This is a genomic window from Oceanospirillum sediminis, from assembly GCF_014164585.1.
Lineage (GTDB): Bacteria > Pseudomonadota > Gammaproteobacteria > Pseudomonadales > Halomonadaceae > Oceanospirillum > Oceanospirillum sediminis.
In genome coordinates this window covers 115,344-171,332 of sequence record NZ_JACJFM010000008.1, presented here as the reverse complement: position 1 = coordinate 171,332, position 55,989 = coordinate 115,344, and the positions used below count along the sequence as shown (strand labels likewise).

At 48.9% G+C, this 55,989-nt stretch carries 60 protein-coding genes (2 of these 60 running past the window's edge); 24 read left to right on the top strand and 36 right to left on the bottom strand.

The genetic code is table 11. The features are described from left to right. The 4 genes from H4O21_RS08870 to H4O21_RS08855 all read right to left on the bottom strand — a co-directional run. Positions 1-1,053: the 5' portion of an HD domain-containing phosphohydrolase gene (locus H4O21_RS08870; protein ID WP_182808492.1), read on the bottom strand. Its footprint begins 72 nt before the window's first position; 1,053 of the gene's 1,125 nt are visible here — the first part of the coding sequence; its start codon is at positions 1,051-1,053; its stop codon lies off the left edge, out of view. 105 nt (positions 1,054-1,158) lie between these two features. Then, on the bottom strand, positions 1,159-1,836 hold the full coding sequence (locus tag H4O21_RS08865; protein WP_182808491.1) for a fumarylacetoacetate hydrolase family protein: 678 nt from the start codon (positions 1,834-1,836) through the stop codon (positions 1,159-1,161). A 392-nt stretch (positions 1,837-2,228) separates the two neighbouring features. Further along, on the bottom strand, positions 2,229-2,939 hold the full coding sequence (locus tag H4O21_RS08860) for a ChrR family anti-sigma-E factor (RefSeq protein ID WP_220495575.1): 711 nt from the start codon (positions 2,937-2,939) through the stop codon (positions 2,229-2,231). Further along, positions 2,939-3,514 (bottom strand): sigma-70 family RNA polymerase sigma factor, encoded by a 576-nt coding sequence (locus H4O21_RS08855; RefSeq protein WP_182808490.1) that lies wholly within the window; start codon positions 3,512-3,514, stop codon positions 2,939-2,941. The genes H4O21_RS08860 and H4O21_RS08855 overlap by 1 nt, the downstream gene beginning before the upstream one ends. 183 nt (positions 3,515-3,697) lie before the next feature. Between H4O21_RS08855 and H4O21_RS08850 the strand changes: the two genes are divergently transcribed. The 7 genes from H4O21_RS08850 (at position 3,698) to H4O21_RS08820 (ending at position 10,481) form a co-directional block, all read left to right on the top strand. Next, on the top strand, positions 3,698-5,089 hold the full coding sequence (locus tag H4O21_RS08850) for an NAD(P)/FAD-dependent oxidoreductase (protein ID WP_182808489.1): 1,392 nt from the start codon (positions 3,698-3,700) through the stop codon (positions 5,087-5,089). Between the two features lie 24 nt (positions 5,090-5,113). After that, the gene (locus H4O21_RS08845) at positions 5,114-5,944 is read left to right on the top strand and encodes a DUF1365 domain-containing protein (RefSeq protein WP_182808488.1); all 831 of its coding nucleotides are present in this window, start codon (positions 5,114-5,116) and stop codon (positions 5,942-5,944) included. A gap of 3 nt (positions 5,945-5,947) precedes the next feature. Next, a complete protein-coding gene (locus H4O21_RS08840) occupies positions 5,948-7,231 on the top strand; it encodes a class I SAM-dependent methyltransferase (protein WP_255487218.1) in 1,284 nt (427 codons plus the stop codon). Then, entirely contained in the window at positions 7,228-7,806 is a 579-nt protein-coding gene (locus H4O21_RS08835; protein WP_182808487.1) for a DUF3833 family protein, read from the top strand. Before H4O21_RS08840 ends, H4O21_RS08835 begins: the two co-directional genes overlap by 4 nt. Before the next feature lie 9 nt (positions 7,807-7,815). Continuing rightward, positions 7,816-8,763, top strand: coding sequence for a DUF6134 family protein (locus H4O21_RS08830; protein WP_182808486.1), 948 nt, complete (start codon positions 7,816-7,818; stop codon positions 8,761-8,763). A gap of 15 nt (positions 8,764-8,778) precedes the next feature. Next, positions 8,779-9,720, top strand: coding sequence for an SDR family NAD(P)-dependent oxidoreductase (locus tag H4O21_RS08825; protein ID WP_182808485.1), 942 nt, complete (start codon positions 8,779-8,781; stop codon positions 9,718-9,720). A 62-nt stretch (positions 9,721-9,782) separates the two neighbouring features. Further along, positions 9,783-10,481, top strand: coding sequence for a nuclear transport factor 2 family protein (locus tag H4O21_RS08820; protein ID WP_182808484.1), 699 nt, complete (start codon positions 9,783-9,785; stop codon positions 10,479-10,481). Positions 10,482-10,615: 134 nt separating this feature from the next. Here the strand turns inward: H4O21_RS08820 and H4O21_RS08815 are convergent, their stop codons facing one another. Then, positions 10,616-11,251 (bottom strand): hypothetical protein, encoded by a 636-nt coding sequence (locus H4O21_RS08815; RefSeq protein WP_220495574.1) that lies wholly within the window; start codon positions 11,249-11,251, stop codon positions 10,616-10,618. 334 nt (positions 11,252-11,585) lie between these two features. Here H4O21_RS08815 and rsgA point away from each other — a divergent pair, with 334 nt between their 5' ends. The 3 genes from rsgA (at position 11,586) to H4O21_RS08800 (ending at position 14,747) form a co-directional block, all read left to right on the top strand. Next, complete coding sequence (rsgA, locus tag H4O21_RS08810; RefSeq protein ID WP_182808482.1) at positions 11,586-12,629, top strand: ribosome small subunit-dependent GTPase A; 1,044 nt, start codon at positions 11,586-11,588, stop codon at positions 12,627-12,629. 295 nt (positions 12,630-12,924) lie between these two features. Next, the gene (locus tag H4O21_RS08805; protein WP_182808481.1) at positions 12,925-13,953 is read left to right on the top strand and encodes a hypothetical protein; all 1,029 of its coding nucleotides are present in this window, start codon (positions 12,925-12,927) and stop codon (positions 13,951-13,953) included. Between the two features lie 8 nt (positions 13,954-13,961). Then, on the top strand, positions 13,962-14,747 hold the full coding sequence (locus H4O21_RS08800; protein WP_182808480.1) for a hypothetical protein: 786 nt from the start codon (positions 13,962-13,964) through the stop codon (positions 14,745-14,747). Between the two features lie 283 nt (positions 14,748-15,030). Here the strand turns inward: H4O21_RS08800 and H4O21_RS08795 are convergent, their stop codons facing one another. After that, positions 15,031-15,387 carry a DNA-binding protein gene (locus H4O21_RS08795; RefSeq protein WP_182808479.1) on the bottom strand — a complete coding sequence of 119 codons (357 nt, stop codon included), beginning with the start codon at positions 15,385-15,387 and terminating at the stop codon, positions 15,031-15,033. Positions 15,388-15,545: 158 nt separating this feature from the next. Then, positions 15,546-15,785 carry a DUF2498 family protein gene (locus H4O21_RS08790; protein WP_182808478.1) on the bottom strand — a complete coding sequence of 80 codons (240 nt, stop codon included), beginning with the start codon at positions 15,783-15,785 and terminating at the stop codon, positions 15,546-15,548. Between the two features lie 748 nt (positions 15,786-16,533). Between H4O21_RS08790 and H4O21_RS08785 the strand changes: the two genes are divergently transcribed. After that, the gene (locus H4O21_RS08785; RefSeq protein ID WP_182808477.1) at positions 16,534-16,722 is read left to right on the top strand and encodes a YjfB family protein; all 189 of its coding nucleotides are present in this window, start codon (positions 16,534-16,536) and stop codon (positions 16,720-16,722) included. A 67-nt stretch (positions 16,723-16,789) separates the two neighbouring features. Here H4O21_RS08785 and H4O21_RS08780 read toward each other — a convergent pair whose 3' ends face one another. The 13 genes from H4O21_RS08780 to H4O21_RS08720 all read right to left on the bottom strand — a co-directional run bounded on the left by H4O21_RS08780 (position 16,790) and on the right by H4O21_RS08720 (position 27,171). Beyond that, positions 16,790-17,218, bottom strand: a complete 429-nt coding sequence (locus tag H4O21_RS08780) for a GFA family protein (RefSeq protein ID WP_182808476.1) — start codon at positions 17,216-17,218, stop codon at positions 16,790-16,792. Positions 17,219-17,530: 312 nt separating this feature from the next. Continuing rightward, positions 17,531-18,511 carry a chemotaxis protein gene (locus H4O21_RS08775; protein WP_182808475.1) on the bottom strand — a complete coding sequence of 327 codons (981 nt, stop codon included), beginning with the start codon at positions 18,509-18,511 and terminating at the stop codon, positions 17,531-17,533. Positions 18,512-18,855: 344 nt separating this feature from the next. Then, the gene (locus H4O21_RS08770; protein ID WP_182808474.1) at positions 18,856-20,133 is read right to left on the bottom strand and encodes a dihydroorotase; all 1,278 of its coding nucleotides are present in this window, start codon (positions 20,131-20,133) and stop codon (positions 18,856-18,858) included. Next, the gene (locus tag H4O21_RS08765; protein WP_370463914.1) at positions 20,130-21,161 is read right to left on the bottom strand and encodes an aspartate carbamoyltransferase catalytic subunit; all 1,032 of its coding nucleotides are present in this window, start codon (positions 21,159-21,161) and stop codon (positions 20,130-20,132) included. Before H4O21_RS08765 ends, H4O21_RS08770 begins: the two co-directional genes overlap by 4 nt. Before the next feature lie 83 nt (positions 21,162-21,244). Next, positions 21,245-21,757 (bottom strand): bifunctional pyr operon transcriptional regulator/uracil phosphoribosyltransferase PyrR, encoded by a 513-nt coding sequence (pyrR, locus tag H4O21_RS08760; RefSeq protein WP_182808473.1) that lies wholly within the window; start codon positions 21,755-21,757, stop codon positions 21,245-21,247. 143 nt (positions 21,758-21,900) lie between these two features. Next, on the bottom strand, positions 21,901-22,350 hold the full coding sequence (gene ruvX, locus H4O21_RS08755) for a Holliday junction resolvase RuvX (protein ID WP_182808472.1): 450 nt from the start codon (positions 22,348-22,350) through the stop codon (positions 21,901-21,903). Next, a complete protein-coding gene (locus H4O21_RS08750; RefSeq protein ID WP_182808471.1) occupies positions 22,351-22,932 on the bottom strand; it encodes a YqgE/AlgH family protein in 582 nt (193 codons plus the stop codon). A gap of 35 nt (positions 22,933-22,967) precedes the next feature. After that, complete coding sequence (locus tag H4O21_RS08745) at positions 22,968-24,206, bottom strand: energy transducer TonB (protein WP_182808470.1); 1,239 nt, start codon at positions 24,204-24,206, stop codon at positions 22,968-22,970. After that, complete coding sequence (gshB, locus tag H4O21_RS08740) at positions 24,175-25,128, bottom strand: glutathione synthase (protein WP_182808469.1); 954 nt, start codon at positions 25,126-25,128, stop codon at positions 24,175-24,177. Before gshB ends, H4O21_RS08745 begins: the two co-directional genes overlap by 32 nt. A 25-nt stretch (positions 25,129-25,153) precedes the next feature. Further along, complete coding sequence (locus H4O21_RS08735; protein ID WP_182808468.1) at positions 25,154-25,879, bottom strand: 16S rRNA (uracil(1498)-N(3))-methyltransferase; 726 nt, start codon at positions 25,877-25,879, stop codon at positions 25,154-25,156. Between the two features lie 4 nt (positions 25,880-25,883). Further along, entirely contained in the window at positions 25,884-26,351 is a 468-nt protein-coding gene (secB, locus tag H4O21_RS08730; protein WP_220495573.1) for a protein-export chaperone SecB, read from the bottom strand. A gap of 125 nt (positions 26,352-26,476) precedes the next feature. Then, the gene (gene grxC, locus H4O21_RS08725; protein WP_182808466.1) at positions 26,477-26,734 is read right to left on the bottom strand and encodes a glutaredoxin 3; all 258 of its coding nucleotides are present in this window, start codon (positions 26,732-26,734) and stop codon (positions 26,477-26,479) included. A 20-nt stretch (positions 26,735-26,754) separates the two neighbouring features. Next, a complete protein-coding gene (locus tag H4O21_RS08720) occupies positions 26,755-27,171 on the bottom strand; it encodes a rhodanese-like domain-containing protein (protein WP_306667877.1) in 417 nt (138 codons plus the stop codon). A 414-nt stretch (positions 27,172-27,585) separates the two neighbouring features. Between H4O21_RS08720 and gpmI the strand changes: the two genes are divergently transcribed. Beyond that, a complete protein-coding gene (gpmI, locus tag H4O21_RS08715; RefSeq protein ID WP_182808465.1) occupies positions 27,586-29,130 on the top strand; it encodes a 2,3-bisphosphoglycerate-independent phosphoglycerate mutase in 1,545 nt (514 codons plus the stop codon). Here the strand turns inward: gpmI and H4O21_RS08710 are convergent. Further along, positions 29,117-29,335, bottom strand: coding sequence for a hypothetical protein (locus tag H4O21_RS08710; protein ID WP_182808464.1), 219 nt, complete (start codon positions 29,333-29,335; stop codon positions 29,117-29,119). The two genes, gpmI and H4O21_RS08710, sit on opposite strands and share 14 nt — an antisense overlap. 15 nt (positions 29,336-29,350) lie before the next feature. On the opposite strand from H4O21_RS08710, the gene H4O21_RS26180 reads away from it, so the two are divergent. From H4O21_RS26180 to H4O21_RS08690, 4 genes are all read left to right on the top strand, one after another. Further along, positions 29,351-30,547: a murein hydrolase activator EnvC family protein gene (locus tag H4O21_RS26180; protein WP_182808463.1), complete on the top strand. Its 1,197-nt coding sequence runs from the start codon at positions 29,351-29,353 to the stop codon at positions 30,545-30,547. Between the two features lie 139 nt (positions 30,548-30,686). Then, positions 30,687-32,021, top strand: a complete 1,335-nt coding sequence (locus H4O21_RS08700) for a S41 family peptidase (RefSeq protein WP_305082223.1) — start codon at positions 30,687-30,689, stop codon at positions 32,019-32,021. Positions 32,022-32,026: 5 nt separating this feature from the next. After that, positions 32,027-33,151 carry a divergent polysaccharide deacetylase family protein gene (locus H4O21_RS08695; protein ID WP_182808462.1) on the top strand — a complete coding sequence of 375 codons (1,125 nt, stop codon included), beginning with the start codon at positions 32,027-32,029 and terminating at the stop codon, positions 33,149-33,151. A gap of 72 nt (positions 33,152-33,223) precedes the next feature. Further along, a complete protein-coding gene (locus tag H4O21_RS08690; RefSeq protein WP_182808461.1) occupies positions 33,224-33,823 on the top strand; it encodes a YjaG family protein in 600 nt (199 codons plus the stop codon). 76 nt (positions 33,824-33,899) lie between these two features. Here the strand turns inward: H4O21_RS08690 and H4O21_RS08685 are convergent, their stop codons facing one another. From H4O21_RS08685 to H4O21_RS08675, 3 genes are all read right to left on the bottom strand, one after another. Continuing rightward, on the bottom strand, positions 33,900-36,383 hold the full coding sequence (locus tag H4O21_RS08685) for an NHL repeat-containing protein (RefSeq protein ID WP_182808460.1): 2,484 nt from the start codon (positions 36,381-36,383) through the stop codon (positions 33,900-33,902). A 265-nt stretch (positions 36,384-36,648) separates the two neighbouring features. Continuing rightward, complete coding sequence (locus tag H4O21_RS08680) at positions 36,649-37,314, bottom strand: LysE family translocator (protein WP_182808459.1); 666 nt, start codon at positions 37,312-37,314, stop codon at positions 36,649-36,651. A 16-nt stretch (positions 37,315-37,330) separates the two neighbouring features. Then, positions 37,331-37,822 carry a DUF2000 domain-containing protein gene (locus H4O21_RS08675; RefSeq protein ID WP_182808458.1) on the bottom strand — a complete coding sequence of 164 codons (492 nt, stop codon included), beginning with the start codon at positions 37,820-37,822 and terminating at the stop codon, positions 37,331-37,333. Positions 37,823-38,074: 252 nt separating this feature from the next. Here H4O21_RS08675 and H4O21_RS08670 point away from each other — a divergent pair, with 252 nt between their 5' ends. Further along, a complete protein-coding gene (locus H4O21_RS08670; RefSeq protein ID WP_182808457.1) occupies positions 38,075-39,085 on the top strand; it encodes a LysR family transcriptional regulator in 1,011 nt (336 codons plus the stop codon). Between the two features lie 90 nt (positions 39,086-39,175). On the opposite strand, the gene H4O21_RS08665 is transcribed toward H4O21_RS08670, so the two are convergent. From H4O21_RS08665 to H4O21_RS08650, 4 genes are all read right to left on the bottom strand, one after another. After that, positions 39,176-39,415, bottom strand: a complete 240-nt coding sequence (locus H4O21_RS08665; protein ID WP_182808456.1) for an ATP-binding cassette domain-containing protein — start codon at positions 39,413-39,415, stop codon at positions 39,176-39,178. After that, a complete protein-coding gene (locus H4O21_RS08660; RefSeq protein WP_182808455.1) occupies positions 39,412-39,612 on the bottom strand; it encodes a hypothetical protein in 201 nt (66 codons plus the stop codon). Before H4O21_RS08660 ends, H4O21_RS08665 begins: the two co-directional genes overlap by 4 nt. 156 nt (positions 39,613-39,768) lie before the next feature. Next, positions 39,769-39,981, bottom strand: coding sequence for a DUF2798 domain-containing protein (locus H4O21_RS08655; protein WP_182808454.1), 213 nt, complete (start codon positions 39,979-39,981; stop codon positions 39,769-39,771). 18 nt (positions 39,982-39,999) lie between these two features. Further along, positions 40,000-40,503 (bottom strand): putative quinol monooxygenase, encoded by a 504-nt coding sequence (locus H4O21_RS08650; protein ID WP_182808453.1) that lies wholly within the window; start codon positions 40,501-40,503, stop codon positions 40,000-40,002. Between the two features lie 181 nt (positions 40,504-40,684). On the opposite strand from H4O21_RS08650, the gene H4O21_RS08645 reads away from it, so the two are divergent. The 3 genes from H4O21_RS08645 (at position 40,685) to H4O21_RS08635 (ending at position 43,243) form a co-directional block, all read left to right on the top strand. Further along, positions 40,685-41,572, top strand: a complete 888-nt coding sequence (locus tag H4O21_RS08645) for a LysR family transcriptional regulator (protein WP_255487215.1) — start codon at positions 40,685-40,687, stop codon at positions 41,570-41,572. Between the two features lie 159 nt (positions 41,573-41,731). Beyond that, positions 41,732-42,163: a DUF2541 family protein gene (locus H4O21_RS08640; RefSeq protein WP_182808452.1), complete on the top strand. Its 432-nt coding sequence runs from the start codon at positions 41,732-41,734 to the stop codon at positions 42,161-42,163. Positions 42,164-42,295: 132 nt separating this feature from the next. Next, positions 42,296-43,243 (top strand): bifunctional helix-turn-helix transcriptional regulator/GNAT family N-acetyltransferase, encoded by a 948-nt coding sequence (locus H4O21_RS08635; RefSeq protein ID WP_182808451.1) that lies wholly within the window; start codon positions 42,296-42,298, stop codon positions 43,241-43,243. Positions 43,244-43,284: 41 nt separating this feature from the next. Here the strand turns inward: H4O21_RS08635 and H4O21_RS08630 are convergent, their stop codons facing one another. Further along, on the bottom strand, positions 43,285-44,208 hold the full coding sequence (locus tag H4O21_RS08630) for a LysR family transcriptional regulator (RefSeq protein ID WP_182808450.1): 924 nt from the start codon (positions 44,206-44,208) through the stop codon (positions 43,285-43,287). 234 nt (positions 44,209-44,442) lie between these two features. Between H4O21_RS08630 and H4O21_RS08625 the strand changes: the two genes are divergently transcribed. Further along, on the top strand, positions 44,443-45,198 hold the full coding sequence (locus tag H4O21_RS08625; RefSeq protein ID WP_182808449.1) for an SDR family oxidoreductase: 756 nt from the start codon (positions 44,443-44,445) through the stop codon (positions 45,196-45,198). Between the two features lie 124 nt (positions 45,199-45,322). Here H4O21_RS08625 and H4O21_RS08620 read toward each other — a convergent pair whose 3' ends face one another. Beyond that, complete coding sequence (locus H4O21_RS08620; protein ID WP_182808448.1) at positions 45,323-46,201, bottom strand: LysR family transcriptional regulator; 879 nt, start codon at positions 46,199-46,201, stop codon at positions 45,323-45,325. Positions 46,202-46,320: 119 nt separating this feature from the next. Between H4O21_RS08620 and H4O21_RS08615 the strand changes: the two genes are divergently transcribed. Continuing rightward, entirely contained in the window at positions 46,321-47,184 is an 864-nt protein-coding gene (locus H4O21_RS08615) for an SDR family NAD(P)-dependent oxidoreductase (protein ID WP_182808447.1), read from the top strand. Between the two features lie 144 nt (positions 47,185-47,328). Here H4O21_RS08615 and H4O21_RS08610 read toward each other — a convergent pair whose 3' ends face one another. The 6 genes from H4O21_RS08610 to hisB all read right to left on the bottom strand — a co-directional run bounded on the left by H4O21_RS08610 (position 47,329) and on the right by hisB (position 53,178). Then, on the bottom strand, positions 47,329-47,655 hold the full coding sequence (locus H4O21_RS08610) for a YdbL family probable chaperone protein (RefSeq protein WP_182808446.1): 327 nt from the start codon (positions 47,653-47,655) through the stop codon (positions 47,329-47,331). Between the two features lie 11 nt (positions 47,656-47,666). Then, positions 47,667-47,849, bottom strand: a complete 183-nt coding sequence (locus H4O21_RS08605; RefSeq protein WP_182808445.1) for a YnbE family lipoprotein — start codon at positions 47,847-47,849, stop codon at positions 47,667-47,669. A 1-nt stretch (position 47,850) separates the two neighbouring features. Beyond that, positions 47,851-50,679 (bottom strand): intermembrane phospholipid transport protein YdbH family protein, encoded by a 2,829-nt coding sequence (locus tag H4O21_RS08600; RefSeq protein WP_182808444.1) that lies wholly within the window; start codon positions 50,677-50,679, stop codon positions 47,851-47,853. Between the two features lie 275 nt (positions 50,680-50,954). Further along, the gene (gene hisF, locus H4O21_RS08595; RefSeq protein ID WP_182808443.1) at positions 50,955-51,728 is read right to left on the bottom strand and encodes an imidazole glycerol phosphate synthase subunit HisF; all 774 of its coding nucleotides are present in this window, start codon (positions 51,726-51,728) and stop codon (positions 50,955-50,957) included. Between the two features lie 116 nt (positions 51,729-51,844). Continuing rightward, complete coding sequence (gene hisH, locus H4O21_RS08590; protein ID WP_182808509.1) at positions 51,845-52,492, bottom strand: imidazole glycerol phosphate synthase subunit HisH; 648 nt, start codon at positions 52,490-52,492, stop codon at positions 51,845-51,847. Between the two features lie 92 nt (positions 52,493-52,584). Next, positions 52,585-53,178 (bottom strand): imidazoleglycerol-phosphate dehydratase HisB, encoded by a 594-nt coding sequence (gene hisB / locus H4O21_RS08585; RefSeq protein ID WP_182808442.1) that lies wholly within the window; start codon positions 53,176-53,178, stop codon positions 52,585-52,587. Positions 53,179-53,344: 166 nt separating this feature from the next. Here hisB and H4O21_RS08580 point away from each other — a divergent pair, with 166 nt between their 5' ends. Both H4O21_RS08580 and H4O21_RS08575 read left to right on the top strand, forming a co-directional pair. Then, positions 53,345-53,797 (top strand): acetyl-CoA sensor PanZ family protein, encoded by a 453-nt coding sequence (locus H4O21_RS08580; RefSeq protein WP_182808441.1) that lies wholly within the window; start codon positions 53,345-53,347, stop codon positions 53,795-53,797. Between the two features lie 119 nt (positions 53,798-53,916). Next, a protein-coding gene (locus tag H4O21_RS08575; RefSeq protein WP_182808440.1) for an AsmA family protein crosses the window boundary here: on the top strand, positions 53,917-55,989 show its 5' portion. 648 nt of this gene lie beyond the right edge of the window; 2,073 of the gene's 2,721 nt are visible here — the first part of the coding sequence; its start codon is at positions 53,917-53,919; the stop codon falls past the right edge of the window.

The window sequence follows — 55,989 nt, the reverse complement described above, 5'->3', positions numbered from 1 at the left end:
ACATTCTGCACACAGTTTTGTACCGGCCATCTCTTTCAGGGTGTTCATGGCATCGGTATTGGTCCAGGCTTTTTTATAGGGGCGGCTTGAGGTGAGGGCATCAAAGATATCAGCTACCGCAACAATACGGGATTCTAATGGAATTTCAGTGCCTGCAAGACCGTTAGGGTAGCCAGAGCCGTCCAGTAATTCATGATGAAATAGCACAATATTACGCAGTACGGCAACAGACTCACCGCCTTCCAGACCATGATGGCTGAGAATATCCTCCAGCATCTCTGCGCCTCGCACCGTATGGGTTTTCATCAGTTCATATTCTGCCGGTTCCAGTCGGCCCGGTTTCAACAGAATGTAGTCCGGAATAGCGATCTTGCCCAGATCATGTACCGGAGCGAACTGAAACACCTGCTCAACAAACTGATCGCCATGACCGTGCTTGTCTGCAACCTGGTGGGCAATAATGCGTGAGTAATAACCCATGCGCTCCAGATGCTGGCCTGTTTCAGCATCCCGGCCACAGGAGAGGGCCAGTGCTGATCGTACGGCGGCTTTCAGGGTGCGGGCCTGCATCTGATCATCATAAACCAGCATGGTAATCAGCTGAGACATCAGTTCCAGCTGGTTAAACTCTTCACCAGTAAAGGCCTGAGCAGCTCTGGAATTAAAGAACAGAAAGCCCAGAAAGCGGCCGGAATAACGCATGGGCACGGTATAACTGGAGCGCCAGCCCTGCTTTAGCAAGGTCTGACTATGATAGGTATTCTGTTCCGATAAGCAGTTCAGATCATTAATCACCCGTGGCGTACCGGCCTGACTCATCTGCTGTAATGAATATACTTCGCTGAGCTTAACCTGATAGCGGGTGATGGCTTCATCAGCCTGGCTGGTGGAGTAATAAGTGCTTAACAGGTCGGTTTTATCATCGTAGATAGCCAGAGAGAAACGGTGTACATGAGGGCAGAGATTACGCAGCTGTTCTGATATCGCGTACAGTTTGCCGGTCAGGGTGGTTTCATGCTGAAAGGATTGCCAGGGGCTGGGAAAATACTGCACAAAGTCTTCCTCTGTATCAGAAAAAAGCAAGACCTCAATGAATATAAAAGAAAAACCCTTACGGCCAGCACTGTAAGGGTTTGATTTCATTTCGCTTGATGTATATCAGACTTGTACACAACCTGTTACAGAATGACGGGCTTCGCCATCCTTACCCAGCAGGTGCATGCTGTATTTATCACCGGGGTTCAGAGGGCCTACTCCGGCTGGGGTGCCGGTCAGAATAATATCTCCCGGTTCCAGGGTGAAGATATGGCTGATATAGCTGATCAGCTCTGCAATCGGGGTCAGCATCAGATCCGAGAAACCTTTCTGGCGGGTTTCGCCATTAATGATCAGTTCAATGCCGACAGGCTCTTCGCCCATCGTCTCGCAAGGGACAAAGCCTGACAGAGGTGCAGAACCATCAAATGCTTTAGCAATTTCCCATGGATGCCCTTTCTGTTTCAGTTCAGACTGCAGGTCTCTCAGGGTCAGATCCAGTGCAATACCGGCACCGACCATATTTTTCAGGGCCTCCTGAGGTGACACATTACGAATGGTTTCACCCACCAGCAGGGCGATTTCAGCTTCATAATGGACTTCACCCTGGCCGGAGGGCAATGTCAGGGGCTGTTCAATATCTGCAATAGCCGTAGAGGGTTTGATAAACAGCAGCGGTTTATCCGGGATAGGGTTGTTCAGTTCCTTGGCATGGTCTGCATAGTTACGACCCACACAAACAACTTTTCCGGCATGCCAGGGAGTTGGCTTGCCGTCATACCATTGCAGTTGGTAAGGCATAGGATATCCTTATAATTCTATCAGGGCGGTTGTATATCAGGACTGTTTTTATATCGGCCTTGTAGTCTCTCTGTATCATACTCCTGTATTTTTCAGGATATGTATCAGGGATACTACTTATAGGTAACGTTTTGTCACAGCAGGTTCTGCCTGTGTAGAACAACACCTTATGGATAGCTGATAAATAAACCTTGTTGCAGAAACATTCAGTCCTGTTATCACTATTCAGTGATAGAGCAGAGTGCCGTTAAAATCAAGCGTTTTTAATCTTCTGATTAAAACAAAAAACCGGCGATTAACGCCGGTATCCAGATGATATTTCGGATAATCACATGCTAAGGAACGTTAAGATCTGCTTCTGACCCGGATCTCAGATCTCAGATCCACAGCCATTACAAACCAAAAAACGGTTGCATCAGTCTGGGGACCCAGCCATCAAACCGCAACGGAGCATCGGTGACTATCAGACAAATACAGTCCTGATCCCGGTCTGCAATGGGCTGATGTTTAATATCCGGATCAAGGTCCGCTACATCCCCTTCGCAGAAGCGACCGGTTTCATCACTGTATGATCCCTGAAGAATCAGTGTCAGCTCACTACCACTATGACCATGACCTGGCATACAGGTTCCCGGTGCAATTCTTAACAGGCGTACGGCTTTATCTCTGGAAAAACTATCATCCTGTAGCCGGATCTGACTGATACCTGGCGCTACACGTTGCCAGCTGGTGTCTTTATTGACCCAGGGTAGCAGGGCATTTGCCCACTCCGGTAACCAGTCTGGTTTCTGCTCTTGCTTATCAGATACGTCATAAGACCGGCCGTCAGATGCACTGACCGGCCTGTTTTTAACATCGGATTGTTCTGGCTGGTTTTCTGGTTCGTCCAGCAGAGCAAACAGTGCCTGCTCTGACATCGCAGCCATAGGACTAATCTGCAGGGTTTCCAATAACTGACCACCAAGCTGCTCAGCTTCTCTGACTCTTGCCTGGCAGTGCTCACAACGTGCCAGGTGACATTCCATTAACAGACGAGCACCGGATGTAAGACTTCCGGCGGCATAACTAAGCAGAGTGGCTTCATCTGGGTGATGTTTAGGCATTATACGTCCTCCACTCCGGTGAATGCGCGCAACTTCTTAAACGCCAGGCGCAGCCCTGATTTAACACTGCCGATAGGTATATCCAGATCGCCAGCTATTTCGCTGTGACTTTTGCCTTCAAAGTACGATTTATAAACAAGCTGAGCCTGCATAATGGGTAACTCTTTTATCGCCTGATCCAGGGTTCTGACAGACGCTCTGTGATCATAATCGACCTCCTGTGCTCTGTCGTTGAGCAACTGTTCATGCTCGTGATAAGAGTCCGTTCGTTGTTCCAGTTGTCCTTTACCGGAGCGCTGCTGATCAATAAACAGATTTCTGGCAATACAGAATATCCAGGTTGAGGCGGCCGCTTTGTCAGCGTGGTACTTGCTGGCTTTGCGCCAGACCTGTAACAGTGCTTCCTGTGCCAGTTCTTCAGCCTGAGCTTCTGAGGCAGTAAATCTCAGCAGGTAAGTTTTCACTCTGGGAGCAAAGTACTCATACAGGCGTGCGAACTGTTGCCGGTCCTGATGCCGGGCTATCTCAGTCAGTACCTGGTTCCAGTTTGCTGAAACCGATTTCACTTTTTCCATCCTGTATCTCCTGTGGTCTGCTCCTGAATACGAGATTGAGAGCTGTCCGGATCACATCCGGTGTCGCTATCGGGCAACCATCTGGCAGAAGCTGCCAACCGGTAAAGCCCTGCGGAATGTGATCTGTTTATTTCAGTACCCCGTAGAGAGGCCCAAAGAAACATCAGCTATAAGGCACACATTATGAATATACCTGCTGATAAACATATTGCGGTGGTTGGCTCCGGAATTTCCGGTTTGTCAGCCGCCTGGCTACTGAGTCAGAAATACTCGGTAACCCTGTTTGAAAAAGATGATCGTTTTGGTGGTCATTCTAATACTGTAGTGGCAAAAACACAGGACGGTCATATCCCGGTGGATACCGGTTTTATCGTTTATAACCCAGTGAATTACCCTAATCTGACGGCGCTGTTTGATTATCTGAAAGTGGACACGGTGGCTACCGATATGTCGTTTGCGGTCTCTGCTGAGGGCGGTAAAACGGAATACAACGGTAATGGTCTGGGGGGCATTTTTTCCTCGTTCAGCAATATTGTTAATCCTCGTATCTGGCGTATGCTGCTGGATATTCTGCGTTTCTATCGGCAATGTGAACACTGGCCTGAGCAGATTTCAGAGCAGATGACACTGGGAGAGCTGCTGAAACAGTATCGCTTCTCCGATGAGTTAAGAGATCTGCATCTGGTGCCTATGGGAGCGGCGATCTGGTCTACTCCCGCTAGCGAAATGCTTGATTATCCTGCGCTGAGCTTTCTGCGCTTCTGTCAGAACCATGGTCTGTTACAGGTGAATGATCGCCCTCAGTGGCATACAGTGAAAGGTGGCAGCCGGGAATATGTGCGTAAACTGATCAATCAGATCCAGCCTGCAACCATCTGTAACCGGGGTGTACGGCAGATTATCCGTCATGACAGCCATGTTGAGCTGATCGATAGCCGGGGTGAACACAGAGATTTTGATGACGTGGTACTGGCCTGTCATGCCGATCAGGCGCTGGCGCTATTATCCAATGCGACGGAGCAGGAGCAGCACCTGCTGGGGGCTTTCAGCTATCAGAGAAACCGGGCCATCCTGCACAGCGATACCCGGTTGATGCCGAAAAACCGTAAAGTCTGGTCCAGCTGGAACTATCTGTCTGATCCACAAGGCCAGAATAAAGATCAGCTGGCGGTCAGTTACTGGATGAATCTGTTGCAGCCACTGGCCACTGAGCAACCTCTGATTGTGACTCTGAATCCACCAGTAGAGCCGGAAGAAGGCAGTATCCACTGCAGCTTCCTCTACGATCATCCGGTCTTCAGCCGCGAAGCGATTGCTGCACAGCTGGAGTTGCATAAACTGCAGGGGCAGCACAGAACCTGGTTCTGTGGCAGCTATTTTGGTTACGGCTTCCATGAAGACGGTCTGCAATCGGGCCTGGCGGTGGCGGAAGCGATGGGGGCTCCCCGTCGTCCATGGAATGTAGCAGAGGAATCCGGCCGTATCCACTGGCCTGGTCTGGCGGCAGATAAGGCCGATACGGAAGCGTCGCACCCAGTGCCTGAGGCCGCTCATGCGCCTCAGCATACGGGATAACGACGGCAGGATAAGGAGTGAATTATGTCCGGGGATCATGTTTCTTCAGGCCTTAACAGTCGTCTGTATTACAGCACGGTGATGCATCACCGATTCCGACCCAGCGTCCATCGCTTCACCTATCGGGTGGGCAGCTTTCTGCTGGATCTGGATGAGCTGGAGCGACTGGATCAGGAGCTGACCGGTTTCAGCTATAACCGGGCCGGATTGTTCAGTGTCTATGACAAAGATTATGTCATTGATGGGCAGCATGATCTGAAACAACATGCCCAGTGGCTACTGAGCCAGCAGAATATGCCCTCTGCTGTCAGGATTGAGTTGTTATGTATGCCCAGAAATCTGGGCTACAGCTTTAATCCTCTGTGTATCTTCTTCTGTTATGACGCAGATGATCATCTGTATGCCACCTTGTATCAGGTCAGTAACACCTTTGGTGAAAAGCATATTTATGCGGTGGATGCCGAGCCCTTCACCCATGAGAACGGTGAGCAGCAGCTGCGTCATCAGGCCGATAAACTGTTCTTTGTCAGCCCGTTTATCAATCTGAGCTGTCAGTATCGTTTCCGTATTCATCGCCCGGATGAGCGTCTTAAGGTGCTGATCCGTCAGGAAGATCCAGAGGGCTTGCTGTTGAATGCCACTCTGACCGGAAAAAGCAGTCCGCTTACGGCGAAAGGGCTTATGCGGTTATGCCTGAAACGTCCGTTTTTTACCTACAAAGTGATACTGGGTATTCATTGGGAAGCGTTACAGCTCTGGCTGAAAAAAGTCCCTTATATCAGCCGTCACCAGTTCCGTAAACCGGCTCTGACCAGTAAAGGCCAGCCTCTGGCGCTCTCATCTGAAGAGGAATAATTTATGTTATCCCGCACAACTCTGAATCGTCCCCTGAAGACTATGGCGTCGGTTGATCAGATTCGTCATCCACTCTGGCGCTGGTTACTGAATAAACTGCGTCTGGCCGGTGTCAGTCGTATCAGTCTGATTCTGCCGGGTTCTGTTCTGATTACCCTGGGAGAAGCACAGGAAGATATTCCGGCACCTACGATTGAGCTGAAAAGCACTTCAGCGATCAGAAAAGCAGTGTTTTCCGGGGTGCTGGGCTGGGGCGAAGCTTATGTAGCTGGTGACTGGGATACACCGGATCTGTCACTGGTGACGGAGTGGGCATTAAGCAATGAGCATAAGCTGGAAAGCGTCTTTTCCGGCAGCGGTACCGGGCGCTGGCTGCACCGTATATTACACCGGCTGAATGATAATACTCTGAAAGGCAGTCGCCGTAATATTCAGGCGCATTATGACCTGGGCAATGATTTCTATAAGCAGTGGCTGGATAGCACTATGAGCTATTCTTCCGGCCTGTATCGAGAGCCGGGCGAAAGTCTGTACCAGGCACAGCAGAATAAATACGACCGTATTCTGGAGCTGCTGCAGCCTGAACCTGATTCCCGGGTACTGGAAATAGGTTGTGGCTGGGGCGGCTTTGCTGAACGTTTGTTACAGCATCATCCTCAGGCCGATTATCACGGGATTACACTGTCCTCTGAGCAACTGGAATGGACCCGCAAGCGGCTGGCCGATCAGCAGCTGGATCAACGGGGCATGGCCAGCCTGACGGATTATCGTGAAGTAAAAGGTCAGTATGATCGTATTGCGTCCATAGAGATGATCGAAGCGGTTGGTGAAGCGCACTGGCCTACTTATTTTAACACTATATATGACCGTTTATTGCCCGGAGGTCGGGCGGTCTTGCAGGTGATCACCATCGCACCACAGCGTTTTGATCACTATCGTAACAACGCTGATTTTATCCAGCGTTATATCTTTCCCGGCGGCATGTTGCTGAACCCTGAAGTGGTTTCTTCTCAGGCATCCCAGGCTGGATTATCTCTGGTGGATCAGGAGGCGTTTGGTCAGGACTACGCTCGTACGCTGTTTGAATGGCGTAACAATTTTGAGCAGGCCTGGCCGGATATTCAGCCACTGGGATTTGATGAACATTTCCGTCGGTTATGGCGTTATTACTTCTGCTACTGCGAAAGTGGCTTTAATCACCAGAGCATCAATGTGTATCTGTTTACCCTGCAAAAGCCGTCTGCTGATCAAACAGACGCAGATCGTCCGGCAGGTACAACCCGATGAGTGTGCCCGACCCTTTTCCCGGTGACTTCGCCATCGGTATTCACAGCCGGGAAAGAAAAGAGAGCTGGCAACAACAGCTAATGAGTGCGGAGTTCCCGGAGCGTCTGCGACTGGAAGATTACTTCCTGGGAGAAACCACTGGCTGGGGAATGTTCCGGGATCGTTATGGCAATCTCCGGCAGGAGTTCCGGGTGCTGGCGACAGGGGTATGGCGTGGGGATCATCTGGCACTGCATGAAGAGTTTATCTATCGGGATGGCAGCCATCAGCAACGTACCTGGCGGATCACACCAACCGGGGAGGGGCAATATCAGGGCAGTGCTGAAGATATTGTCGGGCTGGCCAGTGGCCTGATTTCCGGGCAAAGCTGTAGCTGGCAGTACCGCCTGAAAGTGATCACTGGGAATCGTGAGGTTGTTCTTAAGTTTGATGACTGTCTGCACCTTATGCCGAATGGCTGTCTTTTAGGGCATGCCAGAGTCAGCAAACTGGGGTTTCATATCGGTGATGTGGTGCTGTGTTTTCAGCGTATGCCACATCATCTGTTCTGCGCTGATCATCAGGACATTTCCTGAGGAGGCATCATGTTGTTTCTGGTCCGCTCTGTCTTTCTGGCCCGCTCTGTTTTTTTGACCCGCTCTGTCTTTTTGACATGCGTCGTTCTGATGGCTACCGCCTGGATGAGCCGGGCCTCTGCTCAGGTTGTTGATGCCTGGCAAACTCCCGAACCGGAATTACTACAGCGATTGTCGCAGCATTTCGTATCTGCTCCACAAGGAAAAAGTGGTCGTTTCCAGAATCTGACTCACTGGCAATCCCTGTATGGACCGGGCCTGGACTTTATCATTACCCGCAATGGTAAAGAGGTCGGGCGTTATCTGATGACGTTCGAAGGTAAGCCAGAGCGCTGGCAGGTGAAAGCTGATATGCAGATGAAGTTTAATCTGCTGCTGTTGTTCAGCTACCGTTTTCGCTATCAGGCAACGGAACACTGGCATTATCACTGGCTGACAGCCTTTGAAAGTCGGATTGATCGTAATGGGGATGAAGAGCGTAATCATATGCTGTTATCGGCGATCAGCCAGACAGCGGATGCATCCTCTTCGGACAATGATCAGCGTCGAGCCGAATCAGCCCGCGTGCTGTATAAGGTGGAAGGCCTGAATGGCTCTTATTCACTGAACGGGCCGATAGCGCTGAGCAACCATTACAATGCTGCTATTGTCGGCGAAACCCGGCTATTTAACTCATTAAGCGGCCGTGAAAATCAGATCAGTCTGCAGGCGACAGGGCGTGAGCCGGTGTTTGATGGGTTACAGCAGGTTGATGCCACCCGTTATGAATATACCGGCGATCTGAAAGATACCTGGGTCTGGTACGCCGACGATGGCCGCTGGTTACGGTTGCGGTTTATTGCGGAAGACGGATCAGACATTCAGTTTAACTGTCAGCGTTGTTATGGCGAGTTGCCCCGTGATCTGAGAATGGCTAAGCCGGATGAAACCAGTCAGGCCGTATCTATGCGGCATTGATCAGGATATCTCATTATGACGACACCACAGGCACAACAACGGGAACTGATCTGGATTACCGGCGCCAGTCAGGGCATAGGTAAAAGCCTGGCACTGGCCTGGGTTCAGGAAGGCCATACGGTCGTGATCAGCGCACGTAATCAGCAGGCGCTGGAAGCGGTTCGTGAACAGGCGGATATAAAATATCAGTCTGCCTTATCAGGTAATGACAATGCTGTTACCGGGCGGATCGTGGTGCTGCCCTGCGATATTACGGATCAGACTCAGGTTCGACAGAGTGTACAGCAGCTGCTGGTAAGTGAAGGCTTACCGGATCGGATTATTCTGAATGCAGGTACTCATAAACCTTTTCCTGCTCATCAGTTCAGTGCTGAAACCTTGCAGCAACTGGTGCAGGTCAATCTGATCGGCGCGGGATTTATTCTGGAAGAAGTACTGCCTTTGTACCTGAAGACCAGGCCACTACCTGTTGAACAGGCAGTGCAAACGACAGGACCAGATACGACAAGGATAGCGCCAGATACCAGAACAATTAAAGGACAGATCGCTCTGGTGGCATCTGTGGCCGGGTATCGTGGTTTACCAACCGCCAGTGCGTATGGAGCAACCAAGGCTGCAATGATCAATATGGCCGAGTCTTTAAGGGCGGAGTTGTGCCACACTGAACTGGATATTCGCCTGATTAATCCGGGATTTGTGCAGACTCCGCTGACGGATAAAAATGATTTTGCTATGCCTTTTCTGATCAGTGCTGAACAGGCGGCCAATGACATTATAAAAGGTCTGAACAGCAAACGTTTTGAAATTGTGTTTCCAACGCGGATGGCTATGGTTATGAGCCTGCTGAAATGGCTGCCGGATCGCTTGTTTTTCCCTCTGATCAATCGGAGTACAGGACAGGCTTCGGTCATTCCGGATGAAGCAACGCCTCAGCATTCAGGGAAAGAGACGCCTTAACCGGATATTTACCGGCACAGGGTAAAACGGAACTAACGACGCGATCCGACAGGAATAAAGCCATGATGCCCGATACAGACAGTACAGCTGATATTATGACCGACGAGAAAACAGCAAAATCGGTTACCCGGAAAGTCACCGCCTCCGGTCAAAGCCTATCGCAGAACCCGTCCTTCCGGCCATCTCAACAGGCCCGTAACGTCAGCCGTTTACCGCAACGTGTGACGCGGGCCAGAGAATCGACAGGCTGTGCCGATCCCATAGAACAACTGGATCAGTATTTTCAGCTATTCCAGGGGACGGCATATAGTGGCGAATTAAGTATTGAACAGATCTCGGATCGGGTGCACCCTGATGTCACCTTTAAAGACCCCTTTCAGCAGATTCATGGTCAGGCGGCTCTGTGCCGATTGCTGAATCACTTCCATCACAACGTACAGCAAGCCCGGTTTTCTGTGGAGAGTGTCAGTTTGTCTGAGCCCTTCAGCGGATTATCGGGTATTGAAAGTGCCGCTACAGAACCTCCTGAGCAGCCGGATTATCAGCGCTGGCTGGTGAAGTGGCATTTTGAGGGAGAGCTGAAGCTGATTGGTCACTGGTGTTTTTCAGGTGTCAGCGAGATCGATATGACACCGGATCAACGGGTGATCCGACATACCGACTACTGGGATGCCGGGGAGCATTTCTATGAGAAATTACCACTGCTGGGGCGTTTGTTAACCTGGATCAGGCATAAAATTGCACGGGACAGCCAGCGTTAAACGCGGGTTATAACCTTGCTTACAGGCACTGATATATTCGTTCAGCTATACAGGTTCATCTGACAGGTTTGATCAGGCTTTAGCAGAACAGATGGCATTCCCCTGCTTCTTTATTCTGGACAGAAATCTGCACATCATAGCAGGGGATTAAAGCCGGTAAACTTTACGGCGAAATCCCATACTTCGCGGAAACCTTCCAGGCTCTGATAGCTGCGGTTGATATGGCGGGCAAACAGATCATATTCGTACTTCAGGTGAGGATAGTTCAGCAGATACTGCACAATTTCACCGGCTTCAGATGAGTACCATTCGTAGCCATGTTGCTGGTTTCTGGCCTGTTTTTCAAAGCGCTTATCACCAACCTCTATCACCATCTTTTTGTTGAATATTACCCCTTTTATCCGCACAGAGACATCCGGGTGCAGATCCCGATAAGGATCATAAATATTCCACAGCTCGACTTTTACACCGTTAAGCAGGCGATAATGGCGGTCACCCGCTTCTTTAACACCATTGGTCGGGTCCAGTTCACAGCGTTTGATAGCGCTCTGATAATTATCCGGTAACTTAACGCATTTCAGGTGCCAGCGTTCACTGATGGCCATCAGCCTGGTCTGTGACTGCTCCGGGTCGTATAACACTGAGGATACAGACCGGTTGTTCTGCTGATCCTGTTGGTAGATCTGCAGTTCTGCGGATGATGCCGGGAGCCAGAAACCTGCCATAGCGCAGAAGGCAGTTGTTGAAAGCATTGTTCTGATTGTCATCATCGCCTCCTGACGCATTATCCTGTCATCGTTGTGTCATCACTTTAACTTTAGGGGAAAGCTGCTGACTACCCCATTAGCCATTCTGATTAATTTTTAACCAGCGACAGGTTAAGACCAGGCGGTCGCTTGACAGTGCAGAAGTGTCTGATACATTAGCGAGCTGTTAAATCTGTTTTAAACCATCTGAATTTCGCGCTGGAGGGCACTCATGATTGTAGTCAGAACCTTCCGGGCAGTAAGCTGAACCAATAACAGGTTCTCTGCCCGGTTTATAACCGGGGCATCTATTCGCCCCTGATCCGTATTGATGGCGTCTCGCACGTCAGGGGTTCTTATGACTACGCATTACTCCCTTAACCAGCTGGGCTGGTCCGCTTTTTTTCAACAACAACTGACTCTGGATGAATGGAATCAGTATCAGATTGTCCGTGTATCGGCGCAACATCGCTCTCAGCTTGAACTCTTTACTGAGCAAGGTACAAAGAAACTGGCATTGACACCCGCTATGCCTGCACTGACAGTGGGTGATTGGTTACTCATTGACCATAATGATCACTTCTATCGTTCACTGGATCGCTTATCTCTGTTTTCCCGTAAAGCAGCTGGCAGCCGGGTGGCAGAACAGATGATTGCAGCCAATCTGGACACCGTTTTTATCGTGTGCGCCCTGAATAACAATTTCAATCTGAACCGTATTGAACGCTATCTGGCAATGGTTCGGGATGCCGGTGCCGAAGCCGTTATCGTATTAACACGGGCAGATTGTTGTGATGATCCGCAAAGCTTCGTTCGTCAGGTACAGGGCCTTGATCCGCTGTTGATGGCAGAAGCTGTTAACGGACTGGATGCCAGCAGTACAGAAGTACTGGAATCCTGGTGTCGTAGTGGGCAAACCGTAGCGCTATTAGGTTCATCCGGAGTTGGTAAATCTACCCTGATCAATACTCTGCTGGGGCAGAACACCAACGATACCGGCAGCATTCGGGAAGCAGACAGCAAGGGTCGACATACTACAACAGGCCGTTCTTTACACATGATGCCATCAGGCGGAATCCTGATGGATACACCGGGTATGCGAGAGTTACAGTTGGCATATTGTGAACAGGGCATTGAAGAAACCTTCTCCGACATATCGGCTCTGGCTGAACACTGTCGCTATAGTGACTGTCAGCATCAGAGTGAACCGGGTTGCACGGTAACAGAAGCTATCGAGAGAGGCGAACTGGAACAGCGCCGCCTGAATAACTATCACAAACTGATGCGAGAACAAGCGATTAATGGTGCAACTATCGCAGAACTACGGGCCAAAGACCGGGCTTTTGGCCGTATGGTGCGTTCAGTGATGGCTGATAAAAAGCGCCAGAATGGAAAGTGGTAGGTTTTTATTGATCGTTTTTTGATCAATAGAACCCAATAGCGCAATTAATCCAAGGGGAAAATATACCAACGCTTTCAGGTGAAAAAAGTCTGAAAGCGTTGTTTATTGTCGCATATGATTGATTAATTCTTTATTAATCATATGGTTATGGCGTTATTTTTAGCAACGCTTTTAGGTAATAGCATCAGCTATTTAAGTTAGAATTCCTTGGTTTAAGGCTGACTAATTTTAGGACGGGCTTGTAAAATAGGTACCCCCTGTAAACTTCAGAAACTTACAGCGGTGGATGAATAAGATGCTAGATCTGAATGAGCCTCCATATATAAGCGAGATAATTATGCCCGATCAAACTTCATGGACAGAATTAAACTTCATCGAGCGTGAATCAGTTCCAATCATGACCCCAGGCGCACTTACATTGGAAAATTTAAAATGGATTGAATTCGTGGTTACTGATGAAGAGGCAAAGTGGATTCAGGAAATCAATGAAGTAGTCATGGAGTTTGGTGGTGTATTCCATAGTATCTTCTTGAGATGGGCTGTAACTATCAATGGTCTTCATGTTGCTGAGGATAAATATTCAGATCCAGAATGGAAAAAAAAGGGGTTAAGCTTTGCGGTGCAAGGAATTAGAAATCGCAAGGATGGTTCAGGCCCAGAGCTAACTAATGTCAGGGTATGGGATGGAAACATGGCTGCCGAGGTTCACTCAAGCTCCATTCCGATGCTGGCCGCATGGGCGTTTTGCAATATGTACTCATGTCTTGAAGAGTTCATTTTTAATATGTTTAGGGAATACTTAAAGTCAAACCCACTTGAAATATGCAGAGGGGATGATTTTAAAGAAATACGAAAGCTTTATCGTGAAAGAGATCAAAGTCATGATAAGTCTATTGCATGGAAGACAGCTTGGGATGAACGGTTAGAATCTTGGCATAGAAAAAAACTATACATTGGGTTGGATAAAGTTTTCAAAAACTTTATCAGTAAAACTGGAATTCAGATCCCTTCTTTTTATAAAGGAATATATAACTATAACGACATTGCAAAGACATTAGGAGGGATTTCTCTCATTCGGAACTGTTTTATTCATGGTGTTACCACTGTCCCGAAAGAGCTGGCACAGTTTTGTGAGGAATTTCAAAGCTCTTTCTTTAATTTTACCGAGGGAGAAAAATTTTCACTTTCATTACATGAATTAGCCACGCTAGAACATTTTACTGATGCTTTTACGCAGACCTTAAACAAGAGCTTATTTGAACTAGCCAATCCGGATATGAAAGATTTATACAAACAGTTAAAGGCTAACAAACAAAATATTTAGGATGATAAATGTTATCAGAACACAAATGGGAAATCGGCGTTTCTGCAGGGAGTTATTACCCAAGTCTTACACAAGAGTTTTGGGGGAATGACTTAGGGCTATCATATGAGGATGATCATATGGGAATGCAGTTCTTCGCATACTCATATCATATAGATGAGCTCGATGATCCTGAAGATGTTGCATGTCGTCTCTTCAGCCTCCAGATACTTTTAAATGGGGCTTTAAGATTATCGTGGAACGATAACAGCTTTATTCCTGTGGAATTCACTTACTTTTTCAAATGTAATGGAGAATCCCGTCATAATGTTCATGCATCCAACATTGAAAGAAATCCGTTTAGTTCTGATGAAAACATAGACCTATTAGAGCACCCTGTGTTTCCAGCCAAAGGGAGACTCCACTCACGAATACTAAATATATGCAAGAAAGATGAAGCTCTCCGTTCTTTGGTTTTTTTGGTAGGGCTGATATCAACCAATAACTCTCTAGAAAAGATCATGACATGGGGGACACTGTACAAAATTCACGACAGTGTTAAATTTCATTCGAAGAGTAATGGCTACGACGAAAGTAAACTAGGCGACTCTAAGCGTATAGACGAGTTCAAAGCCGCATGCAATAACTCTCCTCTACTGGGACCTTTTGCACGCCACGGTGACATGGGCTGGACAGAGCCAAAGAGCGCTATTACTGACATCGATGAAGCAATCGACCTAATTATTGGTTATGCACATAATTTTTGCATGGAACATCTCAAATCTAAGCACTCTAGAAAAGAAAGCTCAGCTTAAAATTGACGCTTCTGTCCAAAAGCACCAATTTCGAAATCACCAACGTTATCATGCAATAGCGTTGGTAATTTTAATGTATATTAGATGTGCTCAGTAAATGGCTTTTGAGATCATAAATATAAATTACAGGAGAGTGTGCGGTTCTTACCAAGGAGTACTTAAAACAATAGATTACAGAGGTCTTCGCGTATTAAATAAGCTATACAGGTGTGAATGCGGATAAGATTTTTTAAGAGGTAATGCTTTTTGATTTTGGGTAATTAATAAGGGGTATAGTGCTATATTAAGGTTTTATTAGTGCTAGTATGTCTGAAAGCTCTTTTCTTACTTCTGCGTTCTTCTTATGAGCTTCTGCCAGTTCTTCTTGCAGGTCAGCAACTTGCTGTTCCAGTTTGGCTACTTCAGATGAAGCTAACCTATTGGCCGTCAGCCATATACGATCTAAAGAAGACTGGATTGCTTTTTTCAGATTTTCAGGTATATCTAATCCTTCGAGCAGGTCTTCCTGTTGCCATACCTTTACCACAGACACAGGTGTTGATGGAGACTCATTTGTGGTTTCCATCTGTTTATCTGAATTGCTGGCAGGGAATGGGTTTTCAGCAACTATTTCGACTTTCAGGTTAGATTTAACAGTCATTCAGGTTGTTTTTATATTTTGAACATATAAAAAGTATGTATAATACATTTTGGCTTGTTTTTCCAGAGTCACTGGTCTGGGAGTATTGATTCAGATCACTTTATCTGTAATTTGATCAGAGAGCTTTATTGTCTATCTGGCACTATAAATAAAGTTTTTCAGTATAATGTATAGTTCTGCACAAAATTCTCTGCGAATTTATTATACACTTCCAGCGCTTTCTGGGTTTTATCTGTTGGTTTGCCATTGCTCATGAAACACTGGCCTCCAATAACTAGCATATTGCCATCCATTCGAGCACTTTCGATCTTCATTCCTTTGATGTAGCCAGGAAATGATGCCAGCTCTGTATTGGCCCGATCTATAATGTCAGCTTCTGATAGTACAAGCTTAATCATAACGTTTGTCTTTTAAATATCATTCCGTTTTCAAACTGATAGAGTTTTTCAGATTATAATATTTTTTAGCAGGACTCTTCCGCTTTTTTGCTTATTTTATTTATTAAATCTGAGTTTTTGATTAATATTTCGGCCAGCTCCTCTGTGGAGTTGAATCCGATATGGAAGTTTTCCCCAAGGTCTGCCCAGTAGATATAACAATCTGAGTCAAGATGTTTGTTTATGTCAGAAAAAGGAGGTAGTGACTGTATATGGTTGCTTTTTTTAAAAAGCATATCAGGGATTATGTTTATCGCATTATTTCTATTTTTATATATTTTTATATTCATATTTATTTTTTTTATAGTCATTTTCTGGCCTACTGAATAACTATTTAATTAAAAATAATATGTTGATGCCGCTCATCCTTTCTGAACTATCCTGACTTTTACATTCTTATTATATACATTTTAAATTGAAAGCATACAAGAAAATATTGCATTACGTTACAATTTTAGCATGTTCTAATTCTGATGCCATTTTGCCCGTCAGAAATCTTGCTTCTGTGTGAATCTACTGGTTATTCAGAGTGCAACTAAGGCGGGTAGTGAAACCACAGGAAAAAAATTGATCTTATTTTTCAGCAGGTTATTAGCCCTTACACTACCTGAAGAACAAACTGCAACATTTCGATGCCTGATCGGCCTTCAGTTAATCATCAATCAGCCGTAAGTTAAAAGATCATATTTAATCGAAGAGGAAAGTTAAAATGGATGCTATCGGTAATATTGCAATGAGCATGGGGCAGAGTAATGCCATGCTGGGTGTACAGGCGGCATTAGTGAAGTCTATTCAGGATACGCAGAAAAGTACCGTTGAGACTCTGCTGGGCTCTGTGGCCCAGGTACAACCATCTGTTGAGCCTCATCTGGGTAACAATATCAACGTCACCGCCTGATACTCCAATCAGAAAAAGGAAGGGTAACCTTCCTTTTTTAACTTCGCATCCCGATTACTTTAAGGCACTATTCCCTGCCTGCTTTATATTCTGGTAAGCCATCGTTAATTTGAAACCAGCTGACACGGCTCTCGGTGTAGATGTGTGCATCCGGGTGCAAGTCGACCGGAGTGTCCAGAGTAGCGCTGGCAAACTCAATCACTGAGCTATCCGCATCAGAGGCGCTGAAGGTCATACTGGAGCCGCATTGTTCACAGAACTGACGCCTGGTGCCGTTGGGGGCCTGATAGGTCTTCAGATTACTTTCCCCCTGTACCCAGCGAAAATGCTCACATCTGGCTTCTGTATAAGTCGAAAAGGCTGCACCATGAAATTTGCGGCACATCGTACAGTGGCAGTGGGCCATACGGTGATGGATTTTACTGACTTCATAACGAATGTTGCCACAGAGGCATGAACCGGTAAGCAATATGTCCTGAGCGGGGGGAGTACTCATAAGATATTCCTGATCTGAGTTGAGATTAAATCCTGTGATATACACCTGAATAAACCGGTTGTGATACTCAGCCTGTTGGATGGAGAGCACCGCAGCTGCAGAGAATGTTGTTCAGGTACTTAAGGCGTATTATGAGAAAAGAATCTGAGGATCAGGGCAAGTGAAAAGGTTTAATGGTCGTCTGAACAGAATTAATGCTTAAAACGACAACACCCGGCATGATGCCGGGCGCTGAAGGCGATTGAAGCTACTGCATGGTGCAAATGACCCGTATGTCGGGTTCGTTGGTTTTTTTATTCTGTTCTTTGTTATTTATAACAGGAATTCATCCGTTTTTCCGACTAATTTTCCAATTTCCGGTTTGGTCATGGTGTCATTAGCACCAAGATCCATCGCTTTTTGTCTGTTATCATCACTCATAATAGAGGAAAACATCATAATAGGAATAGTGCTATAGGTCTTACTGGCTCTCAGTCGTTTTACCAGATGCATACCGTCCATACGTGGCATTTCCACATCGGTAATAATCATACTAACCAGATCGGATACCGGCAGGTTCTCGTCTTCTGCTACGTGTTCAAACTCTGTCAGAATTTCCCAGGCATCGAGACCATCTTTTGCGGCAATTACGTTGTAGCCTGAGGTACGTAATGTGGTTTCAATCAACTTGCGGATAAAGGCAGAGTCATCTACTACCAGCAGGGTTTTAGCCTGTCGTTTGGCGGTCATACGATCATCAATCAGTACCTTGCGGTCTTCGGTGACATCATATTTTTCCATACTCAGTTCCGGATTGATATCTGAGATGATTTTCTCAAAATCCAGAATCATAATCAGACGATCTTCGCGACGAACCACGGCAACGACACAATCCTGTTCGCCACTTTCCAGGAACTGGCTCGGAGATTCAACCTCTGCCCAGGAGATACGGTGAATACGGCTGACGCCATCAACCAGAAAACCGTTAGCCATGCGATTAAAGTCAGTGACAATCACATTTTTACGTTCATATTCGCCTTTGGTGCGTATACCCAGCCAACCCGCCAGATCGACCAGTGGAATCAGATTATCCCGCAGAGAGAATACACCAACCAGATGCGGCTGTGGATTTGGGTAGTCCGTTGTTTCCGGTACCCGAATCACTTCCCGGACTTTGGCGACGTTAATACCGTAGTGAGAGATTTTTTCTCCGCCACCGGGCAGTTCCTTACGCAGCTGAAATTCGATAATCTCCAGCTCGTTGGTTCCGCTTTCTAACAGAATTTTCTGCTTATCTTCGGTTACGGCGCTCATAAGCTCCCTCTCGTAAATGACCCGAAATTAATTAACGAAATATAACTCCGGATAGGTTGTATAAACCGTCGCAAAAAAAGCAGGGTATCCGGAGAAGATGTGCTATTGATGACATTTTATCCACATCGGATCATAGCATCAGCATGTGGATAAATTAAGGGGAAAGCGATGTAAAGAGTAACTTTCTGACACTTTCTTACGTTGTAATCTACTTTAAACGGCACTACGCCTTCAGCCGGTGCTGAAGGTGCTAACCATTGCACGGACAAACACCCCCTAATGGGAGTGTCTGCCCGGTATCAGACCTGTTGTCAGGTTAACCGGATAAAATGGTCAACTGCAGATCACTGGCGCTCAAAAGCGACTTTGCCATCGACAATCGCGTATTTAACCTGACCGCTTACCGTCTGATCCATCAGAGGTGAGTTTTCACCGGCAGTAAACAGGGTGTCATGGCTGACCTGCCATTGAGCCTGAGGATCAAACAGACACAGATCTGCAGGTTGCCCGGTAGCCAGAGAACCTGCCGTCAGGCCAAGAGCCTGAGCCGGGCCTGAGGTCAGGCGTTCAACCAGTTGTGGCAGAGTAAATAAACCGTCTTCTACCAGTGTCAGGCCCTGAGACAGGGTGGTTTCCAGAGTCGCCATGCCAGGTTCTGATGCTGCAAAAGGTGCCATTTTGGCTGCCTCTTCATGGGGCAGGTGGGCTGAGGTGATCACACTCAGTACACCCTCTTTTACACCCTGTCGCAGAGCGTCGCGATCGGCTTCGGTACGCAGAGGCGGTTCAACATAGAACATGCTGTTATAGCCATTGATCTCTGCTTCTGTATAGATCAGGTGAGCCATATCAACATCAGCCGTTACCGGCAGCCCTCGTGTCTGGGCATCGGCAATCATTTCAACAGCACGGGCCGTCGACAGCATACCAAAGTGTGCTTTAACGCCTGTGGTTTCAATCAGATGCAGCACACGGGCCAGACCAATCGCTTCGGCCGAAGCCGGAATACCGCCCAGTCCAAGACGACTGGCCAGAGCGCCTTCGTTAGCGCAGCCATCAGCCTTCAGCCAATGATCTTCCGGATAGAACACCACGCGCAGATCAAATGTTGACGCATACTCCAGACAGCGGCGCAGTACCAGAGTGCTTTCAACGGGCTGGCGCATATTAGTCACGGCGACACAGCCGGTATGCTGAAGGCCGGCCATATTACTCAGATGAGTACCTTTCAGACCCTGGGTCATAGCACCCAAAGGCATCACTTTTGCCTGAGAGAGTACTTCTGCCTTATCGAGAATCTGCTGAGCAACCGCTGAGGAGTCAATGCAAGGTGATGTATCCGGGCGGCAGCAAATCGTGGTATAACCACCGGACAGTGCAGCTTTGGTTTCAGAGCGCAGATTGCCCTTATAGCTGGGGCCGGGTTCACGCAGATGAGCGCCGATATCAATAAAGCCTGGTGTGACCACCAGACCTTCGGCATGAATAGTACGCTCAGGATTAAAGCCTGCCGGGGCTTGCCCCAGCGCCAGCACCCGGCCATCAGCCAGATGGATGTCGATCAGTTCATCAATGTTCTGTGCCGGATCAATCAGGCGACCACCACAAATGGTTAATTTCATGCAGATGCCTCCTCGTTATTCTGATCCTGCTGGTTCTTTTGTTGCATCTGGCCGCTGACTGTCATCGACATCACTGCCATACGGATTGCGATACCATAGCTTACCTGGTTCAGAATCAGAGACTGAGGACCATCAGCGACCACGGACTCAATTTCAACACCTCGATTGATCGGGCCTGGATGCATGACAATGGCATCCGGGCGGGCATAATTCAGTTTTTCTGAGGTCAGACCGTACAGGCGGTAGAACTCCCCTTCGCTGGGCAGCAGGGCGCCATCCATACGTTCTTTCTGCAGACGCAGCATAATGACTACATCCACATCTTTCAGGCCGTCTTCCATCCGGGTGTACAGCTTAGCGCCCAGCTCTGCCAGGTTATCCGGCAGCAGGGTTTTAGGGCCGATCAGGCGCACTTCTTCAGCACCCAGAATATTCAGAGCCTGTACCTGTGAGCGTGCTACCCGAGAGTGCAGAATATCACCCACAATGGCCACTTTCAGCTTAGAAAAGTCACCCTTGTGCTTGCGTATGGTGTACATATCCAGCATGGCCTGCGTCGGGTGAGCATGGCGGCCATCACCGGCATTAATAATGGCTACATCCGGTGTTACCTGGCTGGCAATAAAATGTTGTGCCCCGCTATCGGCATGGCGAATCACGAACATATCACTGCCCATCGCTTCCAGGTTCTGCAGGGTATCCATCAGGGTTTCGCCTTTGGCTGTTGCTGACTTACTGATATCCAGATTCAGTACGTCAGCGGACAGGCGCTGGGCGGCCAGCTCAAAGGTTGAGCGAGTCCGGGTACTGTTTTCAAAGAACAGGTTTACCACGGTTTTACCCCTCAGCAGAGGGACTTTTTTAACTGACTTTTCGCCTATGTTGACGAAGGAGTCCGCTGTATCCAGAATCTCTTCCAGAATTTCCTTAGACAGACCGCCAATACTCAGGAAGTGGCGCAGCTTACCATCTTCGGTCAGCTGGACATTTCTCGGGTCGATCGGGTGTACATCAGTCATCGATGTCATCGGGCCATTCTCACCAGTCACACGCTTATTACAGAAACCCCCAACCTGTCAGGGTCGGGGGCCATAAAAAATCAGATCGCCCGTTACGGGCTTTCCTGTAGCTCAAGGCTGAGGTTATCGGGGCCTGTCAGCTTAATGCGTTGCCCCGGAGCCAGCGTCAATTGCTGACCACAGATATCGGGCTGGATCGGCAGCTCCCGGCCAGGCAGATCCAGCAAGGCGACCAGAGTGACAGACTCAGGCCGGCCATAATCAAACAGTTCATTCATGGCAGCGCGTATGGTCCGCCCGCTCATAACAACGTCGTCTACCAGCACAACATGGCGCCCTTCTGTATCAAAAGGCAGGCTGGATGGCTTAACACTGGGATTCAGGCCAACCCTGGTATAGTCATCACGATAAAAAGAGATATCCAGCATCCCCATCGCTTCGTCATGTTCCAGTAATGTACCCAGGCGTTCTGCTACCCAGACGCCACCGGAATGAATACCCACCAGGGCAATATTGTCACGCCCGTTCCGGGCAATATGATCCTTCAGCTGTTGCGCCATCTGTGCGATCAGCTGGTCCACTTCAGGGAGGGTTATTTGCGTCATTCTGTCAGCCCACGTTGATCCATTTTTCGGGTATCCGTCAGCATTCCCTTTATGCTGGTGCTCTCCTGATTAAAGAGTCAAATATTAAAGGGGCATGTTATGCCGACGGGCAGTGCAGGAATAGCCTGCCCCGGTATCGGCTATTATGACTGAGCGGAGCTCTGCTCGGCAAACCAGGATTCCAGAATCAGCTGGGCAGCAATACCATCTACCGGAGTGTCCTTGTAGCTGCCTTTATGGCCCAGATCTCTGGCAATCACTTTCGCCTGTTTAGTTGTACCTCGTTCATCCATACCGAACCAGGGTTTACCATACTGACCATACAGACGGTTGCCAAATTTTCTGGCCCGACGACTCATTTCACTCTCGGTGCCATCCATATTCAGAGGAATACCAACCACGAAGGCATCGGGTTGCCATTCACTGATCAGCTTCTGCAGTTGCTCTTTGTTTGGAATGCCATCTTTAGCCTGAACCGGTGCCAGGGAGTTGGTAGTACCCAGCATCTCCTGACCGACCGCAACACCAATGCGAGTGGTGCCAAAATCAAAAGCCAGAATGGTTCTCTGTCCTGTTGTCTGTTTGCCTGCCATCTATGCGTGACCAGCCTGACTGCTGAGCAGATTGATATCAATGCCCAGTAAACCGGCGGCGGCCTGCAGGCGCTGACTGTTTTCAGCCTGGAAAATAACCGCCAGGCTGGCTTCGCAGGTCAGCCAGGTGTTTTCCTGGATCTCACGTTCCAGCTGACCGCCTTCCCAGCCTGCACAACCCAGGGCTATCAGGGTATGCTGAGGACCGCGACGATTGGCGATGGCTTCCAGTACATCTACTGATGTGGTCAGTGCGACCTCATCCGATACCTGAATACTGGAATCCCAGCTGGCTTGCCCGGTGTGCAGGATAAAACCCCGCTCATGATGTACCGGACCGCCTTCATAAATGTGCTCAACCAGTTCGTGGCCTTCACTCAGACCGCTGTTAGGGTTCGGCAGATCCAGCTGGGCAAACAGCTCAGGTACAGCCAGCTGCTCCAGTGGTTTGTTGATCACTATGCCCAGGGCGCCATCTTCATTATGTTCACAGATGTATGTCACGGTGCCGGAAAAATCGGAATCTTCCAGGTGAGGCATCGCAATCAGAAAATGGTTACGTAAACTCTGAAAATTACTCATCGGTTAACCTTTTTCTGTGGTGCTAACAGGGTGTTTTACTCTGTTTCGCCAAATAAGTTGCCATTTCCGAACTGCCATGTACGGATAATTTCAAGGATATCGGTGCGCTCCCGCATCGACAGTGGAAAAGGCGCAAAAGGTGCAGACAGTTGAACAATATCAATTGCCGCCTGATCCAGCAGAGGGTGTCCCGAAGATTCCAGAACCTGTATCTCTCTGACCGTTCCATCACTATTCAGGGATACCAGCACTCTGAGCCGCCCGGACAGTTTTTGTGTCCTGACCTTTTCAGGATAGTTCAGATTGCCAACTCGCTCGATTTTCTCCTGCCACTGACGCAGGTAGAAGATGTCGTCTGTAGCTCTGGCTGTCACCGTGGACAGTGTTCGCACTTTAGGCCGTCTGGCGTATTGCTCTTCCAGTGCTTTCTGCTCCGCTTCTAAACGGGCAATTTCGACACTGCGTGCTAACAGAGCACGGGCATCGGTCAGACTGTTTATTTCGGGTAAGGTGTCAGTCTGCTGAGGTTCATCTGCAGGAGCTTCCGGTTCTGAGGCATGTACTTCAGTAACCGGGGGCTGATTATCCTGCGCCTTGGCTTCAGATTCAACTTTTGCCGGTATTTTTGCGGGTATTTCCTGGATCGACGGTGTAATGACTGCCGTTTCTGGTAAGTCGGAAGTGTTTTCCGGTGCGACTTTTACCGGCGATGAGACAGAAGGCGGTATTGTTGCTCGGGGCGGAGTCTTTAATGATTCGGGTTGCTCTTCTGCTACCGTCTGTACTTTATCCGGAGGAACAGAGGATTCCTCATGTGCAGGCAATGTCTGCTCAGCGGCTGGTGCTGTGGCCCTGACTGTTTCTATTGCTTGTACCGGTTCCTTCTCAATATCGGTCTGGCCGCTGCCCTGCTGATCCTGCTCTGCGACAAAATTAACCGGTTCAGTCACAGGCTCTGATGGTGTGCGTACCAGAGTAATCTGCAGGCTGCTGACCACTCTTTGGTCTTTATCTGGTTGTGGCAACGGCCAGTTCAGCGGAATACCGGCCCAGAGCAGGAAATAAACGACCAGAGTCAGAAACAGGGTGAAAGCCAGTCGGTCCTGCGAGGTGACCTGGCTATCCGGGTGAGGGACCGGAGGTAGTGAGTGAGTCAGGTCTTTGTCTGATAAACGAGGCCGGACTGTCGACGATGACAGCCCGGTAATCATATCCGGCAGGCGTTCAGACATGCCGTAAAATTCAGCGTGCTGCCAGTTTTTCGGCGATGACATCCATCAGCTGACCTGCGATATCCAGACCAAACTGATCATTCAGTTCCCGGACACAGGTTGGGCTGGTGACATTCAGTTCGGTCATGTAACCACCAATGACATCCAGACCAACAAACAGCAGGCCTTTTTCTTTCACTACGGAAGCCACCTGCTCACACAGCCAGTAGTCCCGGTCTGTCAGCGCACGACCCACGCCAGAGCCACCAGCGGCCAGGTTGCCACGTACCTCGCCTTTAGTCGGGATACGTGCCAGACCGTAAGGAACTGGTTCGCCGTTAACCATCAGGATACGGGTATCGCCTTCAGATATTTCCGGCAGATACTTTTGCGCCATAATCTGCTGGGTGCCCATATTAGTCAGGGTTTCCAGAATCGCACCCATATTAACGCCCTCTTCCTGTACCCGGAAAATGCCGGTGCCGCCCATGCCATCCAGCGGCTTGAAGATCACATCTTTATGCTCTGCATGAAACGCCCGCAGAATATCTTCCCGGCGGCTAACCACGGTCGGTGGGCAGCATTCAGGAAACTGCTGAGCAAACAGTTTTTCATTACAGTCACGCAGACTCTGAGGTTTATTAACCACCAGTACGCCTTCGCGTTCTGCCTGTTCCAGCAGGTACGTTGCGTTGAGAAATTCTGTATCAAACGGTGGGTCTTTACGCATCAGTACAGTATCCAGCTCTGCCATAGAGCTGATCTGCTCTTCACCCAGTTGATAAAAATGATCCGGGTCGCGGAATACCGTCAGCGGACGCATGACGGCCATCGCTTTACCCTGCTGCAGGAACAGATCATCCTGACGCATGTAAAACAGTTCCCAGCCCCTGTCCTGTGCTGCCCACAACATAGCCAGTGTGGTGTCTTTTTTGTAGTTGATCCCTTCAATAGGGTCCATCACCACACCCAGTCTGATACTCATCTTGTTCTCTCCTGAATCAGGGCGCTCAGAAGTCGCCCCAGCAGTATTGTAAGACGCTCATGGCCGCTACCGGGGCCGTTTCTGTTCTCAGTACACGGGGCCCCAGGGCCAGGGCGTTAAATCCCTGTTGCTCTGCCTGAGCAATTTCAGCAGCTGACAGGCCTCCTTCCGGACCGATCAGCAGAGCAATCGTATCTGGTTTGTCATAGCCGCTCAGCTTACGTTCGGTTCTGTGGTGCAAGACCAGCTTAAGATCGGCTTCGATCTGCTGTAACCACTGATCAATGGATACCGGCGCATGGACAACGGGGACATGATTGCGCTGACATTGCTCACAGGCACTGATAGCCACTTGTTGCCAGTGCTGCTGTTTTTTTTCCGCGCGCTCAGCTTTTAAGCGGATATCGCCATGTTCACTGTAGATGGGGGTGATTTCAGAAATTCCCAGCTCGGTGGCTTTCTGAATGGCATATTCCATCCGGTCACCCTTAGAGATAGATTGGGCCAGATGCACATTAAGCGGGGATTCTTTCTCTTCGGCATGGAATTTCGTTAATTCCACGCTGACAGAGCGTTTGCTGGACTGGGTAATAATGGCAGAAAAACAGCCGCCCTCTCCGTTAAAGAGAGTTAGCGGCTGTCCGGCTTTCATACGCAGTACCAGGCCTACATGACGGGCAGCGGCGTCATCCAGTTCGATAACCTGCCCGGTCGCCAGAAACTGGCGGGTATAGATGCGAGGTACAGCCATATAATTAAGCGTCAGCCTGAGCTTCTGCGGCCTGGCGCTGCATCGCTTCTGCATACAGAGCGTCGAAGTTAACTGGTGCCAGCATCAGTGCAGGGAAGCTGCCACGAGTGACCAGGCTGTCGATCGCTTCACGGGCATATGGGAACAGTACGTTCGGGCAGAATGCACCCAGAGTGTGGTGCAGCTGAGCATCTTCCAGGCCATCAATGTGGAACAGACCTGCTTGCTGAACTTCTACCAGGAAAGAGGTTTTTGCATCATCGCCTTCGCCGTTGCTAACTGTCACGGTGAGGTGTACAACCACTTCATACATGTTTTCAGCTACTTGCTGGCTGTTGGAGTTCAGGTCCAGGTTTACACGTGGCGTCCAGTCTTCCTGGAATACAAACGGAGAGTTTGGTGCTTCAAAAGACAGGTCTTTTACATAAATACGCTGCAGGGCAAACTGAGGTTGATTCTGTTCTTCAGCCATGATCATTCCTTAAAAGTTGTTATCTTCAGACCTCATTTGCACAGTCTGAAAGTGGATCAGGCACCCGGTCTTAACCGGGTGCTTAAAATGGGTTGTTATTATACTGAAAACAATGATACCGGTAATTAGTCACCGGCCAGTAAACTGTCCAGTTTGCCGGAGGCTTCCAGTGCAAACAAATCGTCACAGCCACCTATGTGGGTGTCTCCAATCCAGATCTGAGGCACGGTGCGACGACCGCTGAGCTTAATCATTTCGGCCAGCTGGGCCGGTTCGCGCTCAACATCGATCTCTTTCACACTGGCCTCTTTGTTGGCCAGCAGATACTTGGCACGAACACAGAAAGGACACCAGGATTTACTAAAAACTGTGACGGTTTGCATGACATTTTCCTGTCGGTTAATTACTTTTTCACGACGGGCAGATTTTCACTCTGCCACTGGCTCATACCACCGCGCAGATTACGGGCCTGTTCGAAACCAGCCTGTTTCAGCAGGGTAACCGCAGTGCCTGCAGAGGTGCCCATTTTGCATACTACGATCACAGGTTTGTCTTTATATTTTTCCAGCTCGCCAGTTCTCTCTTTCAGACTGGCCAGAGATATGTTCACCGCACCGGCAATGTGACCGTTTTTAAACTCGTTACGGTCACGAACATCCAGAAATACACCATCCTGACGATTCACCATCATGGTTGCTTCATGACTACTGAGAGATTTTGTACCACTCTGTAGTTCATATACCAGCCAAAGAATTAACAGAATTGCAAAGGTACCCACCAGCATCCAGTTGTTGGTGGCGAATTCAATATACTGTTCCAACGTCTTTCCTCATCGCCCGGGTTCAGGAAGCTCAGAGCGCAAACAATGCACCCTGATTTTTCGGCCAGTAAGTATACACAACCTGAACAAAATGTGATCTGTTCTCAATGGGAGCTTTTTCACTTTGTTTCAAGTCCTGAATCCAGCGATTTCATCATGGCAGGAGAAAAAGACGCACCTGTGTTCGAATCGTTACTGATATACGCTCATGTTTCATGGGGCAGATTCAGTAATCTGAAATCAGTTATCAGGTGGTATATCCGTTTTTTCTTTATAATTGCATGAGAGGGGGCAGGCAAGGAAAGCATTTGGGCACAACCTGTGATTCAGGGTATGATTAATCGCCCTGTGCCGTCCCGGAATATCCTTGTCGGGAGGCGATAACATCCACTTTTACTGCGATCTGTCTACATCATGTCAAAAAGAACGCCTGTTGCTCTGATTATTCTTGATGGTTTTGGTTACAGCGAAATCGCTGAACATAATGCTATTGCGAACGCCAGTACCCCGGTTTGGGACCAGCTCTGGCAGAACCAGCCAAACGCCCTGGTGGAAACCTCCGGCATGGCAGTAGGACTACCCGATGGACAGATGGGAAACTCAGAAGTCGGACATATGAACCTGGGTGCAGGCCGCACGGTTTATCAGGAATTTACCCGAATCACTAAATCTATTGATGATGGTGATTTCTTCAGCAATGAAGTGCTGGTTCGTGCGATTGATAAAGCCGTCGCTGCTGATAAAGCTGTACATCTGATGGGACTGTTGTCACCTGGCGGTGTCCACAGCCATGAAGATCATATTCTTGCTGCCTGTAAGCTGGCCGCTGATCGTGGAGCGAAAAAGGTATACGTGCATGGTTTCCTGGATGGCCGTGATATGCCGCCTCGCAGCGCGGAACCGTCAATTGCCAGAACCGATGCATTGCTGAAAGAACTGGGTGTGGGGTTTGTGGCGTCTCTGGTTGGTCGTTACTATGCGATGGATCGTGATAATCGCTGGGAGCGTGTAGAAGAGGCGTATAATCTGCTGACTCAGGCTGAAGCGAAATACGTCTATCCGGATGCGGTACAGGCTCTGCAGGCTGCTTATGAGCGTGATGAGAATGATGAGTTTGTTGCAGCCAGCAGTATCCGCCCGGATGGTGAGACTGTACAGATTGAAGACGGTGATGCGTTACTGTTTATGAACTTCCGTGCTGATCGGGCCCGTGAGATCACTCGCAGCTTTGTTAACCGTGATTTTGATGGTTTTGAGCGCAAAGTGGTACGTGATCTGGCGGATTTTGTCATGCTGACCGAATATGCTGCAGATATTGATACCAGTACGGCTTTTCCGCCAAATAAGCTGGTGAATACGCTGGGCGAGTTTATGGCGAAGCAGGGTAAAACTCAGCTGCGTATCGCTGAAACAGAAAAATATGCCCACGTTACTTTCTTCTTCAGTGGTGGCCGTGAAAATGAATATGACGGTGAAACCCGTGTGCTGGTACCCTCTCCTCAGGTTGCTACCTACGATCTGCAGCCGGAAATGAGTGCCCCGGAAGTCACTGACAAGCTGGTCGCTGCCATTAAAAGTGGCGATTACGATCTGATTGTCTGTAACTATGCAAATGGCGATATGGTCGGGCACACAGGACAGTATGATGCTGCGGTTAAAGCGGTTGAAGCACTGGATGTCTGCCTGGGACGGGTGACAGAAGCTTTGGCTGAGGTGGGTGGTGAATGCCTGATTACCGCAGATCATGGTAACGCTGAACAGATGGTAAACCCTGAGTCGGGACAGGCTCAGACGGCCCATACCACGTTCCCTGTACCTCTGGTGTACTTCACTCCGCGCCGGGAACAGGTCACATTATCGAATGGTCGTCTTTGCGATATCGCACCAACCCTGTTAAAAATCATGGGGCTGGAACAGCCAGAAGAGATGACAGGAGAAAGTCTGGTCAGCTATAGCTGATGTTTTCCATCTGATGATAACGAAAGAACAGGCCCGGATTTTCTCTGGCCTGTTCTTTTTTCTGAGGCAGAAAAAACTTATGATGGCCTGCAAGGTAACTGTCGTGGCTTTGCTGTAGCCTGCAACCGTTTTCTGTCTGAATACTATCTGGCAGGTCTTTCATTCTATGGAAGATTTTAACCTGCCGCTGGAACCTGAGAATCATTGACGATCAACGCCTGTGTTTTTATTTAATGCTTTATGTTCAAGATCTTATCTGACGCTTAGTCTGACCCTGTTGCTGGGTCTGGCGACACCTGTGGTTCTGTTCGCAGAAGATGATAGAAAAGCGTCAAAAGAGCAGCTGGAAGCATTAAATCAACGTATCAAATCTCTGGAAAAATCCCTTAATCAGATTAAAGGCACCCGAGCTGAAGCTGGCAAAAAGCTTCGCCATTCAGAGAAACTGATCGCTCAGACCGCGCGTAGTATCCGGGAAAATATCAGTACCAGTGAAAAACTTCAGCAGCAGCTTAAAGGACTTAAGGTCGAGCTGGTAGAGCTGAAGAAAAAAGAAAATATACAGAAATCTCTGTTGGAGCGTCAGATTCGGGCGGCTTACGCTATGGGGCGTCAGGAACACCTCAAGGTACTGTTGAATCAGCAGCAACCCGACCGGCTGGCTCGTGTCATGCGATATTATGATTATATCAACCGCGAACGTGGGCGGCGCATTGATGACTATGTTGCTGTGGCAGAACAGAAACGACAGGTCGAAACAGAAGTCCGGCAGAAAGAGTTCTCCTTACAGGGGCTGCGAACCAAACTGGAAGAAAAACAGCAGCATCTGGAAAAAGAACAGAAAAATCATGAACAATTAGTCGCTCAGCTGGACAAAGACATTAAGGGGAAAGACAGTGAGCTGTCGACCCTGAATCAGAACCGTCAGCGACTTGAACAATTACTGAAAGAAGTTCAGGCTGCTGCTGCTGCGATCCGCATTCCAAAGCCAAAGGATACCAGGCCTTTTACTTCGATGAAGAAAAAGCTGAACTGGCCGTTAAAGGGGCGCAACCGGGTGCGTTATACCTATGGCAGCGCTGAGGTGGCTGGGAAGCTGAAGCGCAATGGCATGGTCATTGCTGCAGATGAAGGTCAGGATGTGAACGCGATCCACTCCGGGCGAGTCGTTTTCGCTGACTGGCTCAGAGGATACGGGGTTTTGCTGATTCTGGACCACGGAAACGGCTACATGAGCCTGTATGGCTATAATCAGACGGTACTGAAATCTCCGGGAGACTGGGTAAACAGTGGCGAACTGATCGCCACGGCTGGCCGCAGTGGTGGGCAATCCAGTGCCGGTTTGTATCTGGAAATTCGTAGAAAAGGTCGTCCGATTGACCCATTGAGCTGGTTAACCCAAAAGCGACGGGGCTGACAGGTGTTTAAAGACAAGCTGAATTTTATTAAAACGTACCTTTATTTATTAAATAGCACCATTATTCATAATAACCGGATCTGATCCGGGTATTTTATCAGAGCGTTACCCATTGTTTGCTGTCATCAAGGAGAACTACATGAGCGCAATATCCATGCATCTGACCCGACTGGCCCGGCTGAGTGCTCCGGTCATTCTGGGTATGAGCTTAACTGCGCCCCTTGCTCTGGCAGAAACCGCAAAAGAACCTGCAGGGCTGCCTCTGGAAGAACTGCGCACCTTTGGTGAAGTGTTTGAGCGTATCAAACGGGCCTATGTACATGAGGTCGACGATAAGGAACTGCTGGAAAATGCTATCCGAGGCATGCTGTCTGGTCTGGACCCTCATTCGAACTACCTGAAACCGGAAGACTTTGAGGAGTTGCAGGAAAGTACCCAGGGTGAATTTGGTGGTCTGGGGCTGGAAGTAGGCAGCGAGAACGGTTTTATCAAGGTTGTTACTCCTCTGGATGATACACCGGCTGCCCAGGCAGGACTGAAGCCTCAGGATCTGATTATTAAACTGGATGATACACCGGTTAAAGGCATGTCTTTGCAGAAAGCTGTGGAGATGATGCGTGGCAAGCCCGGTACAGACATCCGCCTGACGATTGTACGTGACGGTGTTGAAGGGCCTTTTGAAGTTACCCTGACTCGTGATCTGATCCGTATTACCAGTGTGAAACATCGTATGCTGGATGAGCACTACGGTTATATTCGTATTACTCAGTTCCAGGTGCATACCGGTGAGGAAGTTGAAAAAAGCCTGCTGAAGCTGCATGAGAAAGCCGGTAGTAAACTGCGGGGGCTGGTGCTGGATCTGCGCAATAATCCGGGTGGTGTGCTACAGGCTGCCGTTGAAGTGGTGGATGCTTTTATTACTGAAGGATTGATTGTTTACACCGAAGGTCGACTGAATAACTCTGAATTGAGGTTCAGTGCAACAGACCGTGACCCCAGCCTGGGTATTCCTGTGGTGATTCTGATTAATGAAGGCACGGCTTCAGCTTCGGAAATTGTCTCTGGCGCTCTGCAGGATCACAGACGTGCTGTCATTATGGGGACACAAAGCTTTGGTAAAGGATCTGTACAGACCATATTGCCTCTGGCCAGCGAGCGTGCTTTGAAACTGACAACGGCGTTGTACTTTACGCCATCAGGGCGTTCGATTCAGGCTCAGGGGGTATCACCGGATATTGAGGTCAGGCCTGCTCGCCTGACCCCACTGGAAACAAAACTGCAGGTCACGGAAGCCGATCTGGATGGCCATCTGGAAGTGGATCAGAAGAATTCAACTGATGGCACAGCTACCCCGGATAAGAAACAGGATAAGCGTAGCGTCAGCAAGAAAGAAGATCTGGCGCAAACAGATTACCAACTATTTGAAGCCCTGAGTTTGCTGAAAGGGCTGCACATACTGCAACCGGAAAAATAAACAAGATGAATATTCCCGGGTTCAGATGCCTGAAATATATTCTGGTCGGTATATTATCCGGCCTGTTTGCTATGCAGGTTCAGGCTGGCAAGCAACCTACTATTACTCTGATTATTGATGACCTTGGTTATAATAAACGCAATGGAACAAGGGCAATTAATCTGCCCGGACCTGTGACGCTGGCTATTCTGCCGCACACACCGTTCAGCAAAAAACTGGCCCGCCTGGCTTATAAAAAAGGTAAAACGGTAATGTTGCACGCTCCGATGACGAATATTCATCAGCGTTCGCCAGGTCCGGGTACACTCAGCCCTGAAATGGATAAAGAGGCATTTATGGCATCGTTGCGTAAGTCGCTGGATGCTATTCCTCATGCGCAAGGGCTGAATAACCATATGGGCAGTGAGCTGACCCAGGATAGTACGCGCATGAAATGGGTGATGGAAGAAACGGCCAAACGTCGCCTGTTTTTTATCGACAGCCGCACTACAGCTAAGTCCGTTGCGGAGAAAGAAGCCAGGAGCGCTGGGGTTCCGGTATTAAGCCGGGATATTTTCCTGGATCATATTCGTACAGAAAAAGCCGTCAATGCTGCCTTTGATGTCATGATTAAGAAAGCCCGCCGTTACGGTAATATGATTGCTATCGGCCATCCTTACAGTGTCACGATGGATGTACTGGAAAAGCGTTTGCCTGAGTTGGAAAAGATGGGTATCCGTATGATTTCGGTTTCTGACCAGCTGATTGCTAAGGGACAGCGTTACCAGACACCGGATACTATGGTTGCCAGTCATTCTGCGGGCAATAAGGTGTCTGCATCTCAACAGGCGATGACCTCACCTGCGCCTCGTCTGAAGCAGTCTGCAGCTATGTCTCAGACGGATAAAGGCATTGCGGTGAAAGAGAACCGTTCAGCTGCGCCGATTAAATCTGATCCTCAGCTGGTACCTGTGGCACCGGATGCGAAACCTTCTATGATAAAGCACACACCGGCACCGGTGAAACCTGTCACTATGGACAGCACAAAGCCCGGCCTGCAGCCACTGGATAACCAGCCTGTCAAAACACCGGCTATGCTGCAGAGTATCCCGGTACAGCATTGGGATCTGCAGATGAAACCGGTACCGTAATCTGAATAAAATGCCAGAGTCTGCCGCAGGCTGGCTTCTGTTTTCTGAACGTTATGTTATTAAAGAGATCCGATGAGTAACTTTTTCCAGCAACTTAAAGCGTTGCAACCCTGGCAGCAGACTGCGTTTGCCGCAGCAATGGCAGAACGCATGCTTCCTAATTATGCACTGTTCTGTCAGGTCGTGGATGACAGAGAGGCCCAGCCGCTGAAAAACGCGTTGATGCTGGTGTGGGAGTTTCTGAGCAGCAAGGACAGTAAGATCAATTTTGAAGTGCAGCTGGAAAAAGTGGCTGAGCAAATCCCTGATGCAGCAAGCTACCCTATGTATGGGGTTTATCCGGCGATTGATGCGGCTATGGCTGTGCATACCACTATGGAGCTGGCCATGGGAACTCAGGCTGAAGAAGTCACACGTATCAGTCGCTTGATGCGTCAGACTATTATTCGTTTTGTCGAAGCAACAGAAGACCTGCCTGAAGACGAAGCCTTGCGCCGAAAAGCGCTGAATGATCATGAACTGATGCAGTTTGATCATGTGTTTCAGGATGAAGTTCTGGTTCAGCTGCAGGATATGAAAGCTTACGATAAAAACGGGCTGAAAGCACTGCGCCTGATGGCTCAGAATGATGGCGTGAGCTGTCTGGGATTATCCGCCGAAGAGGTTGATTAAGTCTGACTTTACCGGGAAACGGCTGGTCAGATAATGATCCCGCCAGCCGTTGATTAGTCTAAGTGTTATTAATTGATTATGGCTGAAGTTCGCTCCAGTCAAAACGGGTAACCCGGTTGCTGATCAGGGAAAAGACAAACACATAGCCATTACCTGATGTGATCTGTTCGGCGGCAAATAAACCACCTGGTCTTGTGCCCAGTGCGGTATCGTACCAATGGCCCTGATAAGGTGGTCGAATAACACCCTGGGCATCCGGTGAGTAACCATCCGGGTTATTCCAGCTGCGGGCCAGCATATTAAAACCATCGGCGACTAGAAGGGCATCCTGTGTGGCGTTGTAACTCAGACCCACAGGTAAAAACAGCTGATCCGGGTCCAGTGTGACCGGATGATCGTAGGTGCCGCCACCTTCGCCTACTTTGCCTGTGTATGCTCCGGTTACCGGATTGAAAGCCTGAATGCGCTGGTTACGTCGATCCGTCACGTATAAACGATTGTTTAAAGCCAGAATACCGCCAACCTGATCAAAAGTGCCTGCTGCACCTTCATTAAAGAAATCTGAACCCAGTTGCCAGTTACTGCCCAGATCGGTACCTTTCTGACTGTCAGAACCGCCCATATTCCAGTTGTAATTCAGACTGCCGTAGTAACTGTCATAGTCAAAGCTCCACACCCGATTGCCAAAGCTGGTGATATAGATACGATGATCCTGCCCACCCTGAGATGCGACCGACACGGATACCGGATAATTGCCATTGGCGATATCAATCTCAGGGGCCGACAGGTAACTGGTACGATAGGTCAGATTAAAAATGTCCTGTAACTGACCCGAGGTATTATAGATACGCAGTGAACTGTCTCCCACATACCACCAGGGCAGGGTGGCATCAGAGGCGACGAGTACCGCGACCAGTTCACCTTTTACAGGGTCAGTAAAGCGGGTGATACCGGTTACGCCATAACTCAGATCAGAGCCGGTAAACCGCCCCTGATACTGGCCGTTCTGATCGTACATATTAATCCGGGTATTGGGTGTATCACTGACGAGCAAGCGTCCCGTGCTATTCAGCCAGGCCATACCACTGGAAGAATGCAACTGGCCGGGCAGTGAACGAGGATGGCCCCAGAACTCATGATCCGATACGCCACCGACACCTTCAGATACCGAGCAGCGTAACAGAGTCAGGCCGCTGGAACTGGTCCAGCATTTTTTAATCCGGTTGTTACCGCTGTCACTGACCAGATGCACGCGAGCATTGCTGTAATACTCGCCCCAGGCCCAGATGTTTTCCCGGTAGAACTGACCATTGCCATCAATCACCGGCACTAAATCATTAGGTAACTGAAAGGCTTTATCTTCCGTCAGTGCTGTTGCAGGAGTGCGCATCAGTACCTGGTGGATACCCAGTTCACCGTATTCCCAGGCACTCTGAGCATCGCTGCTCAGGCTGCTGCGATAACGTACCGGATCAGAATCAGATGGGCTGGCCAGATTATCAAAACGCAGGATACGTCCATTATAGGTATCTGCCACATACAGATTGCCTTCTGCATCGGTACGTACACCACGAGGCCGCTTCAGATGATCATCAGCACCGGAACTCCGATCAAAACGTCCCAGCATATCGTATAGCGTCAGCTGACCTGTGCTGGCATCGGCCCGGAAGATCTTAATGCGGTTATTACCGTTATCAGCGACATAGATATAGGTTTTATCTGTGCCAGATTGCTGGTAATAGGTAATGCCCTGAGGGATACGAAATCCGTTCAGTTTATCCGGCTCTCCGGCATAATCGTCGTACCAGGTGGAATCGGTGCCATAGTTCTTATCCACACCCTTGATAATCGGACCGGCGCCAACGTAATTCCCCTGACTGTCCTGATGGCCCAGCGTCTGTACCAGAGTGACCTGATAGTTATTGTCCGGATCAATGCTGAATACCTTCAGACGATGATTAAACTCATCAGAGATATACAGAAAGCCTTCTGGTGTGATGGTCAGGTTTCTGGGCAGAGTCAGATCTTCGCCACCACCATGACCTTTCTGGCCAATGGATGTTACATATTCAAAGTCATCCGCATTGCCGCTGACCGTACGGAAAAAGTGAATCTGATGTCGACCCACATCATTCACATACAGGCCTGCCAGACGATCATCATCGGCTTCGCTCTCCGATAAAAATACTATACCCAGTGGCGCTTTAATATCCGGCACACTGGTTGCCGGACTGTCGGATGCCAGAGTCTGGTCATTGTCATCCAGCACTCCGGTTATAGCACCATTCAGATTCAGTACCCGGATAATATGGTTGCCCATGTCCGCCACATAAACACGGGCACCGGATGCTCCGCCAGACAGCGTATCCTTATCGTAAGTGACTGTAGTGGGAGTATTAAATTGATATTGCTGATGAACGACTTCATTGACCAGATCAGCTGAACGGTCCTCATCAGCAAAGGTCTGAAATGCCTGAACAGGCAGGCTGACCAGTGATAAAGAGCATGCGGTCAGGCTGACATTGAGTGTCAGTCGCCGCAAAAACGAGCAGATAGTCATAACGCATACCCTTTGACATATTCCTGACTAACCTCCTGATCAGCCAGGAAGAACAGAACACAATAAGGCTCGCGCCAGAGACTTATTCAGAATCTGGTGCGACGATATTGAACGCATGCGGGGTATGCGTGATTCCAAAATAACCAGCAACACAAGGTTGTGCTATGACTAATCTGTTTTAATTTGTCACAGAGTTTAATTTCTGATGATTGGTGCTGTGAAAATCAAATCATAAAATTCTGAGTTTTATTGAATGATCAATCTGTTAAGCAGATCGGCTTAAGGTTGATGCCGCCAGGCCACAGCCAATCAGTGTCACGCCTCCGCTACGATTTAACCACAGAGAAGCTTTTGCAGACTGTAACCAGGGGGCAACCTGATTAGCCAACAAGGCATAAACCGCCAGTACCAGAAAAACCACCAGCAAAAACAGCGGAGCCAGAATCATTAACTGTGGCCATAGAGCCTGATCCTGTGCGATAAACTGCGGAAAGAATGCGATAAAGAAACCGATAATTTTAGGGTTCAGCATAGTCACTGAAAATGCCTGCCAGAAAGCCCCTTTCTGCTGCTTATAAGGTTCTGTGCCCTCAGAATGGTTCTGATACTTTTGATGCTGTTTATCTAATTGAACATCTTCAGAGTGCTTCATGGCAATTGCCTGGCTTTGAATCTGCTGCCAGCCCAGATACAGCAGATAAATCACCCCAGCCCACTTCACCGCTTCAAATAACAGCGCAGAGCTGTGCAGAATAGGCCCTAACCCACTGATCGTCAGGGCCAGAAGAATGGCATCTGCTGCCACGACACCGGCAGCGGCCAGTAGCGCCTGACTCAGCCGATGTTGCAGTGCCTGGAATATCACCAGCAGCATAGAGGGGCCAGGCATCAGGGTGATCAGTATCGTGGCAAGAATAAAACTGATTAACATCGTTCTGCTCCTGTGATCAGCGCAGTAGTGGCAGGTGACCGGTGAAACGGTTGACCAGTTTTTTCGGACCGCATAATGCAATGCCCTGATAAACCACCTGTTCAGCAGGTAATGCTGCAAGGTCCGTTTTATAATCCTGATAACTGCGGGTGCGACGGGTTGCATCACTTAAATCCACCACCACCAGCTGATCCTGGTAGTCAAACAGGGTCTGGCGGAGTGTATTAAGCTCTTTGACCGGCACAGTCAGAACCGGCAATGCATACTGAGTAATCCCCAGGTGAATCTGTTGCTGCAGATCCTGAAAGTTATCTCCGACCAGTTGAGGCAGCTGTTTTGCCAGGCTCATTGCCAGTACACCGGCTGCGTTAGCCATCACACCAACAGGGAGCTCCGGGTTCAGAATCAGTACGGTTTTCAGTTGCTCCATCTGCTCTGATAGGTGTTGTGCTACTGGAGACAGTGAAATGTTATAAGAGGTGTTTGTCATAATATTCAGATCAGTCATATCTCGTATCCTGTGCCATATTCAGGACTGTTATCGCCATACTATCTGGCAGTTCCAGCGTGTTATCTGCACTATAACCATGACATTAATATCTGATTAGCCAGGTGAATTTATTTTCACTGTTCTGATTTTTTGCATAATAGTGCAACAGCGATAGTGATTTAAGTGCTGCGGCTATGCCTGCTACAGGCACGGGAGCTGTTGTCTGGAATGAATGGCGGCCTGTATTTAACGCGTTGAAAGGATAACCTGATGATTGATGAACTCAGAGCCATGGCGATTTTTGTGCATACCGTTGATACCGGCTCCTTTCGTGGTGCGGGTCGGATCTTGTCTTTATCGCCTTCTGTTGTCAGTCATCATATTAACCAGCTGGAGCAGAAGCTGGACACACCACTGCTGTATCGCTCAACCCGTAAGTTATCACTCACAGATGCGGGTAAACAGCTATACATAGCGGCCAGTGAAATGCTGCGAGTGGCCAGTGATGGTCTTGAGCAGGTTAACCAGCAGAGCCAGAGTCTGACTGGTCGTTTACATATCACACTTCCGGCAATGTTTGCCTGCTCTCCCTTGATGGATTGCCTGTCGATGTTTATCCGCCAGCATCCGGAGATAGAGTTACAGATGAGTTTTAGTGATCGGGCTGCGGATCTGGTTGCAGAAGGTATTGATCTGGCCATTCGTATTGGGCCATTAAAAGATTCTGCTCTTAAAGCGAGGGCGCTGTTTGAGATGCCCAGAGTTCTGGTCTGTCACCCGGATCTGCTGCCTGAAGGTTTGAATACGCAGTGTTCTGACGTTGTGGTGGAAAGCCCCCCGGAAGCTGACCCTCAACCCTTGATCACTCTGCTGGAAAAATTACCCTGGATCGGATTCAGCCAGAGACCGGGGGTTAAAACACTGATCAGGAAAACCAGGCCAGCCTCAGAACAAGTGACAGAACAAGCAGCAGAAGCAAAAGAAACGTCAGAAGTAATAAATACAACCGCTTGCATCAATCACTTCAGCATCAAAGTGACCAGTCGGATCAGTGTGGATAATCTGGAAGCTCAGCTGTCGCTGGCCAGAAAGGGATTGGGGTTGATTACTCCGCCCCGTTTTATGGTGCAGGATGATATTGCGCAAGGCACCCTGGTTGATCTCTTAGCGCACTGGCAACCAGAACCCTTGATGGTTTATTGTGTCTGGCCGGAGCAGACAGTACGAAACCATCTGACCGGCCATGTGGTGTGTTATCTGCAACAACACCTGGTGGTTTAACGTTTAAAGCTGAAAACTGAACGTTATATCTGATTCGAGGCTTTAAAGGCTACACAAGCCCTGACTTAAACGGCTTCTGCCAGATCCAGGTCATAAGCCATCAATCTGGATACCGTCAAAGCGGACATGCCCTTCGCTGTCCAGCATCTTCAGGAGGGCTTTGCCCAGCGTGGATTTACCGGAACCGGATTCATCGACAATTCCCACGGTCTGACCCCGCTGCAGGGTCAGGCTGATATCATCCACTGCCCGGAACTGATCGACGATTTTGCCGAAGAAACCCGCCCGGATCGGAAACTCCACTTTAATGCTCTGAGCATCCAGGATCACGGGGGCATCCGGGCTGACCGGGGGCTTGGTGACTTTCGGATCAGAGGCCAGTAGCTCTTTGGTATAAGGGTGCTGGGGTTACGTAATACCTGATCCGTCTGCCCGGTTTCTACCAGTTCACCATGGCGCATCACACAGACCCGGTCAGCAAATTGATGCACTACGCCCAGATCATGGGTGATAAAGAGCACGGTCATACCGAATTTAAGCTGCAACTCTTGTATGGATATGATTTGGTAAATCAGGCCTTTTGATATTAAAACTATATTTTTATGGATTAACGTCCTGATTAATATGGCTATTTAAGGTTTTTACTGTGTTTGGTGTGCGACAAGAATTGTCATGATAAAGGCCTATCGCTCTGCCATTTGCTGAGCAAGTTTCTGCACAAGTGGTGCAAAAGTGAATGAAATTAGTCCGGCAACGGGCCAGGCGCTCATCCAGGCTCGCAGCCAGTGTGCCGGGTAATCTGCTGTAAATCCCAGGTTCAGCCAGGTCACCCAGGCCGTCATCAGACAGGACAGAATCAGAGACATCAGTGCTGATGCCCATAAACGTTGTTTCATTGCATTATCCTGGGCTGTTTAAGAGCTTGTCGGAGCAGAGAGTTCCGTAGCGTTATGGGTTGCCTGATTTCTTTTCTCCGCGCTTCTGGTCGGGGTAGTTCCCGCAGAAATCAGGTCATCTGTCGCAGGGCCCACAGGCGCAGCTTGCTCTCCCGGTAATGCCTGTAATTCGGTAATGGATACAACCTCGGTCATATTTCTGGCCAGATAATCCAGAGTATGATCCGCTTTAAAGTGAGCTTCCAGGCCTTCACGACCATGCCAGGATTCCCACAGAATAAACTCACCCGGTGTGCTGGTGTCTTCCAGAATTCGGAACATAATGCAGCCGGGTTCATATTGTGTTGCTTGCTCCAGCTCAGCCATCGCTGCACGAGCCAGGGCGGCATCTGTACCTTCGGTGAGCCGGATACGGGCTGTCATATCAAAGCGAGCGGGATGACTGGCAACAGAGGATCGGTTCTGTTGCTCTGATTGGGTTGATAATGGCAGAGGGTGATTATTCTGTGTCAGGTCTGTCATGGTTAGATGTCCTGTGCGTTTATATCTCAGTGCTAACGGCAAGGCCGGTGTACGGGATACCGTGATGATAGTAATAAGTCTGACAGGATTCTAAAAATGCAAATATAGTCATTTTTTAAAAGCTATTTTGCAATAATGAAAAGCTTGTGAATGAGTCGCCCTGCGATAAGACAGGAAAAGTATGATGCTGGATAATCTGAAAGTGTTTGTGGTCTGTGTTCAGGCTGGTAGTCTGAGTCGAGCTGCAACACAGGTTGATATGACGGTAGCAACCGTCTCCCGCAGACTGGATAGCCTGGAAGATGCCCTGGGGTGTCAGCTGCTTAATCGCTCTCCCAGAGGGGTGAGCCTGACAGCCCGAGGAGAGATTTATTATACTGAATGTGCAGAGCTGATTGCGGCGCTGGATCAGCGATTACTCAACCTGGATCAGACGCTGAATAGCCTGGCAGGTCCGTTAAAAGTGCTGGCACCGACAAACCTTGCGTGTGGTGTGCTGGCTCCTTTCTGGCGGGATTTTATTCAGCGTTACCCGGAGATTCAGCTAACGCTGAATGTCAGTAATTTCCGGGAAGATATGATTGCCAGCCGGGCTGATCTGGCTATCCGGGTTGGCCCTCAGCCTGACTCAGGATTACGGCAGAAAAAACTGGGGCATACCACGACGTTACTGGTGGCCGCAGCCAGTAAAACTGATCTGCCGTTAGATCTTACCAGCCTGGAGCATTATCCCAGTATTGCCAGTAATCTGATCCAGCAGTGGCACCTGACTTCAGGTCAGGGAGAGACCGTTAAGTTCAACAAACAACATCAGCATATCAGCGATGACCTGAATGTGGTGATGAATCTGGTTCAGGCCGGAGCCGGTATTGCTATGCTGCCGTCCAGTATGGTGTATCAGCTGCTGGAAGAGGGTGAGCTGCAGCAGGTGATGCCTGACTGGCAAGGCCCGATTCGGGAGGTCTATCTGGTCTGGCCCCATAAACACAGTCTGTCTGCCCGTGCTCGTGTGCTGCAAAGTGAATTGATACGTTTTCTGCAGCAACAAAGCTGGTTTAATTCACTTTAATTTCAATTTGCCCATGCTGACAGGAATAGATCAGATATTGCCGGGCTGCTGTGTCCTTATGTTACCGATTTTTACGGTGTTGATACGTCAGTACAGGTTTCGAATGCTAGTATAAGTCATGACTGCCATCAGAATGATTCTGTCAGAGGATAGGTGACCATGTCTGCTATATTTTTTCGTGATAACAGCTTTAACCGGGACATTGTTATTCCGATGGCTCGTTCGGCTTTCCTGCTGGTTTTTATGGCATTGATTGCATTGCCTGTCCAGGCATCATGGCAGCAGTTGGGGCGTCAGGCGGTATCCGGAGAAGCGGATATGAACTGGATTCAGGTTCGGAACCCGGATGGCTTCCGTCAGCTCCGTTTGATGGTCAAAGGCGCTGGAGTACGTATTCATCGTATGACACTGGTATTTCAGAATGGGGAAAGATATATAGCCAGAATCGATCGTTTTATTCCGGCCAATAGCGAATCTCATTTGATTAACTTGCCAGGAGGCAGTCGGGTTATCCGGCAAATCTCATTCTTTTATGATGCCCGTGGATTAGGTCAAAAGCGTTCTGTACTAAGTGTCTGGGGGCGCCCCTGATCTCTTTTTTTGATTTGTAAAATCAAACAGATACATTGCTTCTGGCAAACATGCTGATCCCAGGATGTTCTTCTTTTTGGTTCTCTGATTAATTTAACAATCTTGACGATACACCCCTTACCAGGAAATTATATGACTATGTCATGTAATTTCAGAGGGAAGGCAATGCAGGATCAGATAATAGATCAGGTTCGTCAGTTTAATCGCTTTTATACCCGCCAGATGGGGATTCTGAATGAGAAATTTCTGGACGGCCCACTGACACTGCCAGAGCTTCGGGTATTGTTTGAGGCAGCGGCTTCCGATGGTATTACGGTATCGGATCTGGTTAATCGGTTACGTATGGACCAGGGATATGTCAGCCGTCTGGTTGCCGGGCTGAAAAAGCAGCAGTTACTGCAGATGCAACCTGATCCGGATGATGGGCGTCGCAAGCAACTCAGACTGACGGAGCAAGGAGAAACGTTATACCGGACTCTGGAACTGAAGATGTGTCAGATACTGAAAGAACAGCTGATCCCTCTGAGTAGTGTACAGCAGACTCATCTGGTGCAATCCATGCAGCAGATTACTCATCTATTGCAGGAACACTCTGAACCTGAGATCGGTATTCGTCCGGCCAGAACCGGTGAGCTGGGGCTGATTGCTCAGCGGCATGCTGTGCTGTATGAGCAGGAACAAGGCTGGGGCAAAGGCTTTGAACTGGCAGTGATGCAGGTGATGTCGGATTATCTCCGTCAGACTCATTCAACCCGGCAGCAGGCCTGGGTTGCCGAGGTTGACGGGGCTTTCGCTGGATGTATTTTTGCTGTTCAGGAAGATGACACCAGTGCTCGTTTGCGCGCATTACTGGTTGAGCCGGATTATCGAAATCTGGGACTGGGCCGCTTGTTAATTGAACAGTGTCTGGCGTTCTGCAGAGAAAAAGAGTATCAGAAAGTTGTACTCTGGACCTGTGATGCCTTACAACAAGCCCGGAAACTGTATCGTCATTATGGTTTTCAGTGTCTGCGTCAGTGGCCTGAACAGGATTTTGGTAAAAACCTGAATAGTGAGCACTGGGAGCTGATTCTGGACTGATGGTCTGTAATTCTATGGGGTATCCGGTTGTTATGCTCAGCTCATAAAGCCGGTTTCAGGTCGTCCGCCAGCCATAAACACAGGGCCTGCCAGACAACATCGACCGCTTTGCTACGAGCACTTTTCCCCAGGCAGACCAGGTGAATCGGCTGGCTGTCCGGGTGACGCCACTCAGGAAATAGCAATTTAAGACTTCCTTCACGAAGCTCCTGACGTACCAGCATAGGGTCAGCCATAATAATGCCCTGTCCCATGCAGGCCAGCTCGACCAGAGTTCTGGCATCATCTGTAGCCATAGCGGTTTCAACCTGAAGTGTACGTATGGTGCCGTCGGCTGCCAGAAATGGCCAGTGGTCCAGATTAACGCCCCGGTTTTTAAATATCAGACACTGATGTTGCAATAACTGCTCGGGCTGGAAGGGTTCTCCGGCGTTTTGCAGATAATCCGGACTGGCCATCCAGCCCCAGTGTTTTTTCCCGATTCTGCGGGCAACCAGAGAGGAATCCGGCAGATGTCCAATACGCACGGCGATGTCGATACCTTCACTCAGCAGATCCACCACAGAATCATTCAGGCTTAGCTCAATGGTAATGGCCGGATAGTATTGCTTTAACTCTGCGATCCTGGGTAACAGATAACGCTGTCCTATCAGGGTCGAACTGCTGATTCTGACTCGCCCGGTGGGCTCATCCTGCTGATTGAGAATAAGTTGTTCCGTCTGCTCCAGAATCTCATCCAGGCTATGGGTGGATTCCAGTAGTGCTGCTCCGGCATCGGTCAGATGTAGCTGGCGGGTGCTGCGTTGTAACAGGCGTTGTCCGGTATAGTCTTCCAGCTGTATCACTTTTTTACTGACAGACGAACGAGGCAGGCCCAGCTGATCTGCTGCACCCTGAAAACTCCCTTGTTGTATAACAAGACGAAATACGCAGATATGGGCCAGATACTGGTGCAGTTGTTTCATACAGCAAACCTCTTCATTGATCCGGCCTGTCAGTCAGAACCGGTTTTTCATCCTGATCAGACGGATAGACCAGAAAGCATCAGACCAGGTTCCATCATAGCAGTATTATTGGTTCTGTTCGGGCAACAGTATGTTCGTGCCTGAGTGTCTTATTGCAACCTTCAGATCCTTTTACTCTGTGCTCCAGAACGATATTCATTCGATGACTCGAAGTTATATATTCAGGAGAACGTTATGGCTCAGCAGAAAACAATACTGATTACCGGTGCAACGGCAGGTATCGGTCTGGCATGCGCTCAGCATTTCATTGCACAGGGAGAACGGGTACTGATTACCGGGCGGAATCAGGAAAAACTGAATCGTATCAGTCAGCAGCTTAAAGAACAGGCTGAGGATGACGCTCAGGTGATTGCCTTGCTGTGTGACAGTGCGGATCTTTCTCAGATTCAGTCGATGTCGGCAAAGCTACAGGCTGATAATATCCGATTGGATGCACTGGTACTGAACGCCGGAGTATTTTATCCGGCATTGTTTCATGACAGCACAGAAGATCTGTTTGATCAGACTTTTGCTATCAATGTGAAAGGGCCCTTTTTTACTCTGCAGGCCTTACTGCCGGTAATGAATAACCCTGCCAGTGTTGTGCTGGTTTCCAGTATCGCTGTACGTAAGGCATTTGCAACAGCATCAGTATACTCGGCCAGTAAAGCCGCGATTGAAGGCTATGCCGGAGTGCTGAATGTGGAGCTGGCAGACCGGGGAATACGTGTTAACAGCATTCGTCCGGGAGTTACGTTGACAGAAATTCAGCACAAGGCAGGCATGAGTGAACAGGATATCTCTGATCTGAAAAATAATATGGCAGATACGCCTCTGGGTAGAGTTCTGGCGACAACAGATATGATTCCGGCAATTGCATATCTGGCATCTGATGCTTCGGAAGGTCTGCGTAATGCTCATCTGGATATTGATGGCGGTTTTGCGTTGTAGAGACTGTCTGTAATCCCGGTAACATTCATTTGTTGAAAAACTGCGAGGTATCTTCTGACTATTGAAGCTGATGTCAGACAGTGCTTCGCTTATCCCATCCGTTAGTTTCGTTTATCCAGGACATTTATCGTGAAAGGTGCTCTGCCAGAAAATCGATAAATACTCTTACTTTGGGAGCAAGTTGCCGATTATTGGCAAACACAGCATAGACAGGGGTCTCCTGTGATTCAAAGTTCAGTACCTGCAACAGGCCTTCATTGATCTCCTTCTGCACAAACCACTGAGGTATATAGATAACGCCTAATCCCATAACCGCAGCATCTCTCAGAATTGATAAGCTATTGGCTCTGAAATTACCGTTAACCCGGACCTCTTCAAACTGGCTATGCTGACCTAATCGCCATAATAACTGACTGGCAGTTGTACGAAATGACAGGCAGTTGTGCTGGCCCAGAGCCTGAATATCAGCAGGCTGTCCCTGTTTTTTAAAATAAGCAGGGCTAGCACAGACTACCGATGGACTGCTCATCAGTTTTCTTGCCACCAGACTGGAATCGTTCAAATGGCCGACACGAATCGCTATATCAATCGCGTCCTCTACAAGATCGACCAGTCTGGTATCCAGTGACAGTTGTAAATCTACTTCTGGAAAGCAGGAGAAAAATTCTGGCAATAACGGCAGGATGAAGGTTTCTGCAAAGTCTTTTTCTGCGGTGACATGCAGAATACCTCTCGGACGTTCGGTAAGCTGGCTCACTGCTAACTTTGCTGCACTCATCTCAGCATTAATGCGTAACGCATAGCTATGATAAATCTCTCCGGATTCTGTCAGGCTTTGCTTGCGCGTGGTTCGGTAAAATAGCCGAGCGCCAAGTTCATCTTCAATTTGTGATATCTGTCGGGATATGGCTGATGGGGTGACGTCAAAATACCGGGATGCTTCAGAGAAACTGCCCAGCTCAACAACTTTTACGAATACTTCCAGAGGAGTTCCAATCTTCATTTGTGAAATTTAAGCACAAGTCCTGTGTTCAATTTACTGTTTTTTGCGATTTAAGAAAAAGAAATACTACTTCCACAGTTATTCAAATACCTGTTACTTACTCTGGAAGAGGAAATATTATGTCGAAGGTCATACTGATTACTGGTGCTTCAAGTGGATTCGGTCGTTTAACCGCACTGAAATTGCTATCTGAACAGTACACTGTTTATGCAACGATGCGGGATATTAATGGAAAAAACGCCTCAGTGGCTAAAGAGTTGTCTGAGGCCGGTGCCAAAGTACATGAGCTTGATGTGACAGATGACAAATCAGTACAGACAGCCGTTGATACTATACTGCAAAATGAAGACAAAATAGACGTTCTGGTTAATAACGCAGGAATTGCTGCCTCAGGGATTTCTGAAAGTTTTGGCGCTGACCAGATACAGGCGATGTTTGATGTGAATGTTCTGGGCATATTTCGGGTAACTCAGGCGGTTCTGCCTTCAATGCGTGAATGTCATGAAGGCCTGATTATTAATATCGGTTCGATACTGGGGAGGGTGACGCTCCCGTTCTTTGGGCTTTATGGTGCGAGCAAATATGCTGTTGAAGCCATGACAGATAGCTTCTCATATGAGTTGTCTCAGCTGGGAATTGATGTTGTCCTGGTTCAACCTGGTGCCTATCCAACTAATATGTACACCAGCGCAATTGCCCCTAAGCAGCCAGAGCGGGTAAATACTTACGGTGACGTTGCCGAGCTACCTGCTGCAATTAGCTCAACCATTGCCTCTATGTTCCAGGGTAAGAATGCGCCGCAACCTGTTGATGTTGCTAACAGCATCTTTGCACTGATTAAGCAGCCCAGAGGGAAAAGGGATAAGAGAGTTGTTGTGGGTAACAGCTTTGGTGCAGATGTAGCCAATAACCACATAGCTCCGATTCAATCTCAATTGATGCAGGCCCTGGGGCTGAGTGCATTGGAACAAACCAGGGTGTAAATCTCATTACTGGTGAAAACACTTCTCCGGGATCAGTGCAAAAGCTTTGATCCCGTTTCCTTTCAAGGAATGTATGGGTAATACTATCCGAACTAAACCTGTCAAAATGGCCTGTGCTTTGTCAGCCACAGGCCAGAATATACTTTACTTTTTAACCCAGCCATTGCCCAGATCGATAAAGTGTCCTGATCGGGTTTTGTTAATCACTTTTTTACCGGCCAGCTTTTCCACTTCCTGTAAAGGAATGCCGTTGTCTATCGCCAGTTTCTTATAATGAGCTTTGCGCTGAGCATTGACGCTATCAACCATAGGTTTAACTTTCTGGGCCTGACTGATGATACCCAGATAGCCCGTGTAACGTTCACCGACCCAGCCATTGTTTTTTGCCTGATCCAGTTCGTCTGCCATAACAGCCTGCATCATAGCCAGAGAGATCAGCAGGATACTGGCAAATTGTTTAACTAATTTCATAATCAGACTCCTTAAAACAGGTCACTGTTCTCGCTGAACAGGTCATCCAGTTGTTTATCCACTTTCACGCGGATCTCATGGTCAATTTTGACGTTCAGATTGATGGTGATGGGCTCTTTTGCTGCCACTTCAATTTTGGGTGTGCAGGCGGTGAGCCAGCCCAGTGCCAGCAATGGGATGAGCAGTCGTACCATATCAGTATTTCCTTTGTACGGTTTTATCCAGCGTTTGGCTGATCTGTTCGCTTAATCTTAATGCTTTGAGTAACGTAAGGATATTCTGTTCCACATTAAAATTAAGTCGAACCGGCTGTCGTTCAGCCCGGTTTTCGCCAGAGACTTTAATCTGCATCAGCAGATTACCGGTTTTATTCATGTCTATCAGGCCACTCAGGCTATCGTAATGCAGGTGATTCAGGTGGCGCAGACTGGCTCCCAGTGTCTGATTCTGTTCCAGCATCGACTGCCATGCCGGGTTACGTTGCAGGATCAGCTCACCTGTTCCTGTGGTATAAATCTGCCCTTGTTGAATCTCTGTGCCATCATCATAGAGTCTTACGGGCAGGTCTCCGGATAACTGGCCTGTCACACTGATCTGCTGGCTTTCTGCCAGGTTAATCAGTTTCTGGATATTTATTTCTCTGAGCTGAATCTGTACCGGACGAGGGGTAAAAGGGTAACTCAGCTGATCAAAGCTTAATGAACCATCAAAGGCTTCAGCCTGTCCGTCTGTCAGTGTGATCCGGAAAGGCTTTTGCTCTGCTTCTGTTCCGGGCGTTAAGGTGTAATATCCTGTCAGTCCGGTTGTGAGTGAGGTTAATTCGACACCGGTAAACGCGCGCTCAGCGGTAAGTTGCGTGGGTTGTAAATGAATACGCTGCTCTTTCAGGATCAGAGGCAATTCGGTGCTGAGTTTATTGATCTGATAGCCCTGATATTGTCCACTCATTTCCCGAATACTGATCTGTGCAGATATGGCTTCCGGGGATTGAATATCGGCCTGCCATTCCAACTCACCGGTATCCAGTGTCAGTTCTTCCGGTAAGTTGATACTTCGGGCAAGATCCCCCAGCAGCAGGCTACGGGCACTTTTTATCTGGCCGGAAGGAGGCTGATTCTGACTGCCTGTCAGTTGATACTCAATGGCCATAGGGGCACTGTCTCCATTACCCTGTAGCTTCCAGCTGAACTGTCCGGCATGTGAGATTGTCAGAGCCATATTGTTCTGTAACTGAATATCCTGAATACCGACAAGCTGTGGGTGTGCCAGCTTCATGCGCAATTCCGAGGGCAGGTTCAGTGTGCCGGTTTGAGTATTCCACTGCCAGCGGATGTCAGGTGTTACTGTTAAACGACCGGAGTACAACTGCATCTGATGGTTTAATCCGGTCTTGCCGATATCCAGCACAAAAGGCGTGCTGTCGCTTTTATAACTCAACTGGTTTTGTGAGTTGTTCAGCTTTAACTGGCCGCCACCGGTCAGCTGAATCGGAATCTGCTGACCCGGTAACAACCATTGACTCAGTTGCTGAGCCAGTGATTGAGCCCTTGGCTGAGAAGGTACTGAGCCTGTGGCTGCGTCTGCATTGATCTGATCAGGATGAGGTGGCTCTGTTGTCTGATCTAACAGCCAGCGATCCTGACTGGCAGTATTTAACCTGGCCTGACTGGTCAGAGCCAGATTGAGATTGCTACTGAATTGCCAGTGAGAGGCTGGTTCGGTGGTGATCTGGTTATCCGTACTGGAAGATGGCTGAGGATCCGATAACAGAGCCAGATTGAGCTGGCTGGCCTGAATATCCAGGGAGACGGGTTGTAACTGAATGGCTCCACTGCCGCCTTCTATACTTTCCTGGCGTTGATATTCACTGTGCAGCTGCAGGCTGTCTCCGGTCAGGGTTTTCTGTACCAGATCTGCTGTCCAGCGCCCGCTTTCTGGTTGTAGTTTTCCTTGTCCTGGGGTGAGTTCAAACTGGTATGGCGTCTGCCCGGATGGCTCCAGAGGCATTGTCGTCGGTGCTAATCCAGCAAGCTGATTCAGGCAAGCTCCCTGATAGCTCAGTTCAGGCAGAGCCCGTGGCAGGAGTTCAACAATCGCGCTGCTCAGGTCAAGCTGAAAATCAAGCTGCGTTCTGTTTTGCAGGCGTAAGCGGCAGTGAGCGGTCTGCATGGGTGAATCTGGCAGATAAGCGTTGAACTGGCCGTTCAACTGAGTCTGGCCGAGCCTGGCCTGCAGGCTGATGGTTTTATCCTGCCAGTAAGCGGGCTGAAACAGCTGTGCCAGCTGATCCTGGGTTAAACGTTCCTGTGTTGTCTCTGCTATGGTGCCAGAGTTTGAATCGGCAGAATGATCCGTGCTGTCTGATTCGGCAATCAGGGGGGATAGCCATTGCTGTAGCTGCTGGCGATTACTCTCCAGAGGGAGTTCCAGGGTAACAAGGGTGCTATCGGATAAAATCAGTTGCAGCTCAGAGATCAGTGGTTGTTCACTGATCAGTTTAAAGATCCATTGCCCCTGTTGATAAATCAGCTCTGTGGATAACCGGGCGCTGACAGGGCTATCGACAGCCAGGTTCTCTGCTACCGGCAGATCCAGCTGAATATCTCTGACACGGAAATGGGTCAGTCCGGTTTGCAGACGCAGATTTTCAAGCTGCTGGTACACCAGTGCCGGGTACTCGGGCAGAGTTTGTAGCAGTTCAGTCAGTGTGGTCGGAGACGATTTGGTATTGTCCGGGCTCTGTAATACGGGCTGAAACTGCAGCTGATGAACTGTAATCTGGTCTCTGTCTGGATGGTAAATCAGGTTTTTCAGCTGCAGTGTGCCCAGGTGTTTCAGGTCAAGTTCGGCGCTGGATAGCTGCAGAGGAGAGTAAATATCCAGCTGACTGATCTGTATCGGTTGTCCCTCAAAAGCCTGATTGATTGCAGGCAGCAACCAGAGTGAACGGCTGAACCAGATCACTGCCAGTAATACAAAAGGCAGAAAGACTAACAGAAAAAACAACTTCAGCGTTTTCAGCATAACAGGATCTCTGATCGGATCATGATGGTCAGTGGGTGTCCATCTGCAGTGGTATTGACAGAGTATCCACAACAGAGTGACTCATAACAGTGCTTCTGATAACAAGCGGGTTGATCTGCCTGAGCAGGCCCAGGCATTGATAGTGACAGAAGCTAACCATAAAAAAACCGGATACAGATCATAAGACCTCACTATCCGGTTTTTTATTCATCAGGTATTTACTTTGTAAGCCTCTGTCAGAGTCTTAAAAGCTCTGTCATTCAGCACTAAGCCGGTTACAGGCGCATCTCAATACCCTGAGCAGCCATATAGGCTTTGGCTTCCGGAACGGTATATTCACCGAAGTGGAAAATACTGGCTGCAAGTACGGCATCAGCATGGCCTTTCAGTACACCATCGGCCAGGTGCTGCAGGTTGCCAACACCACCTGATGCAATAACCGGAACCGGAGTGGCGTTACTGATAGCACTGGTCACTTCCAGATCAAAACCGTTTTTAGTGCCATCCCGGTCCATACTGGTCAGCAGAATTTCACCGGCACCGTATTCAGTCATTTTGACCGCCCATTCAACGGCATCAATACCTGTTGGCTTACGGCCTCCGTGGGTAAATATCTCCCAGCGGCCAGGCTCTCCTTCTGCGCTGACGCGTTTGCAGTCGATGGCGACAACAATGCACTGACTGCCAAAGCGTTCGGCTGCTTCCCGGACAAAATCAGGGTTAAACACCGCAGCGGTGTTAATACCTACCTTATCAGCGCCCGCATTCAGCATGCGGCGAATATCATCGCAACTGCGGATACCGCCACCGACTGTCAGAGGGATAAATACCTCACTGGCAATCTCTTCAACCATATGTACCGTGGTGTCGCGGTCTTCATTACTGGCGGTAATGTCCAGGAAGGTGATCTCATCGGCACCCTGTTCGTTGTAACGCTTAGCTACTTCAACCGGGTTACCGGCATCGCGGATGTCAACAAAGTTCACGCCTTTTACAACGCGGCCTTTATCCACATCCAGACATGGAATAATTCGTTTTGCCAGTGCCATCTCAGGCTCCTGTCGCTCTTGCAGGCCCTAGGGCCAATCTGTCGATGTCTGTGACTGTCAGCGGTTACAGTAACTGTACAGGCTGACAGACAGGGTTTTATCGCGGTGTCCGGTGATCAGACCTGACCATTCCACCCGGCAAAGTTCTTCAGCAGCTGAAGACCGGCGTGGTGGCTTTTTTCCGGGTGGAACTGTACGGCCACTACGTTATCGTGGGCCAGTGCCACATGGCAGGTTTTACCATAGGTGGTTTCGCCAATGACCTGAGCCGGATTACCGGCTTCTACATAGTAGCTGTGGACAAAGTAGAAGCGGGTGTCATCTTCAATACCCTGCCAGATCGGATGGTTACCACTCTGTCTGACCTTATTCCAGCCCATATGAGGCACTTTCAGTTTTTCACCCTGCTCATCCAGCAGAGGGTCGCCGAAAAAGCGCACATGGCCATCAAACTGAGCCAGGCAGTCAACACCATCATTCTCCTCGCTATCCTGCATTAAAGCCTGATAACCGACACAGATGCCCAGAAAAGGTTTGCCTGAGGCGATATTTTCCCGGACCACTTTATCCACACCCAGACGGCGGATCTCAGCCATACAATCCCGGATAGCACCCACTCCGGGTAGCACCACATGTTCAGCATTACGAATCACTTCCGGGTCAGAAGTGACAATAACCTGCTGATCATTGGCGACATGTTCCAGCGCTTTCGATACGGAGTGCAGATTGCCCATACCGTAATCGATCACTGCAATTGTTTTCATCATGTTTGTCCTGTTATTAGCTTGCCCTGGCTGGTCAGGTTTTCCAGTCAGGGCAAATCAGGCAGATCAGGCTGCCTGTGACTCAGAAATGCTTACAGACTGCCTTTGGTAGAAGGCATCATTCCGGCCATTCTCGGGTCTTCTGTCAGAGCCATACGTAACGCACGACCAAAGGCTTTAAAAATAGTTTCAGCCTGATGGTGAGCGTTGTAGCCCTTCAGATTATCAATATGCAGTGTGACATCGGCATGATTCACAAAGCCATGAAAGAACTCTGAAAACAGCTGAGTATCGAATTTACCAATACTACCGCGGGTAAACTCGACATTCATAAACAGACCTGCACGGCCTGAGAAATCGATAACCACACGGGACAGGGCTTCATCCAGAGGCACATAGGCGTGGCCATAGCGGGTCATACCTTTTTTATCGCCGACGGCTTTAGCAAAGGCCTGGCCCAGAGTAATGCCCAGATCTTCTACCGTATGGTGATCGTCGATATGCAGATCGCCTTTCGCGACAATATCCATATCAATCAGGCCATGACGGGCAATCTGGTCGATCATATGTTCAAGAAAGGGCACACCGGTATCTATATTCAGTTTACCTGTGCCATCAAGATTCACGGAAACCTTAATCTGGGTCTCCAGGGTGTTACGCTCTACGCTTGCGGTACGCTCCGCCATTATGATCTCCGGAGGATGCTTATTATCAAAAGAATTTGAATTATAGAGAATACCGATGGCTATCCGCTACAATGCATCGACGTTTACAAGCATATAACGCCTGTCCGGGTGTTATTTCCGGTGATTATTCCGGTCGAAATCAACTCAGGGTTTACGGAGACTTGATATGCCCGTTTTACTTCAGACACTGCATGACACCTCAGATCCGGCGCTGCTGGAGCAACTCAGTAAAATCTATCATGATGCCGAACCCGAGCGTTTATCGCAGTCCGGACAGGAAAACGTGACCGTTGAAAATTTTATCCAGAACGTGCTGGCCGATGAAACACGTTCTTTTTACTGTGCTTTGTTTAATGAACGCCTGATCGGTGCTTTGGTTATTCATAAGCCGGGCGATGATACTCAGTGGGCCATGTCGCATCTGTGTGTGCGCAAGGTAACCCGTCGCAGAGGTGTTGGCAGCCGTTTACTGGCACTGACGCTGCAGGCTGCAAAGGATGAGGGTGCAGCCCTGATTGCTCCGGCAGATGCTCTGATGACACCGGATCATATTATTCTGCAGCGTATGGGCTATCAGTTGACGGAGCAGAGTGATGGCTACTTATTAAATCATCGCTGAAGCGATGAACTATTCTTGAAAAGACAGAAGCATACCGGCATTCTGAGATACATTGATTGTCTGTGTTTTTTCTATTTGCAATAGCCGGACAGCCCTGTGCTGCAAAGGAAGGTATTAAGGTGAAATTGCTGTTTAAATCTCTGGCTTATCTGATTTCAATACTGCTGGCGATCATTATCGCTCTGGTGATCTATCTGACGCAGTTTCTGGATGCCAACAGTTATAAACCCCTGATCATGGAACAGGCTGCGCAGGCCGGTGTACCCCTTGAACTGAACGGTGATCTTGAGATCTCGGTTTATCCCTGGCTGGGTGCACGCATTGCCGGAGTCAGGGTATTGCACCCTGAGACCAGAGATCCGGCACAGCCGTTTGCCCGCATTGATGAGGCGGGTATCAAGCTGAAACTGATGCCGCTTCTTACTGGCGCTGTTGAAGTGGATCGCATTCTGCTGGATGGCCTGTATGCTGATATTGAGATTGATCAGCAGGGGCGTGGCAACTGGGAAGTTTTCATACCGAAGGCCGACAAATCGCCAGAGCAAGCCGGAAATGAGGGCACTGGTGAACCATCAGCGGATCAACCGACAGCCTCTGGTAATCCTCTGACGCTGGCTGTTGCCGGTATTGATATCACTAATACTCAGCTGAATTTCACCGATCACAGCCAGCAAGTCAGTGCCCGTATTGAGCAACTGGAATTGCATAGTGACAGCATTACGCTGAAGAAAAACTTTCCGTTCAGCCTGAAAACCCGCATGACCAGCCGAAACCCGGATCTGACTGCAACGCTGGATCTGAACAGCCAGGTGTATCTTGACCTGTCGGAACAGCATTACCGTCTGAGTGATCTTAAGCTGAATGCGCAGGCACAGAGTCCTCTGATAGGACCAACTCCGGTTAAGTTATCTGTCAGCAGTGCACTGGATGCCCGTATGGATAGCCAACAAATCAGTATTCAGCAACTGGCCGTACAGGTGAGGGATCTGGTGCTACAGGCTGAAGGTTCGGCGCCTGTCAGTGCCAATCTGGATCTGTCATTACCTGAGGCCGCACTTAATTTGGCGCAACAGCGTTACCAGCTGCCCGGTCTGGAAATGAAATTGTTTGCACAGACGCCTGCTATCGGGCAACAGCCATTCAGTCTTGATCTGAAAACCGGTGTCGATGCTAACCTGCAATCCGGCGCTGTCTCTGTGCCAGAATTGATGCTGACTCTCAGCAAACTGAGTTACCAGCCGGATGCAGAGGCCAGACCCATTCAGGCGGATCTGGTGCTGAAATCATCTGCTCAGCTGAATCTTAATAGCCAGCGTTATACGTTACCCGGACTCACGATAAATGGACAGGTTTCTCCGGGATCGGAGGATGGCAAAAGCCTTCCTGTTAAGCTGATGCTCAGTGCCGATGCGGATCTGAGTAAACAGGTGGCGGAATTAAAACCATCACAGCTGAAACTGGGGGATATCACTATCACGATACAGGCTCTGGCCCGTCAGCTGAAGGATAACCCTCTGGTCGAGGGAGGGATACGGATTGATGAGTTTGTACCGGCTGAGTTTCTTCAGCAGTTAAATATTGCTTTACCTGAAAGAGCAGATCCTGAAACTCTGCAAAGCTTTTCTCTGATCAGTCGGCTGCAGCTGAAAGATAATCTGGCCCGTTTGCATGATCTGACACTTAAAGCAGATGACAGCACACTGAAGGGGCAGGCCGGAATGAACCTGTTGTCTCAGGCTCTGATGGCGGATCTGGCGCTGGATCAGATTAATCTGGATCGCTATCTGCCACCGCCTGCGCAGACTGAAGAGACGACCGGGGATACTTCTGAGCCGAAAACCGATCAGCCTTCTTCAGAGTCAGGCGCACCTGCTGATACCGGAGCGGCTAAAGAGCCTGAGCTGATTCCGGTTGATCTGCTGAAGCCGTTAAAGGCTAAGGCTCGCCTGACGATTGATCAGTTACAGGTTAAACAGCATCCGATTCGTGATGTATTGCTGGATGTCAGTGCAGAGAATGGTCTTGTGAAACTGAATGCCGCTAATCTGGCTCTTTACCAGGGCACGGTTACCAATCAGGCGACACTGGATCTGAATCAGCAGCCAATCCGTATGAAGATCAGCCACAGAACAAAAGGGGTTGAGATTAAACCGCTGCTGATGACCGCCTCTGAATTTGATGGTTTTGAAGGG

What these genes read in the sequence shown, in the direction of transcription:
- H4O21_RS08675 (WP_182808458.1), bottom strand. Translation starts at nt 37,822, where the DNA reads ATGACTGATCTGAATATTATGACAAACACCTCTTATAACATTTCACTG.
- hisF (WP_182808443.1), bottom strand. Translation starts at nt 51,728, where the DNA reads ATGGCACTGGCAAAACGAATTATTCCATGTCTGGATGTGGATAAAGGC.
- H4O21_RS08605 (WP_182808445.1), bottom strand. Translation starts at nt 47,849, where the DNA reads ATGGTACGACTGCTCATCCCATTGCTGGCACTGGGCTGGCTCACCGCC.
- H4O21_RS08680 (WP_182808459.1), bottom strand. Translation starts at nt 37,314, where the DNA reads ATGTTAATCAGTTTTATTCTTGCCACGATACTGATCACCCTGATGCCT.
- H4O21_RS08625 (WP_182808449.1), top strand. Translation starts at nt 44,443, where the DNA reads ATGGCTCAGCAGAAAACAATACTGATTACCGGTGCAACGGCAGGTATC.
- H4O21_RS08630 (WP_182808450.1), bottom strand. Translation starts at nt 44,208, where the DNA reads ATGAAACAACTGCACCAGTATCTGGCCCATATCTGCGTATTTCGTCTT.
- H4O21_RS08795 (WP_182808479.1), bottom strand. Translation starts at nt 15,387, where the DNA reads ATGACTGTTAAATCTAACCTGAAAGTCGAAATAGTTGCTGAAAACCCA.
- H4O21_RS08615 (WP_182808447.1), top strand. Translation starts at nt 46,321, where the DNA reads ATGTCGAAGGTCATACTGATTACTGGTGCTTCAAGTGGATTCGGTCGT.
- H4O21_RS08780 (WP_182808476.1), bottom strand. Translation starts at nt 17,218, where the DNA reads ATGAGTACTCCCCCCGCTCAGGACATATTGCTTACCGGTTCATGCCTC.
- H4O21_RS08835 (WP_182808487.1), top strand. Translation starts at nt 7,228, where the DNA reads ATGAGTGTGCCCGACCCTTTTCCCGGTGACTTCGCCATCGGTATTCAC.
- H4O21_RS08830 (WP_182808486.1), top strand. Translation starts at nt 7,816, where the DNA reads ATGTTGTTTCTGGTCCGCTCTGTCTTTCTGGCCCGCTCTGTTTTTTTG.
- gshB (WP_182808469.1), bottom strand. Translation starts at nt 25,128, where the DNA reads ATGAGTATCAGACTGGGTGTGGTGATGGACCCTATTGAAGGGATCAAC.
- hisB (WP_182808442.1), bottom strand. Translation starts at nt 53,178, where the DNA reads ATGGCGGAGCGTACCGCAAGCGTAGAGCGTAACACCCTGGAGACCCAG.
- H4O21_RS08800 (WP_182808480.1), top strand. Translation starts at nt 13,962, where the DNA reads ATGTTATCAGAACACAAATGGGAAATCGGCGTTTCTGCAGGGAGTTAT.
- secB (WP_220495573.1), bottom strand. Translation starts at nt 26,351, where the DNA reads ATGGCTGAAGAACAGAATCAACCTCAGTTTGCCCTGCAGCGTATTTAT.
- H4O21_RS08700 (WP_305082223.1), top strand. Translation starts at nt 30,687, where the DNA reads ATGAGCGCAATATCCATGCATCTGACCCGACTGGCCCGGCTGAGTGCT.
- H4O21_RS08820 (WP_182808484.1), top strand. Translation starts at nt 9,783, where the DNA reads ATGATGCCCGATACAGACAGTACAGCTGATATTATGACCGACGAGAAA.
- H4O21_RS08790 (WP_182808478.1), bottom strand. Translation starts at nt 15,785, where the DNA reads ATGATTAAGCTTGTACTATCAGAAGCTGACATTATAGATCGGGCCAAT.
- H4O21_RS08770 (WP_182808474.1), bottom strand. Translation starts at nt 20,133, where the DNA reads ATGAAATTAACCATTTGTGGTGGTCGCCTGATTGATCCGGCACAGAAC.
- H4O21_RS08815 (WP_220495574.1), bottom strand. Translation starts at nt 11,251, where the DNA reads ATGATGACAATCAGAACAATGCTTTCAACAACTGCCTTCTGCGCTATG.
- H4O21_RS08845 (WP_182808488.1), top strand. Translation starts at nt 5,114, where the DNA reads ATGTCCGGGGATCATGTTTCTTCAGGCCTTAACAGTCGTCTGTATTAC.
- H4O21_RS08690 (WP_182808461.1), top strand. Translation starts at nt 33,224, where the DNA reads ATGAGTAACTTTTTCCAGCAACTTAAAGCGTTGCAACCCTGGCAGCAG.
- grxC (WP_182808466.1), bottom strand. Translation starts at nt 26,734, where the DNA reads ATGCAAACCGTCACAGTTTTTAGTAAATCCTGGTGTCCTTTCTGTGTT.
- H4O21_RS08710 (WP_182808464.1), bottom strand. Translation starts at nt 29,335, where the DNA reads ATGATTCTCAGGTTCCAGCGGCAGGTTAAAATCTTCCATAGAATGAAA.
- H4O21_RS08850 (WP_182808489.1), top strand. Translation starts at nt 3,698, where the DNA reads ATGAATATACCTGCTGATAAACATATTGCGGTGGTTGGCTCCGGAATT.
- H4O21_RS08860 (WP_220495575.1), bottom strand. Translation starts at nt 2,939, where the DNA reads ATGCCTAAACATCACCCAGATGAAGCCACTCTGCTTAGTTATGCCGCC.
- H4O21_RS08785 (WP_182808477.1), top strand. Translation starts at nt 16,534, where the DNA reads ATGGATGCTATCGGTAATATTGCAATGAGCATGGGGCAGAGTAATGCC.
- gpmI (WP_182808465.1), top strand. Translation starts at nt 27,586, where the DNA reads ATGTCAAAAAGAACGCCTGTTGCTCTGATTATTCTTGATGGTTTTGGT.
- H4O21_RS08635 (WP_182808451.1), top strand. Translation starts at nt 42,296, where the DNA reads ATGACTATGTCATGTAATTTCAGAGGGAAGGCAATGCAGGATCAGATA.
- H4O21_RS08620 (WP_182808448.1), bottom strand. Translation starts at nt 46,201, where the DNA reads ATGAAGATTGGAACTCCTCTGGAAGTATTCGTAAAAGTTGTTGAGCTG.
- H4O21_RS08745 (WP_182808470.1), bottom strand. Translation starts at nt 24,206, where the DNA reads ATGTCATCGCCGAAAAACTGGCAGCACGCTGAATTTTACGGCATGTCT.
- H4O21_RS08735 (WP_182808468.1), bottom strand. Translation starts at nt 25,879, where the DNA reads ATGGCTGTACCTCGCATCTATACCCGCCAGTTTCTGGCGACCGGGCAG.
- H4O21_RS08645 (WP_255487215.1), top strand. Translation starts at nt 40,685, where the DNA reads ATGATGCTGGATAATCTGAAAGTGTTTGTGGTCTGTGTTCAGGCTGGT.
- H4O21_RS08865 (WP_182808491.1), bottom strand. Translation starts at nt 1,836, where the DNA reads ATGCCTTACCAACTGCAATGGTATGACGGCAAGCCAACTCCCTGGCAT.
- H4O21_RS08655 (WP_182808454.1), bottom strand. Translation starts at nt 39,981, where the DNA reads ATGAAACAACGTTTATGGGCATCAGCACTGATGTCTCTGATTCTGTCC.
- ruvX (WP_182808472.1), bottom strand. Translation starts at nt 22,350, where the DNA reads ATGGCAGGCAAACAGACAACAGGACAGAGAACCATTCTGGCTTTTGAT.
- H4O21_RS08600 (WP_182808444.1), bottom strand. Translation starts at nt 50,679, where the DNA reads ATGCTGAAAACGCTGAAGTTGTTTTTTCTGTTAGTCTTTCTGCCTTTT.
- H4O21_RS08855 (WP_182808490.1), bottom strand. Translation starts at nt 3,514, where the DNA reads ATGGAAAAAGTGAAATCGGTTTCAGCAAACTGGAACCAGGTACTGACT.
- H4O21_RS08670 (WP_182808457.1), top strand. Translation starts at nt 38,075, where the DNA reads ATGATTGATGAACTCAGAGCCATGGCGATTTTTGTGCATACCGTTGAT.
- H4O21_RS08660 (WP_182808455.1), bottom strand. Translation starts at nt 39,612, where the DNA reads ATGACCGTGCTCTTTATCACCCATGATCTGGGCGTAGTGCATCAATTT.
- H4O21_RS08825 (WP_182808485.1), top strand. Translation starts at nt 8,779, where the DNA reads ATGACGACACCACAGGCACAACAACGGGAACTGATCTGGATTACCGGC.
- H4O21_RS08580 (WP_182808441.1), top strand. Translation starts at nt 53,345, where the DNA reads ATGCCCGTTTTACTTCAGACACTGCATGACACCTCAGATCCGGCGCTG.
- H4O21_RS08685 (WP_182808460.1), bottom strand. Translation starts at nt 36,383, where the DNA reads ATGACTATCTGCTCGTTTTTGCGGCGACTGACACTCAATGTCAGCCTG.
- rsgA (WP_182808482.1), top strand. Translation starts at nt 11,586, where the DNA reads ATGACTACGCATTACTCCCTTAACCAGCTGGGCTGGTCCGCTTTTTTT.
- H4O21_RS08640 (WP_182808452.1), top strand. Translation starts at nt 41,732, where the DNA reads ATGTCTGCTATATTTTTTCGTGATAACAGCTTTAACCGGGACATTGTT.
- H4O21_RS08750 (WP_182808471.1), bottom strand. Translation starts at nt 22,932, where the DNA reads ATGAGTAATTTTCAGAGTTTACGTAACCATTTTCTGATTGCGATGCCT.
- H4O21_RS08650 (WP_182808453.1), bottom strand. Translation starts at nt 40,503, where the DNA reads ATGACAGACCTGACACAGAATAATCACCCTCTGCCATTATCAACCCAA.
- H4O21_RS08695 (WP_182808462.1), top strand. Translation starts at nt 32,027, where the DNA reads ATGAATATTCCCGGGTTCAGATGCCTGAAATATATTCTGGTCGGTATA.
- pyrR (WP_182808473.1), bottom strand. Translation starts at nt 21,757, where the DNA reads ATGACGCAAATAACCCTCCCTGAAGTGGACCAGCTGATCGCACAGATG.
- H4O21_RS08805 (WP_182808481.1), top strand. Translation starts at nt 12,925, where the DNA reads ATGCTAGATCTGAATGAGCCTCCATATATAAGCGAGATAATTATGCCC.
- hisH (WP_182808509.1), bottom strand. Translation starts at nt 52,492, where the DNA reads ATGAAAACAATTGCAGTGATCGATTACGGTATGGGCAATCTGCACTCC.
- H4O21_RS08840 (WP_255487218.1), top strand. Translation starts at nt 5,948, where the DNA reads ATGTTATCCCGCACAACTCTGAATCGTCCCCTGAAGACTATGGCGTCG.
- H4O21_RS08610 (WP_182808446.1), bottom strand. Translation starts at nt 47,655, where the DNA reads ATGAAATTAGTTAAACAATTTGCCAGTATCCTGCTGATCTCTCTGGCT.
- H4O21_RS08765 (WP_370463914.1), bottom strand. Translation starts at nt 21,161, where the DNA reads ATGACATCGATGACTGATGTACACCCGATCGACCCGAGAAATGTCCAG.
- H4O21_RS08775 (WP_182808475.1), bottom strand. Translation starts at nt 18,511, where the DNA reads ATGAGCGCCGTAACCGAAGATAAGCAGAAAATTCTGTTAGAAAGCGGA.